The following is a 57671-nucleotide window of genomic DNA, read 5'->3' on the forward strand; positions in this document are numbered from 1 at the left end:
CCTCAGCGCGCCCGCCTAACTCATTCCCAAGATGCCCCCAGTCTCTCCTGAGCGTCTCAACCGTCTCTCCGGCCCGTCCCACCGTCTCACCGGTGCGTCCCAAGCGCCTCAGCAGCGCCGGTGAAGGGGGTTCTAAGTATAACCAGCACTAGCCGCAAGCAGAAAAAACACGAAATCTGCAAAAAACCGCGTAATCAAATAATTTTCTATTAAATCAATATGTTGAAGTGAGCCAAGTTGAACCCGCCGAGTATTTCCGTAAGAGCTACGCCCCGAATCCCGGCTTCTACACAGAATTACCCACAGACTCGGCAGAGAGTCAGGCGGAATCGGCCTCACGCGGTCGAGTCTGCAGACCCGCACCCGGGAGGCGCAGCAGCAGCAAGCCAACGATCAGGGTCAAATAGACCAGCGGTTCGATCTGAAATCCCTTGGCCAGCATGACGTAGTGCAGCCCCCCCAGAACCGCTGCCGGGAAGACAAGCCGTTGCAGGCTGCGCCAACGAGGCCCCAGTTTGCGCACGGACAGATTGTTCGATGTCACCGCTAGCGGCAGCATCAGGGTAAACGCGGCCATGCCGACCGTAATATAAGGGCGTTTGACAATATCAGCCCAGATCTGGCTGGGCACTTGAACATCCAGGACCAACCACACCAACAGGTGCAGGCTGACATAGGTAAATGTCAGTACGCCAAGGGCACGGCGGAACTTCAACAGGTTCAGCCCGAGGAACCGTCGCAGCGGGGAAATCGCCAGCACCGCAATCAACAGTTGCAGCGCCAGCTCTCCGTACCGGTGTTCCAGCGCCTCGATCGGTTCCACGCCCAAACCACCGGTCAGCGCCTGATAGAACAGCCACGGTGCTGGGAGCACTCCCAACAGATATACCGCCAAGACTGGAATACGGCGCAATATCTGATTCACCCGTTGCATAAGCTTAATAGTATTCCGCCAGATCCATGCCCTCGTACAGGCCCGCAACTTCTTTCTCGTAGCCATTGAACATCAGAGTCGGAATCCGCTTGGCAAAGAGGCCGCCGCCGATCTGACGTTCCGAGGCCTGAGACCAGCGCGGGTGATTCACATTCGGGTTCACATTACTATAGAAACCATACTCGCGCGGGTTGGACATGTTCCAACTGGTGGGCGGCTCGACATCCGTCAGGGTGATCCGCACGATCGACTTAATCGACTTGAAGCCGTATTTCCACGGCACCACCAGACGCAGCGGCGCACCGTTCTGGTTCGGGATCGGACGACCATAGATGCCGGTGGCCATGATGGTCAGCGGGTGCATCGCCTCATCCAGGCGCAGACCTTCGCGATAGGGCCAGTCCAGAATCGGATATCGCACGCCCGGCATCTCATCAGGGATCACGGCGGTTTCAAAAGCCACGTATCTGGCGCCATCCTGCACGCCGGCCAAATTCAGCAGATCGGCCAGTTCGAACCCGTTCCAGGGAATCACCATCGACCAGGCCTCGACACAGCGGAAGCGGTATATGCGTTCCTCAACCGTCATCTCGGACATAATGTCTTTGAAGTCGTACTCGCCCGGATTGTCGACCAGACCGTCGATCTTGATGCTCCAAGGTTCGGTCGTCAGCGCGCCCGCATATTTGACCGGATCGTCCTTGCCGGTCCCGAACTCGTAATAATTGTTGTACGAGGTGATCTCTTCCCACGTGTTCGGTTCCAGCGCCTCCTGCGCCGCGGCCCCACGCGTCATCCCCGCCAGTCCGACACCCGCCAGCCCGGCCAAGACCTGCCGCCGGTTCAGAAACGCCGCCCGCGGGGTGACGTCGGCTTGTGTCAGTGAATTGGTCCAGCGAAACGCCATGTATGTCTCCAGTCGTCAAACTTACTCGGGTATGAGGTAATCCGCTGATAGCACAGAGCCAAGGAAACAGGCGTCACGATTGAGAGACGAGATTGTAACGTATCGGGCGCGGCCTCACCTCCGCAGCCCCGTCATTGCGATTCCAAAATGACACATAGCGACACAGCATTTGACAACGCTCCGGAAAAGAACTGGCGCAGCCTTAGCGGCTTCGATACGCCGACATATAGACGGATACCGATCAGAGATTATAGCAGTGCTGTTTGCCAAAGCCTTCCCTTTGTCCTTGTCTATTTTCTGGCGCTTGGCGGTAGTTTTGCCGGTCATGTTTATTGGATTGACCCTCTACAATCTGATCGGAGCCCTGGTCGGGTTCTTGCTGGGCCTTATTTTCCCGCCATTTGCATTTATTGTGACGTTCCTGATCATGGCCTCTTCCAGCGTCGTCCCGACCCTGCTTGGAACAAGGATGGGTCTGCAGGTCAAAGGCGTGAAACCCAGCACAGGAATCAAAGGGCTGTTCACCCCGGCGGTGATCTACGGCGCTGTCGAGGGCGTGAGCGTGACCCTCATCCTGGGCGTGGTTATTGCGGCCTCGATTTTCGTGATTTCACCCGACATTCTGCAGCAGAGTGAAGTCGCCGACCTGGCGCTTGAATATGTCGACCCGTCCTGGGCGCTTCCGGGGTTGCTGGGGCTGCTTGCGGTCTTTTTGTCCATATGCTCGATCCGGGCCAGCCTGCTTGTACCGATCACATCCGCCTCGGTCGGGCGGGACCCGGACGGTATGCACTATACGCCTTTCCGGCATTTTCGGGCGTCGTTCGGTCCGTTGTTTGCGCTGACCATCTTCAGCTACGTGGGGATGTTCGTCCTGCATGCGCTTCTTATCGCGCTGTTGATTGCCACGGACTATTTCGGGTCGTTGCAGGCTGACCTGCAAGAGCTTGAAGACATGACAAAGGGCATGGCATCCATCCGCCCAATCTGGTCGCTGATCGGTCTGTTCGTCGTCTACATGTTGATTGGAACCTGGGTTTTCAGCCTGCAATGCGCAGGCGGCGTTCTGGGGTATCTGCGTTTGCGCGACACGGCGCCAAAACTGGCCGAGGTGATCGAGGCCAATCTAAAGCCCGTGCAAAGCGCCGAGGACGCCCCACGGATGAGCGCAGAAGACCTGCGCGCCCTGCGCAAAAGCCGCCAGACAGGCAACTACTAAAGCCGGTCTGCGCGCTCGGGGGAGTGACGGCGGCGGTACCTGCGGCCAACCCGGACTTTACAAAGCTTGCGGCAAAAATGCAGGCTGATCCTCAGGAACTGAAAACGAAAAGCGGGTGGCCTGCCCATCCGATCAGTTGAAGAACCTCAGAGGGAGAAGACGAATGTGTGACATTTGCGTAATGAACGCCGTCAAGAACCGTATGCTGTCGCGGCGCGGGTTTTTCAAAGCCGCAGCTGCCACCGGCGTGGCCGCCGCTGCAACCGGAGCTGCCGCGCCCGCGGCACTGGCTGCAGGTCACGGCGGGATCGAGGACATGACCCATCCGCTCAGCGCCGATTTCCCGACGTATTTCGGAGAGCCGGGATATGCGTCCGAACAGGTATTCAATTTCGCAGACCATGGCTTCAACGTGCAACGGATGATGGTGAATGAACACACCGGCACGCATATTGATGCACCTTTGCATTTTTCCGCCGATGGGGCCTCGGTAGAGGAAATCCCGGTCTCGGATCTTGTTGCTCCACTCTGTGTCGTGGACATCGCGGCCCGCGCAGCCGAAGACGTGGATACGCTGCTCACCCCGGATGATCTGAGGGCGTGGATGTCGGCCAATGGCGACATTCCGGACGGCGCTTGTGTCGCGCTGTATTCCGGCTGGGCTGCCAAGGCCGATAGTGACGCTTATCGCGGGTTTGACGGTCAAGCACAGCATTATCCCGGTTTCCACGTTGAGGCTGCGCAGATGTTGATGGAAGAAACCGGCGCGCGCTCGATTGCATCGGACACCCTGTCTCTGGACCACGGCATATCTACAGATTTCGCCACACACTATGCATGGTTGCCAACCGGCCGCTTTGGGATCGAAAACATGGCCGGTCTGGATCGGGTACCTGCGGTCGGTGCCACGTTGGTCATAGGCGCCCCCAAACATGTCGGCGGCACGGGCGGTCCGGCACGAATATTTGCACTGATATAAAACGGTTTCAGGGCCCGCTTTCCAAGCCTCCAATATGACCAAGACCAAAGACCATCCTTTGCCGAACCTTGCCCTGATCAGCCCCGAGGCCCAGGCGTTTGCAGCCCAGGCCCAGAGCCGCGATCTGAGCCTTCCCCTGGACGAGTTTCGAGTCATGTTGCGCGAGCAAAGCGAACAGGGGTGTGCGTTGGTGCTTGAAAAAACCGGCGTCACCCTGTCCGAGCAGGCAATCGCAGGCGTTCAATGCATGATCATCACGCCACCTGAACCGCGTGCAGGCCGCAAGCTTGTCTATCTGTTCGGGGGCGGTTTTACCTTGGGCAGCCCGTTCGAGGATCTGCCGATTTCCGCCTCGCTCGCGGAAAAAACCGGTGCTGTTGTGATTGCGCCCCATTACCCGCTGGCCCCAGAACACCCCTACCCGGCGGCACTTGACGCCTGTACCGCGGTGATCTCTTCCGTTCTGGCGGAAACACCCAGCGCTTGCCTGTGCGGCGAATCCGCTGGCGGCAATCTGGCCCTGGCGGCGCTTCACCGGATGCGTGCGACCAGCGGGCCGCAACCAAGGGCATTGGCCCTGCTGTCGCCATTTGTCGATCAGCACAATCCCGGTGACAGCGGCCGGGCGGATCGGGACCCGTTCCTCAACCAGACCGAGGTCGAGTTTTTCCGGTCCTGTTACGCACCGGGTCAAACCGACCTGACACATCCCGACATCTCACCGATCTACGGCACGTTCGACGCCGGTTTTCCACCCGTCTTCCTGACCAGCGGAACCCGCGATCATCTGCTGAGCGGTTGCGTGCGTCTGGATCATCTCCTGCGTAATGCGGGTGCGGACTGCACTTTGCGCATCTGGGAAGGCATGTGGCACGTGTTCGAATTCTACCCGGATATCCCCGAGGCGGAAGCGTCCCTGACAGAAATCGCCGAATTCCTGAACCGGCAATTTGCCGGGACATAAGAATTAAAGACCCGCCGGGGTGGCGGGTCTTTCTTTTGTCGGGCGTTCGTTAGTGCACCACGGCATCATCCGGGCGGGGCCGCTCTGATGTGCCCAACCGGTCACCGATGATCAGGCCATCTGTCCCGGCCGTAACCGGAACGGTCTCACCATCCTTGATCTCACCGGCCAGCAAGGCTTCGGCCAGCGGGTTCTGCAACGCGCGCTGGATCACCCGTTTCAGAGGGCGCGCACCGAACACCGGATCATAACCTTCGTTGGCCAGCCATTCCTTCGCGCCATCGTCCAACACCAGCTCGATCTTGCGGGCGGCCAGACGTTTCTGCAGACGCGCCATCTGAATATCGACGATGCCATCCATATCGGCCCGCTTGAGGCGGTCAAAGATGATGGTCTCGTCCAGACGGTTCAGGAACTCGGGCCGGAAATGCGCCCGGACCGCATCCATCACATCTCGCCGTGCCTGCGCGCTGTCAGCTCCTTCGGGCAACTGGCTGAGCGCCTGAGACCCGAGGTTCGACGTCAGGATGATCAGCGTCTGCTTGAAGTCCACGGTGCGACCCTGACCATCGGTCAGAACACCATCGTCCAGAACCTGCAACAGCACGTTGAACACATCCGGATGCGCCTTTTCGACCTCATCAAACAGCACGACCTGATAGGGCCGGCGCCGTACAGCTTCGGTCAGCACGCCACCTTCGTCATAGCCGACATAGCCCGGAGGGGCACCTATCAGACGGGCGACCGCGTGTTTCTCCATGAACTCGGACATGTCGATGCGCACCATCGCGTTGTCGTCGTCGAACAGGAAATTTGCCACGGCTTTGGTCAGCTCGGTCTTACCCACGCCGGTCGGGCCGAGGAACAAGAACGAGCCCAGCGGGCGACCCTCGTCATTCAGGCCTGCACGCGCACGGCGCACGGCGTTGGCCACGGCGGTCACAGCCGCATCCTGACCGATCACACGGGAGTGCAGATCGTCTTCCATCCGCAGCAGTTTCTCGCGCTCACCTTCCAGCATTTTCGAGGTCGGAATACCCGTCCAGCGTTCGACCACCGAGGCGATCTGTTCCGGACGCACCGTTTCCTCGGCCATCATCTGGCTACTTTCGGCGTTTTCAGCCTCAGTCAGCTTTTTCTCAAGCTCGGGGATGACGCCATAGGACAGCTCACCCGCCTTGGCGAGGTTGCCTTCGCGCTTGGCGATCTCCAGATCAGCCCGCGCCTTGTCGAGCTGTTCCTTCAAATCACGCGCGCCCGCAAGCTTGTCACGTTCGGCCTGCCATTGGGCGGTCATCTCGGCGGATTGCTCCTGCAGATCAGCCAGATCCTTTTGCAAGGTTTCCAGACGATCCTTCGAGGCCGCGTCATCTTCCAGCTTCAGTGCCTCTTCCTCGATCTGCATCTGCAGGATCTGACGATCCAGCTGATCGAGCTCCTCGGGCTTGGAGTCCACTTCCATCCGCAGGCGCGACGCGGCCTCATCGACCAAGTCGATGGCTTTGTCGGGCAGGAACCGGTCGGTGATATAGCGATGCGACAAAGTCGCCGCCGATACCAGCGCCGAATCCGAGATACGCACGCCATGGTGCAGTTCGTACTTTTCCTTGATGCCGCGCAGGATGCTGATGGTGTCCTCGACCGTCGGCTCGGTGACCATCACAGGCTGGAACCGGCGCGCAAGGGCCGCGTCTTTTTCGACGTACTTACGGTACTCGTCCAGCGTGGTCGCACCAATACAATGCAACTCACCCCGGGCAAGCGCAGGCTTGATCAGGTTTGCGGCATCCATCGCGCCGTCGGATTTACCCGCGCCGACCAGAGTGTGCATCTCATCGATGAACAGGATGATCTCACCAGCGGCTTCAGTCACCTCGGTCAGAACGGCCTTCAGACGCTCCTCGAATTCACCGCGATACTTCGCACCGGCAATCAACGCACCCATATCGAGCGCAAGCAGCTTCTTGTCCTTCAGCGATTCCGGTACGTCGCCATTGATGATGCGCAGGGCCATGCCCTCGGCAATCGCGGTTTTACCGACGCCGGGTTCACCGATCAGAACCGGGTTGTTCTTGGTGCGACGCGACAGAACCTGCATCGAGCGGCGGATTTCCTCATCCCGCCCGATGATCGGGTCGATCTTGCCTTCCGCAGCAGCTTCGGTCAGGTCGCGCGCGTATTTCTTGAGCGCGTCATAACCCTCTTCCGCCGATGCGGTGTCAGCGGTGCGACCCTTGCGGATATCGTTAATCGCTTCGTTCAGTTTCTGGGCGGATACGGCCCCGGCTTCCAATGCCTCTTTGGCTTTGGATTTCACCATGCACAGCGCCATCAACACGCGTTCGACCGGCACAAAGCTGTCACCCGCCTTGGTGGCAATCTTCTGTGCCTCGTCCAACACCTTGGCAGTCTGGCCGTCCATATAAATCTGGCTCGCATCGCCGCTGACTTTCGGGATTCTCCCCATCGCCGCGTCCAGCGCCTCAACCACGCGGTTCGGTGCACCGCCCGCGCGGGTGATTAGGTTGCTGGCCAGCCCCTGATCGTCATCCATCAATGCCTTGAGTATATGTGTGGGCTCCAGCCTTTGGTGCCCCTCGCGCAGCGCAATCGTCTGCGCCGCCTGCACGAATCCCCGTGCCCGCTCGGTGAACTTGTTCAAGTCCATATTATTCTCCTTTTCCTCAAGCGCCCTGAATGTGATGCGCCCGCTTGGCGGCACGCGTCGGTCTGGGCCTCGCATTCAATCTGGTGAATTTCTGAACGCTTTCAAGACATAGCATACGCAAATGCCGCAGTGTTTTCTTCTATCTCCACGCACAACACGCCGGTTGCCGTAGTTAACACATCGCAATGCCGGGAAGGTCCACAAGGCCGAAATGACACAAACTCATCAAAACCTTTGGCCTTGCCCGGAAAATCACGCTCAATTTTTTCGCGTCTCCGACAAGAGAGTTTGAGTTGAATGTTTGCGCCGTCACGATGGCCTGTAAGACCATTGGTATTTTTCGAAATGGATTGAGTATTGTGGCCAGATGCTCGGTACGAAAAACCAGTAAATCGTTGGTCGTGGCAACGACGACGTTCATTCTGAAATGGCGAAAGACTGCAACCTGATCAGAATCCCACGCAATCAGTTGCCAGAGGATTTTGATGAACAACGTTGGCGGATACTCACCGATATCTGCGCTGTTCTTCTCAACTCGCGTGCCTGGGTGCTGTGCGGAGACGTGGATGAATTCGTCCTGCCGACACAGCGCGAGCAGACCTTGCTTCAGATTGTGGAAAGCCAACTGCCGCAAAGTGTCGTGGGGCGGTGGGATTCGAGGTCGAGCCGCTGCCAGAGGACCGGATGCAACTCAGGTCTTCGACGCGCTATTCCAAACGCTTTGACTTGAGCGAACCGATCAAGTTTTTCCTGGGCGCACACGGGGCCTTCCATCCATGGGCCCACGCCCCCGAATTTGCGCTGATTCACTTTCCACTGGCCAACAGGAGATCCATGCAACACCGGTTTGACGCTCCGGAGGCCGATTTCGGGATGCTGCGCGATGCACCGGTGCAGGACCGCAGTTACCGTCCCAGCGCTTTGATCAAGTGGGGAGACACGCAACGCCGCAAAGCCAACTCGTCTGCGCAATTGCGAGACGGTGACACAACCATCCCCTTACGTGATGCCATGCTGCAAGCCGTGCCACACCTGATCAGCTCGATGAAGATCGCCGAGGGCAAAGAATATCCTGTAGCGCCGCGCGGGCTGAGGAAAATCAATATCCTGGCAGAAATGTACGACAGGCTGACATCGCTTTTTCCTAGGGTCGGCCACGCCTGGGGCGGTCTATCGGCGAGGAACCGTAAAGACTGAATAGCCTCCGGTTGCCGCCACCTGCCGCGCACCATACATCTCGACCAAGGATTGCGCCGCATCGCTTCCTGTCGGACAGGATACAAGATCCGCCGCATCATCCAGAAAATCGATTGTAAAGGCTGTTTCCCCGGTCAGCTGACAATCGTCATCGGTGGACCGATATCCGCGCACAAGACGCAGATCATCATTTGTTGGTGACACGATGAAAGTGTCCGCAGCTTCTGTCTCCAGCGGCATGTCCTGACACGCCGCCAATACCAGAACAAGTCCAACTCCAATCCGTGCTTTCATATTCTCCCCCATCTGAAATGCGCCATTGAATGTCCTGCACCATATCACAGTCCGGTATTTGCGGGTTGGTTTTCGTCACCCTTCGGTCCCGCATGGACAGAGGCGCCCGAACCCGCTAGGACGCAGACGTTTGCCAAAAAGGAGCTTGCCCCATGTCCGATGACCGCCTGATCGTTGCCCTTGATGTCCCGAACGCCCTGCAGGGTTTAGCCATGGCCGAGCGGCTGGGCGACGCGGTGTCCTTCTACAAGATCGGGCTGGGAATGCTGACCGGAGGCGGTTTGGCTCTGGCCAATGAGCTGAAACAGGATCATGGCAAGCGCATATTTCTGGACATGAAGCTGTTCGATATCAGCAACACGGTGGAAAACGCTGTGCGGGGGCTGGCGCAGTTCGATCTGGATTTCCTGACCGTGCATGGCGACCCGCATGTGGTGCGTGCGGCGAAAGAGGGGGCCTCAGGCAAAGACCTCAAGATTCTGGCGGTAACCATCCTGACTTCGCTGAACCGGGACGATCTGGATGCCAGCCTGCTGAAACAGGGCGACGTGCAGGATCTGGTGGTTGAGCGTGCGGCCAACGCACTAGAAGCCGGCGCCGATGGTGTGATCGCCAGCCCGCAGGAAGCCGCCTTGATCCGCGCCCTGCCGCAGGCCGAGGGCCGCCTGATCGTCACACCTGGCGTCCGCCCGACCGGCTCAGCCCTCGGCGACCAGAAACGTGTGGCCACCCCGGCCAGCGCCATCGGCGACGGTGCCGATCACATCGTTGTCGGACGCCCGATCTATCAGGCCGCGGATCCGAAAGCGGCCGCAGAGGCGGTTCTTGCCGAGTTAAATTCCTTGACACAGCACTGAGACACCCTTGCAGATCGGCGGATTTTCACGCCGAAAACCGCAGTCAACCGGTTGACCTTGCGTCACTTTTCAGCTGGTCCGCGCCAAATCGTCCCTGTGCCCCAAAACACACATGAAAAACCCGAGTTTTTCTAGCGCGATCTGGGTCCTACCGAAACCGGCGATTTTAAGCGATTCTAGGGTCGTGATACTCCCCGCGGACCGTCTCTTCCTGAGGTCCGTCACCTCCCCCCGCCACTTCGCGGGGGGTCTTCTTCCGGACATCGCCGTGACCTTTGCATCCGCTGGTACTTTGCGCAGCAGCCGAGGCTGGTATAAGTAAGCCGCTGACTGGATCGCACGGAAGGCGGGAAAACTACATGCCCGGTCTCTGCCGAGATTGCCTGACCACCTTGACCAACGAACGGCGCTGTCCTGCCTGCGGCAGCCCGCGGGTAAAGACACATCCGGAACTGTTCGATCTGTCCATCGCGCATATGGATTGTGACGCCTTTTACGCCTCGGTCGAGAAGCGCGACGATCCGGAACTGGCCGACAAACCGGTGATCATCGGCGGCGGCAAGCGGGGCGTTGTGTCCACCGCCTGCTATGTGGCCCGCATTCGCGGCGTCCGTTCGGCGATGCCGATGTTCAAGGCGCTGCAACTCTGCCCCGAGGCGGTGGTGATTAAGCCGCGCATGTCGGTCTATGCCGAAGTCTCGCGCGAGATTCGCAAGATGATGGATGAGCTGACTCCGGTGGTTGAGCCGCTGTCATTGGATGAGGCGTTCATGGACCTGTCCGGCACCGAACGCCTGCACGGTGCGCCGCCTGCCGTGATGCTGGCGCGGCTGGTGAAGCGGATGAAGGATGAGTTGGGCGTGACCGGCTCGATCGGCCTGTCGCACAACAAGTTTCTGGCCAAGGTCGCGTCCGATCTCGACAAGCCACGCGGGTTTTCGGTGATCGGTCAGGCTGAGACGGCGGGCTTCCTGTATGACAAACCGGTGCGGCTGATCTGGGGCATCGGTCCGGCCGCACAGGAATCTCTGGACCGCGCAGGTATCCGCAGCTTTTCCGACCTGCTGCGATGGGACCAAGAGGCGCTGACTGCGCGGTTCGGATCCATGGGTTATCGGCTGTGGCATCTGGCCCGCGGGCAGGACAAGCGACGCGTCTCGGCGCACGAGCCGATGAAATCGATCAGCAACGAGACCACGTTCTTCGAAGACACCGCCAGTCTGGACATTCTGGATGGCCACTTGTGGCGCATGTCAGAAAAGGTAGCCGACCGCGCCAAGGCCAAGGCGCTGGCCGGACGGGTCATCACGCTGAAACTGAAACGCGCCAATCACAAGATCATCACCCGCCGCCTGTCCCTGCGGGACGCGACGCAGATCGCTGACCGGATTTATCGCACCGCACGGGGGTTGTTCGATCAGGTCGGGGATCAGGGGCCCTATCGCTTGCTGGGCGTTGGCCTGTCCGATCTGTGCGCTGAATCGCAGGCGGACATATCGGGTGACCTGCTGGACCCCGGCGCCACCCAAAGGTCACAAGCTGAGCGGGCCACCGATGAGATCCGGCGTCGCTTTGGCAGCGATGCGATTGTCAAAGGCCGCGCCCTGCGCTGAGGTCACTCGGCGGCCAAACGCAGGGATTCCTCGCCGATACCGGCAATGTCCCGAATGATCTCACGCAGAATCTCCTGAAACGCGGCGAAGTTCTCATTCGGCTCGATTCGGACTTCGTCCATATACAGCGCCCGGTCGATCTCGATCTGTACGGCGTGCTGATCACGGGTCGGGCGGCCATAGGTCTGGGTGACGTAAGCCCCGGCAAACGGCGTGTTGCGCGCAACGTTCAGCCCGGCGGCGACAAAGGCCGCTTCGATCCGGTCTACCACATCGACCGACGCCGACGCCCCGAACCTGTCGCCCAGCACAACGTCCGGGCGTCTGGTTCTTGGATTGCTGACCATGGCAACGGCCTCATGCGGCATCGAATGGCAATCGACCAGAATCGCCTGCCCGAACGCCTTGTGCGATTCGGTGAGCAGGGATTTGATGCGGGCGTGATACGGGCGCCAGATGGTGTCGATACGCAGGCGGGCCTCATCCATCGTCAGCTTGCCGCGATAAATCGCACGCCCATTCGCCACCACGCGGGGAATCACCCCCAACCCCGAAGCCACACGCGGGTTGTGCCCATGACGGCGCGCGCCCTGAATCAGCGCCGGGTCCAGCTCCTCGGCGCTGCGGTTCAGGTCCAGATAGGCACGCGGCATCACAGCCGAGATCAACGGCGCGCCAAAATCAGCCGCCGCAGAAAACAACTGATCCACAAAGGCATCTTCCGAGGATCGAATCACGTTTTCGCTCAGAACCGAGCGGCTGAGCATGGTTTCAGGGTAATTCCGGCCACTATGCGGAGAGGAAAACACCACGCAGGACGTGCGGCTGGTGGGCATATCCAATACATAGGGCGTGTTCTGCATGGTGACTCCTTGTTCGGTTTCAACATAGACCGGAAAATAGTTCTACCAAACCCCTTGAACCCCTCTGCGACTCCTTTTATAGACCCCGCTACCGGCGCGGGGATCCGCGCCCCATTTCGTTATGGGGCAGGGCACGCAAAGGTTTCAGTGGGCGGTTAGCTCAGCGGTAGAGCACTTCGTTGACATCGAAGGGGTCACAAGTTCGATCCTTGTACCGCCCACCATCGTTTCACTGTTCCGGAGTTCCGGGGCACCCGCTAACCCAGGCGCTGGCCACGTCCTTGATGAAGGCGCCGCAGATTGGAGACAGACCCATGAAGGTCAAGAACTCGCTCCGCTCGCTCAAGAACCGGCACCGTGATTGCCGGGTTGTGCGTCGCAAAGGCCGCGTCTACGTGATCAACAAGACGCAGCGCAAGTTCAAAGCTCGTCAGGGCTGAGAATTGCACATAACTGTTTGAAAGAACCGCGCCCCTGGGTGCGGTTTTTTTGTTGGGCACTTCTATGTCTGCTACGCGGACAAACCTGCCGTTTGTTCCACAAGCTGATAGGGGTAATACTGGCCGCTCTAAAGCACTTCTCCTAGTTTGGCGTTGAGATAATCAGCAGGCTAGTCGGTTAACCTTAAGCGCGCCAAGACTTCATCAACGGAATCCACAAACGTGCTACATTTTAACGAAACTACCTGAGTAAAATGACCGCTGACATAGGTCTCAGTGTAGAAACCTTCCCACTCCTCAGAATCGCACTTTCTAAGATAGAGTTGATAATCGCCTTTGTAGTTCATCGAAAACTTGTCGAGTGATAATTCACTGTAGGCTTTCCTAAACTCAGCTCTGTTAGTTATTCGGGATATCCCTTTGAAGCTGCCAGCAGGAAACGACTCTTCAATCAGCATATTTGCCCTATTCGGCTCGCCAAGAAATATTTCTAGGCCATTCTCTAAATCGTGCGTGTAGTCAAAGTTGAATGCTGTGCCAGACGAATACCTTTCACCGTCGTTGTCGTTTGAGATGTGGTGATCGTCGCTGGTTGGAACAAATTTGCTTGCAAGGATTTCGCAGATCATACGACCCCCAATTGGGTCTTCTTGTGCAAATGACTGCGAACCTAGAAGAGCAACTAAGATGGCAGGGATAGCTTTCATTTTGTCCGCTTCCTCTTTCGATCATCTTACCTGAAATCAACGTTAAGTCACGATTCAGTGCGGCACCCAAACTTCCTGCCAAGTCATAATCGTGTTGCCATGGGTAGAATACCGTCAGTTTCAAATGTCTGCACTGGGCTCTATTTCGGTCATTTCCACCGCATTTTTTCAGGTACTCGTTGCCTCATGCCTATTCGCGCCCGCCAACGGCGACCTTTTGACCAACTAATTTTGTCGGAATTGCTTGCATCCCCTCGAGAATCGTTTAATTGACCAATTCAGTCGGATATCGATCCACCGAAGTTTAAAATGTTGGGACACATGATGCTGAAATCCTCTACCTGCATTGCCGCCGCTCTGACGGCCCTGATTGCAACCTCCGCCGCTGCCGAGGGGGAACTGAACCTCTATTCCTCGCGCCACTACGACACCGACGAAAACCTGTACGGTGACTTCGAAGAGGCGACCGGCATCACCATCAACCGTATCGAGGGCAAGGCTGATGAGTTGATCGCCCGTATGGAAGCCGAAGGGGCGAATTCGCCTGCCGATATCCTGCTGACCGTCGATACATCTCGTCTGGCGCGGGCCAAAAACGCGGGCATCCTGCAATCGATCGACAGCACCGTTCTGGAAGAGCGTATCCCTGCCAACCTGCAGGACACCGATAACGAGTGGTTCGGCTTTTCCCAGCGGGGCCGCATCATCTTTTTCGACAAGGAAAACGTGGCCAACCCACCGGCCACCTATGCCGATCTGGCCAAGCCGGAATACAAGGGCCTGATCTGCATCCGGTCGTCCAGCAACACCTACAACCAGACCCTGCTGGCCTCGATCATCACCCATGAGGGCCCCGAGGCTGCCAAAGCCTGGGCCGAAGGCATCGTTGCCAACATGGCGCGTGACCCGCAGGGCGGCGACACCGACCAGCTGCGCGGCATCGTTTCGGGTGAATGCGACATCGCAGTTTCGAACACTTATTACTTTGCCCGCGCCATCCGCAAGGACGTCAAAGGTGTGTCCGCTGACATCGACTCGATCGGCTGGGTCTTCCCCAACCAGGACAGCAACGGCGCGCATATGAACCTGTCCGGCGCCGGTGTGGCGGCGAACGCACCGAACAAGGAAAACGCGATCCTGTTCCTGGAATACCTAGCCAGCGACTCGGCCCAGAAATACTTCTCGGCAGGCAATGACGAATTCCCGGCGGTCGAAGGGGTCGAACTTGTGGACTCGGTCAAGGCATTGGGTGAGTTCAAGGCCGATGAGGTGAACCTGTCCGAAGTCGCAGAGAATCTGCCCGAGGCGCAGAAAATCTTCAACGAGGTCGGCTGGAACTGATCCGGACAAACACACAGATCAAACGACAGGGCGCAGAAATTTCTGCGCCCCTTCTTGTTGCGTTACAAATTTTTTTGGACGATAATCTCAGATACGAACGCGATTCTCATATCTGAACAATGCTGGATGATCTCTCAAACCGCCTTGCCAACCGCCTGAACGAACTGCGCCGGGGCCATAGATGGTCACTGGACCAACTGGCCGAGCGCAGCGGCGTCAGCCGCGCCACCCTCTCGCGGATGGAGAAGGGGGATGTCAGCCCCACCGCGGAAACGCTCGGGAGGTTATGTTCCGCATATGGCCTGCCGATGTCCCGCCTGCTGATGATGGTCGAGGATAGCTTCGACCCACGCGTGCCCTTTGAACGGCAACCGGAATGGCGCGATCCCGAAACCGGGTTCACCCGCCGGTCGGTGTCTCCACCTGCCACCGGTCTCAGCGCCGAGGTTCTGGAAGGCCATCTGCCGCCCGGTACGGTGATCACCTATGACACCCCGCCAAAGCCCGGGCAGGAGCATCACCTGATCATACTGGACGGTGCCCTGACGCTGACGGTGGACGGGGTCGCACATGATCTGAATGGCGGCGATTGCCTGCGCTATCATCTGTCCGGCCCGACCCGGTTTGAAACAACGCCCGCTCGGGGCGCGCGATACCTGCTGGTTCTGATATGATTTTGCGTCTGGACAACAGCGGCTTTGACGACGCCCTGCAGGATCTGACGGATATCCTGCACGCCTGTGTACAGGACGGCGCCAGCATCGGGTTCGTCCTGCCCTTCACATTGGATCAAGCACGCGCCTATTGGCAGAACCATGTGCAGCAAGACATTCAAACCGGTGCACTGGACCTGTTCGTGGCCCGCGACAGTGGTCGGGTTGTGGGCACGGTGCAATTGATCCCGGCAGCAATGCCCAACCAACCGCATCGCGCCGATGTGGCCAAGCTGCTGGTCCACCCAAAGGCCCGGCGCCGAGGGCTTGGGCGCGCTTTGATGGACGCGCTACAGGATCGGGCGACCCAATTGGGCAGGACTCTACTGGTGTTGGATACGCGCAGCTCTGACCCCTCGCGCATCCTGTATCAAAGCATGGGATTTCAGATCGCCGGAGAGATTCCGAACTACTGCCGTAACCCGTTCGAAGACCGGCTGGAGCCAACGACTTATATGTTCAAGGATCTGAGTTAGGCCGAGCTTTTGCGCACATTAGCGGCAAAGCAATAACCGATACCATGCACAGTCTTGATGAATGTCGGCGCGGTGGGGTCGGGTTCGATCTTTTTGCGCAACCGTGCCACATGCACGTCGATGGTTCGATCGCCCACAATGGTCTCGCGCCCGCGCGCCTTGTCCAGCAGTTGGTCCCGGGAAAAGACCATATGCGGGTTCGTCACAAAAGCCAGCAGCACATCGAATTCCGTGGTCGTCAATGGCGTGGCTTCGGATGCACCGGTTGCCGTCAGTGTGCGCTCATTCACGTTCAGCACCCAGTCGCCGAATTTGACCTGAGGCGTCTCGGCACCGTTGGCCCCTTTCTCTTCGGGTCGGGCCCGACGCAGAACGGTGCGTATGCGAGCCAGAACCTCGCGCGCCTCAAAAGGTTTGGTGATGTAGTCATCGGCCCCGAACTCCAACCCGACGACCCGATCGAAAATCTCATCCCGGCCCGAAAGAACGATGATCGGAATGTTGGAACTCACCCGCAGCTCGCGCGTGATGTCGAACCCGTTGCGACCGGGCAGACCGATATCCAGCAGGATCAGATCGATCTCGGAGGTGCCCAGAACAGCGTCCATCGCATTGCCGTCTGCGGCACAGCTGACCCGGCAACCCTGCTTTTCAAGGTAGCGCTGCAGAAAGGACGTGATCTGCGGGTCATCATCGACGACAAGGATATGTTCTTTAACCATAATCGAGTCCAAGCGGGCGCGTAGAGCTGGCACATAACAGTTGTAGCTGCCGCCGCCCGGCTCTTGCAAGAACCTGGCTGACCTGTCCAACGGTGTCAGAATCGCAGGAACTGCAACCCGTGGCCCTGCGGTAATGCCTCGGTTTCGGCCGGAATGACGGCCAGGCCATCCGCTTGCGCCAGCAACGCGATCCGACCGCTATAGGACGGCGCCATCAGGCGCAATCGAGGGGCGCCATCGGGTGACGTGCCCTCGATCATGACGGGGCGATATTCCTGACGGCCGGCGCGACGTTCCAGCGGCTCGGCCAGAACCGCCTGTTCCGGCGTGCGCGGAGCGTGGTGCAGACCGGCCCGGCGCGCCATCATATGCGATCCGATAATCTGCCATGTCACGTAGGCCGAGACCGGATTGCCCGGCAGCCCGACATAGAGCGCATCGCCCCGGCGGCCGAACATGATTGGTTTGCCCGGCTTCATCGCAACCTTCATCACTTCGGTCTGGCCACCGATTTCGACAAACAGGCGCGGCATGTGGTCTTCTTCACCAACCGATACGCCGCCCGTCGTAACGATCAGATCAGAGGAATCACAGGTCGCGCGCAACACCTGCTCCAACCGCTCGGGATCATCTTCAACCGGGCCCTTGTCGGTCAGGTCGATCCACGGTTTGTCCAGCAGCGCGCGCAGCATGTAGCGATTTGAGTTGTAAATTTGACCGGGGCCCAAAGCCTCGCCCGGCTGGCGCAACTCGCTGCCGGTCGAGAAGATCGTGACCTTGAGCTTGCGACATACTCTGACCTCGCCATACCCGGCCGAGGCCAGCGCGGCAGCCTCGCGCGCGGTGATCTCACATCCGCGCCGCAAGATCGGTGCACCGGCTTTCAGGTCCTCGCCCGCACGGCGGATATGCTGACCAGGCTCAGGACGGCGCGTAAAACGGATACCGTCAGCGGTGGTCTCGCAATCTTCCTGCATCAGAACGGCATCAAAATCCGCTGGCACCAGAGCGCCGGTGAAAATCCGCAGCGCGGCACCTGCGGGCGCATCATGGGCACCACTGTCACCTGCGGCCACACGCCCGGCGACCGGCAAGTCAAACGTCGGACCATCGCCCAGTTCCGTCGTTCGCACCGCATAGCCATCCATGGCCGAGTTATCAAAGGCGGGCATGTCCACTTTGCTGGTGCAGTCCTCGGCCAGCACCCGGCCGATGGCGTCGATCAGCGGCAGCGTCTCGGTACCGGCAACCGGATCGGACACGGCCAGACCCCGGGTCAGAGCTTCGGACACCGTCAAATACATTTGAGCGTGCCGGTCGCAGGCGCATCCATCAGCCATTTTGATCCTCCAATTGTTCGAACAGCTCTTCAAACCCGGCCCGTTCGGCCTCACCCAATTTCGGCAGGTAGGCGCGTGCCTCTTCCAGGTTCGAGCTGGGGTCACCCACAATCAGCAACATCACCATGCCATGCCGCCCATGCACACGGCAACGGATGCCATAGACGCCCTCTTTTTCAAAGGTCAGGTCCATCTCGGGCTTGCCGCGAATCTCGAACGCGCGCGCACCCACAGGGATCATACGAATGATCGAGGTCACCGTATGCCGCCCCGTCGAGCCTTTGAAACGGACGGTCGATCCGGCCGGTACCTGCAGCAGCTTCGGCTCAAACCGAAAGGCATGGGCCGGAGTATCTGCGTTGAGGTCTATGATCTGGTGCACTACGGCGACCTCAGGGAGGTCCTCGGCCTGTGCGGCGGGGGCAAAGACCATCGCCCCCGCAATAATCGCTGCACTCAATTTCAGCGAAATCTTCATTTGTCTCTCCGGGTTCAGGCCTCTTGCGAGGGATTCCCCAGCAGATCGGCCAGCGCGCTGATCATCACCGGCCACTGAGCGCGACGGTCATCGTCGCGCAGCCCGGTCAGCAATTCGCGCCCAATGGACACCACCGCCGGGGAGCTGTCATTGACATAGGTCACGATTCGCTGCTCGGGGTTGGCCAGCAGGAAGTGCACGATGGACTCTCCCGCCTGATGCGGCGCCATCTCGGACAGCAGCCGCATTGCCGCCTGACGCACCGGGGCCGATTCATCATCGAGCTGGCTGCGCGCGACGTCCGGGGTGCCATCCCATCTGGTCAGGATGTGCATGGCGTCGATACGGAACGGGGTATCCCCGGTTTTCAACATCGCCCGCAGCTTGCCGCGCAACGCGTCTTGCGGCGGTAGCTTCGCCTGTTGCAGCAGTTTCAGGGCTTGCAGCGAAAGGGCAGAATCCGTGTGCGACAGGCCCTGGGTGATCAGATCGACAAGCTGGCGTTCATCCAGTTCCGAGCCGTGATGCGCCACGGCGACGCCCAACGCCGCAAAGGCTTGCTGGGCGACCTCGGTCTCGGGGTCATCGGCGATCTGTGCCAACATGATCTGCATGCCCTTCACCTCACCCAGCAGGCGTATGGCGGACATGCGGGCTTCACGTTCCAGCGCCTCAGCATCGTCATCCAGCGCAACGCGGCGACGTTTGGGGTGGCGGGTCGCCTTTGCCAACAATGACTGTTCGCGTGGGCTCAGGGGCTGGACTTCGTCCTCCTCGGCCTCCTGTGTCATCTCGGCGGCAATGGCATCATGGCCAAGGATCGCGCCAAGGCTGGAGGTCGGGCCGTTTTCGCCCCCCTCGGACACGTCCAGCCCCACCCCTTCCAACGCGGCGATGTCGGTTCGCGGCGACTCTACGAGCTGTTCTTCCGAATCCGAAATCGGGGCTAAAGCAATGGACAGCAGCAATTCGCGACCTTGCTGCAGGTTCACATGCGGGCGGTCCGCATCAGTGACGATCATTGCCAGAGAGGCCACGGCCTTCAGCCGCACCGACCGGAAAGGTGAACGGCAGGCGCGCTGCAACCACTCCGCTGCCTCGCGCAATGGCGAGGTCGCCAGCGCATCGACAATGGCCCATTGGGTGCGCTCGGCCTTTGGGTCGTCGACGTCAACCAAGAACAGCGCATTCAGGCGATCCGCCACAAGCTCGGGTGCCAGTGCCGCCAGCAAGCCCAATGCCTGTGCCGAAACCTCGGGCCGGTGGCCGGTGGCAAGGAAATCCAGCACCTGCCAGCGCAGGTCCTCCTGATCCGCAATCGGCGTGGTTCGGTCCAGACGTTCAATCAGCGCCAGTTGCACCTTGGCTCCGGGGTCGCGCATCATGCGATCCAACAGTTCGGGCTCCGAAAAACCAGGCAGGTTCAGCGCCGCGATGCGAATCTCTTCTACCGCGTCGGTAAGCGCCTGTTCGACCAATGCCGGATCGTTCGGCATAAGTGCCTCATAGGCGATCAGGCGCACGGCGCCGTCCTTGTCGGTGACGGCCTTGCGAAGAATGGCTTCGGCTTCGACGCCACCAATCGTCGCCAGCGTCCCTAGGGCGCGATGGCGCAGGCGGCGGTTCGAAGATTGCGTGAAAACGCCCAAGGTCGGGACCGAGGCCTCACCGATCCGGCCCAGCGCTTCACAGGCCACATCACCCAGTTCCTGCCCGTCTTCGTCCATCAGAGCCATAACGATGGGTTCAATCGCCGCCGAGTCGCCCATCTGGCCCAAAGCCTTGATCGCGGCGATCTGAGTGTCGAGCCAGTCGTCCCATTCGTCTTGATGCAGTTCGTCCTCGTCCCACGTGATCTCATCCCCGCGCCCGGTGACCAGAGTGCGCAGGTAGGGCGCGGCGTCTTCGGCCTTTAACTCGGCCAAGGCGGTAACGCAGGCGAGCTTCACCTCGCCACAGGGATCGTGGATCAGGTTTTCCAGCAGTTGCGGCGCGGCGTCTTGCACGCCCAGCGCGCCCAATGCCTGGGCGGCGTCTTGCCGGACGTCTTCGTCGTCGTCCAGCAGCGCCTCGACCAGGGCCGGGTTGTTCTTTGCGCCGATTGCGGTCAGCGCCTGAATGGCGCGCAGGCGGATCACGTCATATTCGGATTTTGCGTATTCGGAAAACAGGCCGGTGGCCTCATTGCGCAATGCGGTATCGGAATGCATGTTCATATCAAGCTGCCATGTTTGCGGTTGGACGGGTTGGGTGAAGTGGAAGGCAGGTTTCCCAACCGATACCTGCCTTCCAATGAGCCGGGGGTGCCCGACCCAAGGTCCCTTCTGCAGTGGGACCGAACCCGGAGGGCGGCATGGCGTCCGCCCCCCGGAAAGCTGTCATCAGGCGATGTCGCGCGGTGCAAAGGACATCGTTCGAAACGAGGTCTTGTAGGGGCTCGGCCCCAGCTTGCGTAGCTTGGCAACGCCCATCTTGTAGTTGTAGTTGCCGCTGATCCAGTCGACGATCCGGCCCTCAAGCGCGTTGGCGGGCTGCTGCATGTGCAGGAAGTCCATGTAGACAACGCTTTTCTTGATGGCGGGCGTGACCATGGCCACGGCGGTGATCGCCGCTTTGGTCAGTTCGATATGCCCGTTCTCCATCAGTTTCGAGAACTGGAAGTCATCGCCTTCCACACCCAGCAACGTGTGCTTGTTGCCCGGAACGCGTTCCGAGTACACCATCACATAGTCGCCGCTTTCGATACCGCGTTCGGCCGCATCGTCAGGGTGAATCTCGACCCAGTTTTCCGGCCAGCGCTGCACGATATACGGGCGGCGGCGGTCATCGAATCCGGACTGCCAGCGTTCGTTGATCCGGCCGGATGTGGCCCAAAGCTCGCCTTCGGCCTTGTTTGGTTTCAGCCATTCCCAATAGTCCGAGAACAGGCCCCAGGGCGATTTCTGGATGTTGCACTTGCCGGTCTGGCTGTTGAAATGCGTCAGTTTCTTGTTGAACACATCCTTACCTGCGGCGCCGGTATCGGGCAGCGTACGGGTTGTGTCGTGCAGACGCTTGGTTTCAATCAACGTGACCCCGTCGGCATCCAGCATGACCGGGCACTGCACACCATCGGTGCCAAACTCACGGACCTTCTGGTGCAGGCCTTTTCCTTCCTTCTTAGCCAGACGGTAGACCGCATGGAAGTCCTTGCGCGAGCCACGGGTGAAGCGCACGGCCTCCTCCGCGACCTCGTTCGAGTTCTGCCAGTCGAACCCGTCAAAGCCCATGCGCCGTGCCAGTTGCGCAATGATCCACCAGTCGGGCTTGGCCGCACCGGGGGCATCATAGAACTTTTGATACAGGCGCAGGCGGCGTTCGCCATTGGCGCGCAGGAAGTCCTCTTCGCCCCAGGTTGCTGCCGGGAATACGATGTCGGCGTATCGGTTGCCGATCGGGTCCTGCAGATAGATGTCTTGATTGATCACCACCATGCCGCCACTGTCGGCGCGCGCCTTCAGCGTATCGATCATCTCTTGCTTGTCGAAAGAGGCGATCTGATGCGGGTTGCGGACGGTGAGCTCCTCGAACTTGTCGGCCAGTTGCTGCGATCCGCACATGGACTGGATCCATGTGGTGCCAATCACGTGGGCCATGCGGGTATGACCTGCGATCAGATATCGGTCGGTATCCATGGCGCGGCGGCGGCGACCCGGCAGTTTCTCGGGCGATTTGTTGCGCGGGTACTTCCCGCCCTTCACGCCGCCCCGCTGGTGACCACCGGCCCGGCCGATGACCTGACCTGGACGACCGCCACAGCCACAGATGATGCCCAGCGCGGAGATCGCCTGTGTGTTGCCGGTGTTGTTCGACCAGTAGAACCCTTTCTCGATCATGATCGAGGTTTTCGGGCGCGAGCCGTCCTCCTTGGGTTTGGCAAGCCATTCGGCAGCCGTATAGATCTTTTGCACATCGATCTCGGCCATGGCCGCGGCGGTTTCAGGCGCGAATTCGTCCTGCGACAGCAGCCACTCTTTCCAGTCCTCGAAGCCTTTGGTCTGGAACTTGCCCCAGGTCGTGCGCCACTGCCAGGGCGTGTTCCGGGTGCCCTGACCGAAGCCGGACGAGCTTTCCCACTTGTTGTTGACCCATTTCTGAATCCAGTCGCTGTCTTCCCAGCCGTTTTCCACGATGACGCGGGCAATGGCGTTGACGACCAGCAGGTCGGTACCGGGCAGTACGTCGATATGCAGACCGCCCATCTTTTCCGCATGGGCCACACCGGCGGACCGTCGCGGGATCAGATAGATCTCTTTCTGACCGTTCTGCATGCCCTTCATCATCCACTGGGTATAGAGGATGGTCTTGGTCTCATACGGGTCGGTGCCGCAGACCAGCAAGGTTTCCGCGTCGCGCCAGTCTTCATAGGACGGTCCGAAGTTATCGAAACCCGCATCCCGGAAACCGGGTGTCGATGTCACGTCGGACGGCGTGTCGTGGAAGGTGAAGTTCGCAGTGTTGATATGGCGCAGCGCGTATTTCGAGATCGCATAGGTGTTCTCGATATACTGGTAGCTGAAGGTTTTCACACCATAGGCATTGGTGCCGTGTTTGGCGATGACGTGGTTGCCCACCTCGGCCGCCACATCCAGCGCCAGATCCCACGGGACCGGCATCAGCGTGCCATAGATCCGCATCAGCGGCGTCTTCAGGCGGTCGCGTGTCGGCGTCTGCGGGTTATAGCATTTCTGTGCAATACACCCGCCCCGCAAAGAGCTGTCGCCGTCGGTATTGACGGTCTGGTTGTCCTTGTCCGGGATGATCACCACGTGATGCGGCTGGCCCTTGTGCAGCACGATATTGTGCTGGTTCGGAGCCACCCATGCACCCAAGGGGGCAACGGGGAAATCCTCGCCAAATGCGTTTTCATCCGCGCCGGGACCGCCCGACTTGGCTGTCACAGGCCAGCGATAGACTTTGTAACCGCAGGCCACGATGCAATAGTCGCAGGCGGTCGAGATGACCTCGGCGCCCTTGGGCGGCAGCGGGACGTTGGTTTCGGGTACGTAGTACGGGGTTGCCATGATACCGTCTCCCCTTATGCAATCAGGTTGTCGTAACGGCCGTAGATCAGGCCGAACATGCCAACGGCGTAGATGTCATCGCCATCCAGTTCCAAAAGGACCTGCGGCAGCGACTGGTAGGCCTGCCCCGAAACGAGGATGCCGTGCCGTGTCACGTCATAGGTGGACAGGTGCAGCGGGCATGGGCCCAGCACCTTGTGATCCGGCTTGTAACTGTCAAACATCGACCCGCCCTGGTGGGTGCAGGTGAGGTTGAAGGCCACAACGTCCCGCTGCGGACCGATGCCGCCGCCGCTTTCCACGCCGGTCTTGACCAGGATCGAGTCCGAATAGTCGCCCTCATCCGGATAATAGAACTCGACCGGGACATCCTGCTCTAACTCAGAGAGCTTGCCGATCAGCTTGCGCGGATAGGTGGAGACCAAGGCGGGAACCTGTTCGGCCTGACCGTGGCGGGTGGGCATGGCCACCATCACGGCAAAGGTCGTGGCACCCGAGGCGAACAGGAACTGGCGGCGGTTCACGGTGCAGGCCTTTTTGGCCTCACCCGAACAGCTGCATCCGGTTGCGTTATGATCTGTCATGACGCTTACTCCTCTGTGGCAGCCGCTGGAAGCGGCTGGTAATCCGGCAGGTCGGGTTCCTCGATCAGGATCTCCTCGCCGGACAGGGATTTCAGGAAGGCCACCAGATCCGATTTCTCCTGGTCATTCAGACCAAGGGGTTGGATCAGCGGGGATTTGTTATCCGAGAACTCATTCTCGCCGCCGCCCTGGTTGTAGAATTCAACCACATCCTCGAGCGTCGCCAACATGCCGTTATGCATGTAGGGTTCGGTATAGAGAGTGTAACGCAGGGACGGTGTGCGGAACTTGCCCTTGTCGGCCTTTTCCTTGGTGCGGAAATAGAAGCCAGGGTCGTCCTTGGTGTGGCGATACATCTCTTCGGTCGAGCCTTTGGCATAAAGCTCGTACCGGAAAGTAATCTGCGCCAGACCATCATCTTCCCAGCCGCTATATGGCGGAACGCCGGTGTTGTAGTATTTCTCATCCGACAGCAGCGCGCCGTTGTGGCATTCGGAACATTGCGCCTTGCCAGTGAACAGCTCCAGCCCGCGTTTTTGTTCTTCGGTTAGCGCCGCATCATCTCCGCGCAGATAGTTGTCGAAGGGCGTGTCGGTCTGAACGATGGTGCGTTCAAACGCAGCGATGGCCCGCCATGCGTTACCGACGCGCGGCCACTGATCGCCGAAGACATCGTTGAAGCGTTCGACATATTCGGGGACGAAGGCCAGACGGGCCTCCATCATGTCAGCCTCGCCGTTCCCTGCGACCGCGCCGCCTGCGGCGGATTTGGCCTGGCTTTCAAGGCTTTTGCTTGAGCCCGCCCAGAACAGCTTGCCGTAATAGGCCGAATTCACGATGGTCTGACTATTGCGCCAGTGGGTCGTGCCCGGATAGCCAAATGAAATCGGCGCCTCGACATCCCACCCGATATAGGGATTGTGACAGGCCGAGCAGGGCGTCGACGGGTTGCCCCCCAGACGCGGATCGAAGAAGAGCATTTTGCCAAGTTCGATCTTGGCGTCGGTCTGCGGGTTGTCCAGTGGGACGGGCGGCTCGCCCAGCGCCACCAGAGGCGCATCCGGGTCAGGGTCTGCCCCGCCGATACCGGCCTCAATCTCCATACTGGTTTCCGCAATGGCCTGCGAACCAAGGACGGCAAACAGGGCAGCGGTGGCGATAGTGCCTTTGAAGTAAGACAAAAGGTCTTTCATGGGTCCACTCCTCAGTTTGTCGCGTCTTGCCAGTTCTCGATCGGCGCATAGTCCGTATCGATACCCTCGGCGACGAAGTCCGGGCCAGTCAGCGGATTGCCGGAAAGCGCTTTGAGGAAGGCCACCAGCTGAGCTTGCTCGGTCTCGTTCAGCTTCAGCGGTTTGATACGCGGATCCTTGTTTTCATCGTCACCACCACCAGCGTTATAGAAGGCCACGACGTCCTCAAGCGTCGCCAGCGTACCGTTGTGCATATACGGCGCGGTATAGGTCAGCTCACGCAGCGTGGGGGTCATGAAGGTGCCGAAAGTGTCGGCGGTGTGGGTGCGGATATACGCTCCGGGATCGGCGCGCAGGTTTATGTAGTTCGCAACGCCAAGAAATTTCATCATGGTCACAAAGGTGATGTGCCGTTCCGGAGTTGCCCAGATATCGGGATTGTCGCCAACACCGATATTGTGCGGCTGGTCGTCCGTGAACCGCTCGCCCGAGTGGCAGGAGTTACAGCCACTGGCATTGAACAGCTCATAGCCCGCTTTGGCCTCTTCGGACATCTCACCGGTGTCGAACGGCGCGCCGCGCGAGATCAATGTTTTCAGGTATTCCGGAATCGCGTTGCGGACACCACCGTTCGAAGGCTCGCCAAATCCGGCGGCTTCGAACATCTCGACATAGACCGGGTCCTGCTTGATGCGTTCCTGCATCAGGCGCATGTCCATGTTCATCGAATAGGTTTCGGTGATGCTTTCGCGGGTCACGTCGTTGAGGTTGGTACCGATGCGCCCGTCATGGAACCACGCCGCGCGTTTGGCGCTGTTGATCAGCGTTGGCACATTGCGGAAATGCAGGCTGCCCGCGTAAGCGTCCGACAGGGCCTGCCCGTCGGTGAAACCGTAATCCGGCTGGTGACAGCTGGCGCAGGACAGCTCGGTATCGCCAGATAGTCTTGGATCAAAAAACAATCGTTTGCCAAGGGCCGCCTTGGCTGGGTCGAACTCTATGGCTTCTACCGGGCCCGGCTCATTCGCCTGGGCCTGGTGAACCGGGACTGCAACGCCCATCGTCAGCAGCGAAACTGTCGATAGCGCCGAGAACCATGTTCTGGCTTTGGTCATCATCTGAAAGCCCCTTTTTCGCTATTCCGATCTCACGGTTGGCCGCGGACCAGCTACACGAACCATAAGGGGCAGTTGTTTCGTAGTGATTTGATACAGGTTAAGGTCTGTGAAATGATGTTAAATTTTGTAACGAAACGCCCAGAGCCGACGCACGGATGATCCGTGCAAGGTCCTGAACCTCAACGGGTTTCTGAACACGGATCGTGGAGTCGTTCGCATCCGGAGTATCAGCGTCGTCGAAATAGCTGCTGACCAGGATCGTCGGCACTCCGGGACGCAGGGATCGGGTCGCGCTGATCAGGTCAGTACCCTTCAGACCCGACATCATCAGGTCAGTGACGATGACATCATAGCTGTCCGGTGCCGCGCGGAATGCCTCCAACGCCCGCTGCGGATCAGAATATGCCTCGACTCGATAGCCATAACGGGTCAGCAATCGGCGCGTGACATACAGGACGTTTTCATCGTCATCGACCAACAGAACATGTTCATCCCCGGCCACCGCGCGAAGCTCGGCCTGCTGTTCGCGGCTGAGTGCGGGCATCATCGGGTAGAACAGGCTGAACCGGGTGCCCTTGCCGGGTTCCGAGTGTAGCTCAACCCGGCCATGGGATTCCTCGACACTGTTATGCACGATGGTCAGCCCCAGGCCGGTGCCCTTGCCCACCGGTTTGGTCGAGAAGAACGGCTCGAACACCTTTTGCTGTACCTCGTCGCTCATTCCAGGCCCGGTGTCTGTGACATCCAGACGGATCACACCGATCGCCTCGTCTGGCAAGTCATCGAGCGCATTGTCATCCACCCGGCTGATCTTCAGCACCACCTCGCCGTGCTGATCGCCCATCGCCTCGAACGCGTTGTGGCACAGGTTCAGCAGGGTCTGGAAAAACAGGGTGGTGTCGAAATCGGAAAAGGCCGCGTCGATCTCAATGTCAAAGCGGGTCTCAATGCTGGGCGGGGCAGAAACCTTGATCAGCTCCAGCGCCTCTTGCGTGGCTTTCACCAGATCACCGCGCTGCGGGTTGCGTGGGCGCTGGCGAGCAAAGGTCAGCATCTTGCGCACCAGCGCCTGCGCCCGTCGCGCCGCAATCCGGATGTGGCTGACCGAGGTTTGGACATCCTCGTTCCCGTCGGCATCCAGTTCGATCAGATCGGCGTTGCCGATCACGCTCATCAGCACGTTGTTGAAATCATGCGCGACCGAGCCGGCCAGAATGCTGACGGCCTCCATCTTCTGCACCTGGGCGAATTGTTCGCGGGTGCGACGGGTTTCGGTAATGTCTTCTCCGATACCGATGTAATGCGTGACCGAGCCGTTCTGATCCACCAGCGGGAAAATGGCCGTGGAAACCCAGTAATGCGTGCCATCCTTGCGCAGGTTCCGGAACACGCCATACCAGCTTTGGCCCTGTTTCAGACGCCCCATCAAGTCCTTGTAGACCCCCTGCCCGGAATAGCCCGATTGCAGCATCTTGGGCGTGTGGCCATAGACCTCGTCTGCCGTGTACCCGCTGAGATCAAAGAACTTGCGATTGGCGTATTCGATATTCAGATCGGTATCGGTGATCAGGATCGAAGTCGGGCTTTGCTCCACCGCGCGGGCCAGTTTGCGTTCGGCCAGTTCAACCTGCTCGCGCAATGTCAGCTCGGCCTTCAGACGTCTGTTGGTACGCAGGATGTTGGCGATCAGCAAGGTGGTCAGAATGGCGACCACCCCGACAAGAACGATCAGCCCGACCAGCAGAACCGAGAAGTTGCGCACCAGCCGCTCGCCATCCGAAAACGCCCGCACCATGCCCGAGAGGCTGCGATCCCGCTCTTCGACCCACAGGTTTTCAAGCGCCGCCAAAGCCGCCAGCGCGCCACTGTCATCGACCCGGACACGGGTGTCGATCTGTTCAGCGGTCTGGCCTGCGGCGATACCCTCCTCGATCAGGGGTATATTGCCGGTATATTCCAGGGCAACGTCTTCGATCTGCCGCAAGGCGTCCAGTTCCACCTGCGACGGGCCCGAATTGCGATAGGCCTGAATCGTGCCCAACAGGCGGGTCGATTGCTGACGCAGAACCGGGCCATAACTCGGGTCCTGCCGCAACACGTAGTTCTTGAAGTTGTGAATCAGACCGCCATAGCCGAAATCCGCACGGATGTCGGAAATCCAGTAACCGCGCGGCGTGGTTTCCACCGAATAGCTGTGCCAGGCCTGCCGCATATCGCCAATGCGGTTTCCTGTTTCGCGCGACATGTAAAGGAACACAGACAGGATGATCGCAAGCGCGATGCCGATTGCAAAGGCTACGGCAAGCGACCGCCTTGGATAACCCTCGACCACTTGGGGGACGTCTTTCATGCCTGCACCCTGACCTGAAAAGCCTTCAGGCTTAGGGTGTGTCATGAATTGTGCAGCCGCACCACTTGTATTGGTGCCGCAGGGGTTTAGTTCGGCCCCTCTGTTTCAGCCAATCCGTTCACATCAGCCGTGAAATCGGCCAGCATCGGAAGGTAGCTATCCCCGCGCCCCGAGGCCTCCATTGCCGCAAATGCATTTCGCAGCACGGCCTGCACAGGGGTCACGGCACCCACATCGTTGGCAAGGTTCGCCAGATACCGCATGTCCTTATGCGCATTGGTGATAGTGAACCTGTGAGCGTTTGCATCTCGTTCCAGCGTCCACTTCATGAAGGTTTCATAGAACCCGTTCGACAACCGGCCGGGGCGGATCACAGAATCCACCTGCTCCGCACTTAGCCCGGACTTGCGGGCGACAGCCAGCGCCTCGGAATATAGCGTGGCGTATCCCAGCGAGATGAAGTTGTTGATCAGCTTCATTTTGTGACCCAACCCAACGTCGCCCATGTGTACGACCAGACCGGCCCAGCAGTCGAGAATAGGCTTGATGCGCTCGAAGGTCTCCGGCGCGGCGCCGACCATGGCGTCCAGAGTGCCAGCCTCGGCCTCTTTTGGAGTGCGGCCAAGAGGCGCATCAGCCAGATCCATGCCAGCGGCCCGAAGATCTGCAGCCAGCCGCAATGTTGAGACCGGGTCGGAGGTCGAGCAATCCACCACGATCAACCCGGCCTTAGCCGACGCGAGAATCCCGTCATCTGACCGGACCAGTTGTTCAACCTGAGGGCTGCCGGATACACACAGATGGATGATGTCACATTGTTCGGCCATCTGTTTTGGCGAGGTGACCTCGGTCGCACCACGTTGCACCAAATCGTCAACCGGTTGGCGATTTCGGTGCCCCATGACGACAAGAGGATAACCATGTTCAAGGATATTTTTCGCCATGCCATGCCCCATCAGGCCGACGCCGATGAAACCGATAACGGGTATTTCCATAATGTGTCCCTTTCCTATGTCATGGCTGCATTTTCACCGATATTCTCAATACCGAACCCCGTCGCCCCACTTGTGGTGGTGACAACCACTTGCCAAGGGCAACGGGATCAATGTTTCGTGACTTCTGGGCAGAGCGCAGCAGGGTTAAGATCCCGCCCCGGAAGCACCGGCACTGAGCTAAAAATCAAGACCGATATCAATGGTGCGATAGGAATGGGTCAGCGCGCCGGACGAGATATAGTCCACACCGGTCGCCGCGACGGCGGCCACCGTGTCACGGCTGATATTGCCCGAAGCTTCAGTCACGATCCGGCCGTCCACCAGCGCAACAGCATCTCTCAGCATCTCAGGCGGCATGTTGTCCAGCAACACCACATCGGCACCGCCGATCTCAAGCACTTCGGCCAGCTGGTCCAGCGTGTCCACCTCGATCTCGACCTTCATCATATGCGAGGCGCGGGCCTTGGTGGCCTCAAGCACCGCCCGCACGCCACCGGCGGCTGCGATGTGGTTGTCCTTGATCAGGATCGCATCTGACAGCGAGAATCGATGGTTGAAACCGCCGCCATGCTGGACGGCCTGTTTCTCGAAAATGCGCAGGCCGGGCGTCGTCTTGCGGGTACAGGTAATGCGCGTTTTGGTGCCTCTGGTTTCACCTACCAGTGCAGCCGTCGCCGTCGCCACACCGGTCATGCGCCCGGCAAAGTTCAACGCCACTCTCTCGCCCGACAGGATCGACGCGGCACTGCCTTTGATCTCCATCAGCGTATCACCTTTGACGCACCGCTGACCGTCGGCAAGATGGGTCGTGACCTGCAGCAACGGATCGACCAGACGGAACGCCAGCGCGGCCACTTGCATGCCGGAAACCACCGCATCCTCACGCGCGTTCAGCCGGGCGTTATAGGTGGCATCTGCCGGGATCACGGTCAACGTAGTGACATCACCATTGGCCCCCAGATCTTCCATCAGCGCGGACCGGACCATGGGTTCAAGGATCATGTCGGGCAAAGCCGGATAATTCATGCTGCGTCCTTTGCAATGCGGTCCCGCAGGGCCATCGCCTGAGTCAGTGTCAGGGCCGAACGCTGGCCGGGGCCGGGAATAAGGTCAGGGAAATCGGATCGGTAGTGCGCACCGCGGCTTTCCTCGCGCAACAAAGCGGCAGCGGCGATCAAAGTGGCGGTGGCGGTCATGTTGAGGAACACTGCGGACTCGGAGTGTTTGTCTTCAAGCATAGCTATTTGTGTCAAGGCACGGCGCAGGCCTTGTTCGTCGCGCACCACACCGACATGTTCGGTCATGGTGCGACGCAAGGCGGCCACATCCTGATCCAACGCGGTTTCATCACCCGAGATCAATTGGGCATCAACCTCGGGCGCGTCCCGCGTGGTCACCACATCCGCAATGTCCCGCGCGCAGGAGCGGGCAAAAACCAGTGCCTCAAGCAACCCATTGGAAGCCAGGCGATTGGCCCCGTGCAATCCGGTCGAAGCCGCCTCACCACAGACCCAAAGCCCGGTCATGGAACTGCGTCCCGCCAGATCTGTCTCGACCCCGCCCATATGGTAGTGCGCCGAGGCGGTTACTGGGATCGGGTCGCGCGCTGGATCAACGCCATTGCGCAGACAGGCTTCAGTCACTGCGGGGAATTGGGACGCAATTTCCGCCCCGATAGCATCGCGGGTGTCCAAGGCGGGTCGTTTTCCCACCTGCGCCTGCAGGTAGACGGCGCGGGCAACTGTATCGCGCGGGGCCAGTTCAGCGTCGGGGTGGATATCAGGCATGAACCGATGGCCGTCGCGGTCGATCAGAACGGCGCCTTCGCCGCGAAGGGCCTCGGTCGCCAACGGGGTCGGGTCTTCTCCGACATCAATCGCGGTGGGGTGAAACTGCACAAACTCGGCATCAGCGATCCGCGCGCCGGCACGGGCGGCCATGCCGATCCCTTGCCCCCGGATACGCGCCGGATTGGTGGTTTGGGCATAGAGGCCAGACGACCCGCCGGTGGCCAGGACATGCGCTGCCCCACGCAACAGAACGGTTGGCGCCGTGGCCGTATCTGCGTTGGTCAGATAAACACCAGTGACCTTCGTTCCGTCGCTTTCCAGCCCAACGGCCTGCGCGCCTTCGATCACCTGAACCGAAGGCGTCTGGCGCAATTCCTCGATCAGCGCGCGCATGATCTCGGACCCGGCCTGATCGCCCTTGACCCGCACCACCCGCGCCGCCGAATGCGCTGCCTCACGCGATTGCACAAAGCCACCGTCGGCGGTGCGGTCGAACCCGGTTCCGAGGTCGGACAGGTCGAGAATATGCTCTGGCGCGGCTTTGGTGACGAACTCGGCCACCTCGCGCAGGACCGACCCAGCGCCTGCGCGCATGGTGTCCTCGGCGTGGGCTTCGGGGCTGTCTGTCCGCGCCATCGCCGCCGCGACACCGCCCTGCGCCCAGGCCGAGCTTGCGCCTGAGCCCAGCGGTTCGGGCGAGATCATCACAACCGGACACGGGGCCAGCTTCAGTGCGGTGTAAACCGCCGCCAGCCCGGCCCCGATGATGACCACACGCGGCGTCTCAACGGTCTGCATGTCGTCGATCAAATACCCAATTGTCGCGAGAGGTCGATCATGCGCTGAACCGAAAGGCGCGCCTTGTCTGCCACGTCCGCATCAACCTCGACCTGTCCGGTCATGGTATCCAAAGCGAACAGCACCTTTTCCAGCGTGATCTTCTTCATGTAGGGGCACATGTTGCAGGGGCCGACAAACTCGACCTCGGGCAGTTCATCGGCAATGTTGGATGCCATCGAACATTCAGTGATCAGCAGCGCCTTTTCCGGTTTTTCATCGGTGACGTATTTGATGATGCCGCTGGTCGAGCCCGAGAAATCCGCCTCGGCCACAACGTCCGGTGGACATTCGGGGTGAGCGATCAGCCGCGTGCCCGGGTTCCATTCGCGGAAATCGCGCAGGTCGCGGGCCGAATACTGTTCGTGCACGATGCACGAGCCTTCCCACCAGACCACATTCTTCTGTGGTACATCGCGGGCCACGTTCTGGGCCAGATACTGGTCGGGGGTCATGATAACGGTGTCGCTGTCCTGCGCGGCAACGATCTGTGCCGCGTTGGACGAGGTACAGCAGATGTCAGAGGCCGCTTTGACCTCAGCCGTGGTGTTCACATAGGACACAACGGGCGCACCGGGGTAGCGGCGACGCATTTCCTCGATGCCTTCAGCGGTGATCGATTCCGCCAGCGAGCACCCGGCCTCCATATCCGGCATCAGCACGGTTTTCTGCGGGCTAAGGATCTTGGAGGTCTCGGCCATGAAATGCACGCCGCATTGCACGATTACATCCGCCTCGACCTCGGTCGCCTTGATCGCCAGTTGCAGGCTGTCGCCACCGAAGTCGGAAATGCCATGGTAAATCTCGGGCGTCATATAGTTATGACCCAGAATAACGGCGTTGCGCTCGGCCTTCAGATCATTGATAGCCTTCACATAGGGCGCATAGATCGCCCAATCCACGGGCGAGACCACGCGGGACATGCGGTCGTAGATTTCGCTCATGCTTGCAGCAAGCTCGGGCGACGGGGCCAGGTCATACTTTTCGGAGAGATGCGCGCGCTGCGCGGGTAGGTCGAACACGGGACTGTTTTTCTGCCTGATTGACTCGTGACGCTTTTCATATGGTGTTTGTGGCGAATTTACCACCACCCAGATCAGAAGAATGTTCTGATAATGTTGGCGCCGGAAGAATTATCTTGCTGAACCACACAATTTTCAGCCCTCACTCTAATACCCGGCAATGGCGGTAATGATCACCGCGACCACCTTTCCGACTCACTGCGGATCAGAGGCATCCTGATTGGGATGCAAGAATCGACCTCTGTTATTGTCAAACCCGCAGCCCGACGCGTTGAAGAATTCTGCGGACAGGGCCGGACCGTCCGAATGGGCTTCGGCAAAGGTCAGGCTCCACATTGTCACAGCCAGTTTGCTTTCCGCATAGACTTCCCTCACCTCGGGCCGCTTTGGGCATGTCATTGCAGCCAGATCAACGGGCGCTTACTGGGCAAACTGTGGTCGTTGACGACAGCAATCACTTCGATTGAGATTTTATACGGAGTCAGAACCTGCTCTGACATCGGCGTAGCATTGGCTCCAACGAGCATGCAATTCTACGCGCTCTCGGCTCATTCCTGCCATTGGTCATCAGTTGTTAATGCTGCGCAGCAGCTTGTCGAACCTGCTGTGCGCTGCTGGTGCGAAATCCAATGTCAGCTGAATTCACAATCTGCGGTCACAACTGACCTTTGCCTTTTTGTATTCGGAGCATTCATCGAAAAGGAATGCGCCAACCTCAGGGGCGGGTTACGACAAAGTTCGGTACTATCCCTGCCTTTTTGATCGCTGCTTCAACATCATGCCCTGCAAAGAACCCAAATCCTGAGATCAGCGCCGAAATTATGCCGGCATTGCGTGCGCCCAGAATGTCGGTGTGCAGGCTGTCGCCAACCATCAGAACTCGCGACTTGTCGATGTGCCCGAGGCGTTGGAAAGCAAGATCATAGATGTTGCCGAAAGGCTTTCCAAAGAACTGAGGGGCGACACCCGTCCGGTCTGCCAGCCGGTGCGCAAAAAGACCGGGCTCTTTGGAAAATCCGTACTCGCGAGGAGCAACAATATCAGGGTTGCCGACCATTACCGGGCGGGGACGCTCTCGCAAGGCGGACTCCAACATGGCTTGACGCGTTTCAGTCCAAACCGCTGACCCGATCATCAGAAACCCGTCGACGGTTTCGTAGGGCTTCGGATCATCCTCCAGATAAGTGAGTTTCAACCCCTCCAAATCGCGAAGACCGGCGCTGGGGGTCGCCATCAATCCCCAATGCAACCCACTTTTACCGTTTAGCTCTGACAGCAACGTGGCCCGGCTGGTGATCACGTCCTGTGGCGCAAAATCGTATCCAAGCCTAGTATATTTCTCCAAAAGAGCGGCGTGCGGAAACCCTGCGGCATTTGACACAACCATAACACGCTTGCCGGCGGCTTTCAGTGACCTTACCCGATCTGGTGTATCTGGGATCGCCGTATCACCAATATTGAGAACTCCGAAGGCGTCGAGAAGGAACACGTCGAACTCATGAGCTATGTCCTCTAGTGTCTCGGCGTGACGATAGTTCACTTCAGTCGTTCTGTTTTCCGGAAGGCGATGTCGCACGGCCTCGTAGGCATTAAAAGCCTCTTGCGCAGAGAACCCGGTCAAATGATGGCTCCTCGTACTTTCGCCGAAACCCATTCACTGATCATGACCGCAACAAGAATTACAATAAGGATCAGGCTGACTTGCGGCCAGGCCAGAACGTTGAGCGAAGCCGACAATTGCAACCCGATACCTCCCGCTCCAACCAGCCCGAGCACCGTGGATTCGCGGATGTTGATATCCCAACGGAAGACGGCAATGCCGGCGAAAGCGGGCAGGATTTGCGGAACGATTCCGTAAGCCATAACCTGCCAGCGTGAAGCTCCGGTCGCCGTGATTGCTTCGACCTGCGTGTGATCAATTTCCTCAATCGCTTCGTAAAGAAGCTTTGCGCAAAACCCGATGGAACGGATGGCGATTGCTATGACACCGGCAAAGACGCCGGGACCAATAATCGCGATCAGAAGAAGCGCCCAGATCAACGAGTTGATTGAGCGGGTCGAAACGATGACCAACAGGGCAATGGGCCGGATGAACAAGGCCGATGGCGTGGTGTTGCGGGCCGCCAAAAAGGCAACCGGCACTGCCATGCACAGGGCGATGATCGTACCCAATGTAGCGATGTTCAGAGTATCCCAAATCGGGCGGCCCAGTTGGGTGATGTAGTCCCACTTAGGAGGCGTTGCACGGGTCCAGATATCGTTGGCGATGCGGGGCGCATCCCAGACGAAAAACCAAGTCGTCGATTCCGATATGAGTTGCCAGCAGTAAACAAATATCGCCACGCCCAACAGCCAGCCGAACCAGCGAACCAGACTCTGGCCCGTCGTCCGCCGACGCCAGATTTGCGTATCGTCGCGTTCAAGCACCGGCATTACTGAACCCTCGCCCGGATAACTCCCGAAAGGTATTCAAGTGCCATGACGATCCCGATGATAAGGATTAGAATGGCAGCTGCTGTGTCGTATTCATAACGATCAAACGCAGTGTTCAATGTTGCACCGATACCGCCTGCCCCCACGAGCCCAAGAATTGCGCTTTCTCGGAAATTGATGTCAATCCGATACATGGAAAGCCCCACAAGTCGCGGCATCACCTGTGGCTGAACGCCATAGTTGATCCATTGTGGCCAACGTGCGCCTGAGGCTTTGATCGCCTCGGCCTGCACCTTGTCCATGGCTTCGATATCTTCGGCCAGAAGTTTGGACAGAAACCCGATGGTGGCGAAGGAAAGCGTCAGAAATCCGGCCAGCGGGCCAAAGCCAAAGATAGCTACAAGCAAAATGGCGACGATGATCTCTTGCAAAGCCCGGCTTATCGCAACAATGCCTCGACAAATCATGTAGATTGGCAGTGGGGCGATATTGCGTGCTGCGCCCAATCCAATCGGGATTGAAATCAGGATGCCCACGACCGACGCGGCCACGGTCATCACGATACTCTCCAGAAGGCCGCTCCAAATATCTGACCACCGCGAAATGAAGTCCGGGCTGGTAAACGCGAGTACAAATGCCCATCCCCGGTCCAGCCCTTCATAGACCCGGCCCCAGTCAACATCGATGGTCATGAAAGCCGCAATCAGGTAGGCGAGAAAGCCAAGGATCAATGCCCAACGGAGCAATGGGTTTTTGACAAAGGCAGGCTTACGCCAGCCTTTTCCAAGCATGTCGTCTAACTCTCGATGGCTCATTCCGCAGCCTCGACATCTTCATCTTCGTCGACTTTTTCGATGGTCGCTTCCCAGTCCTCTTCCCCATAGATTTCGGTCAGCTTCTCGGGGGTAAGGCCTGTTGGAAGACCATCATAAACGATTTCGCCAAAGCGGAGGCCCACGACGCGCGGAACGAACATTTGGGCAAGCGCCACATCATGGATATTGATAATGGCCGCCAGTCCGCGTTCCTGACACAGCTCGGTGATCAGGCGCATAATCTGGCGACTGGTCTTTGGGTCCAGCGATGCAGTCGGCTCATCGACCAGCAACAGTTTCGGGTTTTGAATCAAGGCGCGGCAGATGCCGACCCTTTGGCGTTGACCACCCGACAGTTCATCTGCCCGTTTGTCAGCCATGTGCAACAACCCCACCCGATCAAGCAGGCGGAAAGCCTCGTCAACGTCCGATTGCGGATATCGCCGCAGGAAACTGCGCCAGAATCCAACATATCCCAGCCGTCCCGACAATACGTTTTCCATCACCGTGAGGCGTTCGACCAAGGCATATTCCTGAAAGATCATGCCCATTTCGCGGCGCGCTTTTCGTAAAGCGCCCGATCCGAGTTTGGTCAGGTCCACGTCACCCAAAAGGACACCACCGCTTGTGGGTTCAACCAACCGGTTAATGCACCGGATCATGGTCGATTTGCCCGCGCCTGAAGGACCAATCAACGCAAGCACCTGCCCCTTGGGAACCTCCAAATCAACCGCTTTCAGCGCCTGATCCCCGGTCTTGTATGTTTTTGTTAGCTCCTGAAGACGCAGCATAAATTGTCCCTGTATAGGCTGTAGGCGGGCCGTTCAGGCCCGCCGATTATCCTTGTGTCACTGGCAAGCGTAGGAAACGCCATTTGCTGCGTCGATCTTGCGAATGACATCCCAGAAATCTTTGTAGTTCATTTCAATAAACTGAGCCTCGTTGGACTTAGAGAACTCTGCTTGAAGTGCTGTTCCTTCCCAGTCGAATGTGAAAAACGCTTCTCTGATTTTGTCCTGAAGATCAGGCGGAAGGTTGTAAACGGTACCAAAGCCAGTGGTTGGGAAGGTCTGCGATTTGTAGATAGACACGATCTGATCAGCATCGATCACGTCCCTAGCGATCATCCGTTTCATGACAGAATTGGCCACCGCACCTGCAGGATAATCTTTATTTGCAACGCCCAGCACAGTGTTGTCGTGCTTACCCGAGAAGACCGGTTCAAAATCACGATCCGCAACCATGTCATAGTCGCCCTTCAGGATGGCAGAGGGTGCCTTGAACCCAGAATTTGACGTAGGTGACGAGAATGCAAGCTTACCGCCCTTAATGTCTTCAACCGCCTCGACCCCTGATCCCGGAAAAGTAATCAACTCCATCTCATAGCCGAAATGTCCGTCTTCCGAAGCCATGATCGTGAATGGCCGGAACCCCGCGCAGTTTACAGCCAGCGGGTTCGATCCAGTATTGAAACCAGAGATATGCAAACGGCCGGACCGCATAGCTTCGATCTGTGCTGCGTTCGATTGAACCGGAAATATCTCGGCCTTTTTACCGGTAACTTCTTCAAGATGGTCGATGAATTCCACCCATGCGTCCCGATAAACCGCCGGGTCCTCGACCGGAGTATAAGCAAAGATCAACGTGTCGGGATCAATCCACTCACTAGGATCAGTAGGAATATCCGCGATCAGATCTCCGTCGGCGTCACAAAAACGCTCGTCCAAATCACCGCGCGGACAATCCTGCGCCGACACCGTCCCACTCAGCGACATGAGCGCAATTGCGGATGCCCCAACCAATAGTTTGAAATCGACCTTCATGTTTTCCTCCCAGTTATGCGCGGCCCTTTTTTCGATCCGCTGTCAATCAATCATGGCATACCTACCCGGCGACGAGAACATCGACCTCGGCGCCCTCAATAGCGTTACGCAATTCTCCTGTTGGTTTTTTGTCGGTAACAATGGAATCCAGGCCGCTAAGGTCGCCCACTTGAGACAGGCCTTTGCGACCGAACTTGCCGGAAGCAATAAGAAGGTGCCGCTTCTCGGCACGTGTCAGCATCATCCTTTTTACTGCAGCAAAACCCTGCACTGTCTCTGAAGGACCTTCGGTTGAGAACCCTGAGGAACCGATCATGCACCTGTCGACATTGAAACGGGACAGAAATTCCAGAGTCTCGGTTCCGATCGTTGCAGATTCAGTTGCCAAGTATTCCCCTGGGCATAACAGGACTTGGGCAGCTCCATGGCCAAGGGTCATCGCAACGGGAATTGAATTGGTGATCACCGTGCAGTGGGTGCCGAGATAAGCCAGTGCACGTGCCATCTCGATGGTGGTTGAACCGGAGTCAATCATGACCGTTTCACCGCCCTGAATTAGTTCTGCCGCGCTAACACCTATCCGCTCACGTTCCTCAACCTGTGCGTTTGTCCGTTCATCCAAGCCTGGAAAGTGTCCTTGCGCAGGGGCTGACGCCCCCCCGTGTGCACGCGCGATCAAACCGTCGTTCGACAGGGCGTCGAAATCCCTGCGCACCGTCTCGTTAGAGACATTAAACCGCTGTGCCAGTTCGTTGATGCGAACGTGCGGGCGCAGCTTCAACTCCAACAGTATCTGTTGGCGCCGATCGGATTTCTTGACCCGGCTCTGGTTCTTTTCAAACATTTTGCCGCGCGTTTTGGTTTTGGACATCCGACAACCCGACTAGGTTTCGAAACCTACCTTTGTGGGCTTTCGGGCATTTTGCAATAATTTTTGTTGCATAACCCTCGGAAGGTTGTGAGAATTCGAGAAATTCCAAGTGTTTCAAAGCGCAGAGCAAAAGATGCACAGGCTGATCAAATTCAGAAGCAAAATCGAGGGAGTGTTTTAACTGGCCAACTTGCTAATAAGACAGCTTCCTTTTGTTTTTTGATCGTGCGGCATTGAGGGACAAAATGAGCGACAGCGAAACAGCAGATCAGATTGCGGCGCTTCCGATGCGCTGGGACAAGACTGGCAAGTTGCGTGTTCTGATGGTCACTTCGCGGGATACCGGCCGGTGGGTTATCCCAAAGGGATGGCTAATGGATGGCAAAAAGCCATGGCATGCAGCAGAAATAGAAGCTCAGGAAGAAGCGGGCGCAGTCGGTACCATCTCGAAGCGGCCAATCGGTTGTTTTTTCTACGACAAGCGATACGAGGGCAAAAGCAGCGTTCGCTGCCGCGTCACTCTTTACCCTCTGGTCGTTGAAAAGCTGAAGCGACACTGGAAGGAAGAAGGTGAGCGGACGCGTCACTGGTTTTCACCGACAAAAGCCGCAAAGCTGGTCGAAGAAAAAGACCTGTCACAATTGCTGAGAAATCTAACAGACAATCAAGAAGTAAAAACTGCCGTAAAGAAGCTTCGAAAGGCTGCTTGAGGAAGGGCATAAAAGAACCGGGAAACCCGGAAGCATTAAGCTCAATGGGAGGAAAAAATGAGGAAACTGACATCGACCGCGGTTGGATCGGTGATTGCCCTGGCCGCGTCACTGTCGGCGGCACAAGCCGACAAGCTGACACTCTATTGTTCGGCGCAAGAAGATTGGTGCCAACTCATGGCACGCAGCTTTGAAGATGCGACTGGCATCGACGTCAACATGACTCGAAAATCGTCAGGCGAGACCTTCGCACAAATCCGCGCCGAAAGTTCGAACCCGAAAGGAGACGTTTGGTGGGGTGGAACGGGTGATCCGCATTTGCAGGCCGCCGAAGAAGGCCTGACGATGGAATACATGTCGCCAATGCGCGACCAGCTTCACGATTGGGCGATATCCCAGGCTGAAAGCGCGGGCAACAAGACGATCGGTATTTATTCAGGCGCGCTTGGGTATGGCTACAATGCCGACCTTGTCGCCGCAAACAACTTGCCCGAACCTGCCTGTTGGGAAGACCTTCTGAAGCCCGAATACAAGGGACACGTTCAGATGGCGAACCCGAACTCTTCAGGGACGGCCTATACAACACTGGCCTCAATGGTGCAGATCTTTGGTGAGGATGAAGGCTTTGAGTTCATGAAAGGTCTGCATTCGAACATCAACCAATACACTAAGTCCGGCTCTGCGCCGATCAAGGCCGCCGGTCGTGGCGAGAACACAATTGGCATCGTCTTCATGCATGACGCCGTAAAGCAGGCCGTTTCAGGGTTCCCGATCAAGGTTGTCGCACCATGCGAGGGTACGGGGTACGAAATTGGCTCAATGTCGATCATCGATGGTGCCCGCAACGAGGAAGAGGCGAAGAAGTTCTACGACTGGGCCCTGTCGCCCGAAGCTCAGAATCTTGCCCTTCAGGTCAACGCGTTTCAGGTGCCATCGAACAAGGGGGCGGAAACATCGGAAAGCGCACCTGATATGAGCCAGATCAAGCTGATCGACTATGACTTCAAAAAGTACGGTTCCTCAGATGAACGAAAACGTCTGTTGCAGAAATGGGACGAAGAGGTTTCGGTTCTGCCGCAGTAAATGACTGACACTACATCAAAAACGACCCATCCGATCTTGATCTTCTGGATCATCGCCGGGTGGGTCGGATTCTGCCTGTTGCCCTGGTACATGGTCGACGGCGGCCTGTGGTCGTTCGTATGGCTCTTGGACGGCTACCCGTTCGATGAGGATTATGCCCCCGCTGCATTTCTGATTGGACAGGGTGAGAAACTTTGGCTCTCTCCACTCCTGATCGCTTTGGCCCTACCACTTTTGGTGTTGAAACGAGCCAAATCTGACCCGCTTTACGCCCGCATTCTGATCCTGTCCGGTGCGCTCGGCTTCGGCTGGCTGATCGCTCAGGGGTTCAGCATCGGTATCAGAGGCTTCAACTTCGATTGGTTGGATGCGTTGTTTGGTGAGCTTAGCGACCGTCAGTTCGGAATGGGCTATGGCGCGATGATCTGCGCATCAAGCTTTCTGTTCCTGCTCACTCAAGGTATCGCGGCGAGGGGTGCTATTAATGGTGATGTCTTCGTCGTAAGTGCTATTGGCGGTGTGATTACCATCGTTACCGCTTTTGTCTTTTTCCCCATCGCCAAGATGCTTTTTGCTGCTTTCATCACCGAAGACGGCGCTTATTCCATTGCGGTTTTCTTCTCGAAGTTCTTCGACGACCGGTTGTGGGGATTGGGGTGTTTACAAGGTGCGCGATGCGGTGCTGCGTGGAATTCACTGTTCCTAGCCATCCTTGTTGGCGTCATCACCACGGGTCTGGGTCTGTGCTTCGCGTTGGTCGTGACGCGCTCAGGCTTTCGCTATAAGCGGGCGCTGCGAGCATTGACTGTTCTTCCAATAATCACCCCACCATTCGTGATCGGCTTGGCGCTTATCCTACTTTTTGGCTTGTCCGGTTCTGTAACCCGGTTCTTTGCCGAGCTATTTGGCACACAACCGACACGCTGGCTTTACGGAATGCCAGGCATTCTGATCGCGCAGACACTCGCGTTCACTCCCATTGCATTTCTCGTACTAATAGGCGTGGTGGAAGGTGTTTCACCTTCGATGGAGGAAGCGGCCCAGACCCTGCGGGCCAGCAGATGGCAGACGTTCAAAACGGTTTCTCTACCCCTGATGCGGCCCGGTCTTGCAAATGCATTTCTTCTGGGCTTCATCGAAAGCATGGCCGACTTTGGGAACCCGCTTGTATTGGGTGGAAATTTCGACGTGCTGTCGACTGAGATTTTCTTCGCCATCGTCGGTGCTCAATATGATCAAGGCCGGGCTGCGGTTCTGGCAATGGTGCTGCTGTTCTTTACCCTTTCCGCTTTTTACGCGCAGCGCGTCTGGCTGGGAAAGAAGAGCTACACAACAGTCACCGGCAAAGGCGATGCGGGTGTTCATCCGCTGATGCCAACCGGCCTTTCGGTTCCCGTTCTGCTCATTGCACTGGGCTGGGGGCTGTTCACAATCATTGTCTATGCGATGATCATTTACGGCAGTGTGGTCGAGTTGTGGGGGGTCGATAACTCGCTGACCATCAAGCACTACATCACCGCATTCTCGGTTCGCTTCGAAGAAGAGGGCATACGCTGGACCGGAGCTGCTTGGGACAGTTTCTGGACTACCATCACGATCGCCGCCATTGCTGCACCATTGACTGCCGCCGTTGGACTGGTGACTGCCTATCTGCTGACCAGGCAGAGCTTCGCGGGCAAGAACGCCTTTGAATTCGGCACCATGCTGTCCTTCGCGATCCCCGGCACTGTAATCGGCGTTAGCTACATCCTAGCCTTCAACGTTCCGCCAATCGAAATCACTGGCACGGGGGTTATCCTTGTTGTCAGCTTCATCTTCCGCAACATGCCGGTTGGCGTTCGCGCGGGCATTGCCAGCATGTCGCAACTTGACCGCAGCCTTGATGAATCCTCACTGACCCTTGGCGCAAACTCGTGGCAGACCTTCCGGAATGTTATCCTTCCGCTGTTGCGCCCTGCGATACTTGCTGCACTTGTCTACAGCTTTGTTCGAGCCATGACGGCAATCTCGGCCGTCATCTTTCTGGTCAGCGCGGAGTATGACATGGCAACCAGCTATATCATCGGTCGGGTCGAGAATAACGACTATGGCCTTGCTATCGCCTATTCGACGACGCTGATCTTCGTGATGCTCGCGGCGGTTGGCTTATTGCAACTTCTCGTCGGGCGGGTTCAGATTGGCCGGCGCACGCAGCTCGGAACGGAGACATCGCCATGACCGACACCAAAATCGGTTCCAAGGCCGCCCCGGTACGCTTTGAGAACGTGTCGAAAGTGTTCGGCAAGGATGTCGTCGCCGTCGATAACATCAACCTTCACGTAGACGCAGGAAAGCTCGTAACGCTGCTTGGCCCGTCGGGCTGCGGAAAAACAACGACATTGCGCATGATTGCAGGGTTGGAGATGGCCAGTTCCGGCAAGATCCTGATCGGTGATCGGGACGTGACCAAACTGCCAGCCACCGACCGCGATGTATCTATGGTATTTCAGTCATACGCGCTGTTCCCTCATATGAGTGTGCTGGAGAATGTGAAATATGGCCTCACATTCTCGGGCTTTGCGAAGGATGAGGCCCGCAGCCGCGCATTGTATGGTTTGGAGCTGGTTGGTCTTCAGGGGTTCGACAACCGCCTTCCCTCAGAGTTATCCGGCGGCCAGCAGCAGCGTGTTGCCGTCGCACGGGCATTGGTTCTTGAGCCGCAGGTGCTGCTGTTCGACGAACCGTTGTCCAACCTCGACGCCAAGCTTCGTCGTCAAGTGCGTGAGGATATTCGGGCAATACAGCAAGACCTTGGTTTGACAGTTGTTTACGTTACCCACGATCAGGAAGAGGCGCTGGCTGTCTCGGATGAAATTGTCGTCATGCGCAATGCAGCGATCGCTCAGATGGGTACACCACGCCAGCTTTACGATGCCCCGAACGATCGTTTTGTCGCCGATTTCATAGGTGAGGCAAACCTATTGGATTGCCAAATCGTCGAAATCAATGGCGACGCGGCAACGATAGAAATAGAAGGCTACCGCCACACGCTGCCCCGCCGCGGTTTGTCCGAAGGGACCGCAACCATTGCAGTGCGACCCTCACGTCTGGTGATCGGTTCAGGTCAGGGAATTCCAGCCACGGTGGCCAAAGCGACCTATGTTGGCGTTCGGATGGAGTACACGCTGACAGGTGCATTCGGTCAGGTTTTTGCCGTCCATGATGATGTCGATGCGCCGCTTGAACCCGGCACCGAAATAACGATGGGTTTTGCCGACAAAGGGCCGGTGCTTTTGCCGGACTAAATGCCGAATCTTTTGATCATCACACACCCCGAGGTGTCTATCGATCCGGCCGTCCCGATCACAGATTGGGGTCTGAGTGCGACGGGCCGCAGACGCGCTACTGAATTTGCTGCCAGTGAAATCTTGTCGAACGTCACGCAAATCTGGGCAAGCAACGAGCAAAAGGCCCGTGAAACGGGCGAGATTCTTGCTGCACCACGAACGCTACTCGTCAACTGTCACCTGGGCCTTGGAGAGAACGACCGCAGCGCAACCGGTTATTTGCCTCGGGACGAATTCGAGGCAGCGGCTGATGCATTCTTTGCTCAGCCGGACGTCAGCTATCGCGGTTGGGAAACAGCTTTCGGGGCGCAAAAACGCATTCATCGCGCGGTCGCAGAGATTGTCCAGATGCATGACACCGGGGATCTTGCAATTGTTACACACGGAGCGGTCGGCACGTTGCTTTGGTGCGCATTGTCGGAGTGTTCGATAGACCGTAAACACGACCAGCCCTCACAGGGCCACTTCTGGCAGGCAGATTTAAAGACGCTTAAGCCTAACTCATGTTGGATCGCCTTGGCATAGACGTTAGGCGTTCCAAGCGCTCTCTGCGATTTCGCGCAGCGTCTCGAACACATCTGGCGTACCCACGATTACGCGCCCGCCTTCGCGGATCATCACATCGGCGTTTTGACCCTCGACAATGCCACCCGCTTCCGAGACCAGCAATTGCCCAGCCAGACAATCCCAGGCGTTCATGTGTTCTTCCACGTAACCCAGGAGGCGCCCGGCAGCGACGTAGGCCAACGACAGAGCCCCACTGGCGTTTCTGTGAAACATGGCCCCATTCTCGATAAGATTCTCGACAATGGGTAAAACATGGCGGGTCTCAATCCGGTTCGAATACCCCACGGCGACTGTTCCATCCCGCAGCGCCACCCCTGATGCGACGCGTATTGGTGATCCGTTTAGAGTTGCTCCTTCTCCGCGCAGCGCTACAAAGGTCTCATCCACATTTGGATCACGTATCACACCGACTTCCGTGTGTCCTTCGGTGACGCCAGCCAGAACGATAGTCCATGCAGGTATGCCGTTGACGAAATTCGTTGTCCCATCAATTGGGTCAATCACCCAGTCAAAACCGCTCTTGCCAGCAGTAGCGCCGTGCTCTTCACCGAAGACACCGTCATTGGGCCACGCCTCTGCAATCCTCTGACGAATAAAGGTTTCAACATTCCTGTCCGCCTCGCTAACCCAGTCCTGAGCACCCTTTCGATCAACAACAAGACTACCCCGATCCGCGAAGTACTTTTGAGCAATTGCCCCAGCCTCCTCGCAGACTGCGACGGCAAAATCTCTGCGTTCTGAAAGTCGAGACATGGGTGGTCCTTTTCCAGTTGGAGAGTCGCCTTGAACATTGCAGGCTAAGTGAATGCCTGGCAATCACAGAGTTGTTTCGATTGTTTTCAGAAGCTATTTCACCGCCGCCAATCGGGTGATGTCAGTGTTGGCGATTTCTTCTGCAAGCTGCCTCTGCGCCGCCTTCACCTGCGGCCCATAGCAAGCCCTCCGCTACTCTATTCGGTGCTGCACCAAAGCGGCCACTCGAAGGCCACCACCTTTTGCAGGCGCCGCGGTTTCTTCCAGATTAGGAGATTTGACGGCGACGAACTTCGGCTACATCCCAGAAAGTCCCGCGTTGGTGTTCAGTAGAAACTGACGAAAAATCGGGCTGCTTGCCGCCCCGATGCCACGGGCGTTTTCGCCAACCGCTGCGGCCTCCACGACCGGTGGAATCAAACCGCGTTTGTCTTGGTTGGTTAAGTAACGGCGAACCCTTGATACCAGTTCTTCCCGAACTTCCGGTGGGAACGCGCCATCGATGAAAATGGCCTCGAAGTCGATGACAGCACAAATTGAAAGAGCGGCCTTGGCCAATTCCTGTGCCGTGGTGCCAATCCATGGTTCGACATAGCGAGAAATGCTGCTCCAATCCTGCGGCTTCTTCCACAGAATCCCCGGATCGACGCCCGCTTCGATCAACCGGTCCTCGAGCAAAAACAGTGATGCCGTGTCGATCAGTTGCTGGCTTTCACCCAAAGGACCTGTCGTGCGCATGGCGCCCAAGGCACCGGCATTGCCTTGGTTGCCTTCAAACACGGTTCCGTTCAACGCAACACCGCCGCCGATCATTGAGCCAATGAAGAAGTAGAAGTAGTCGCGATATTCTGCCCCACGCCCATAGAGATGCTCTGCGTGACAGGCGGCCGTCGCGTCGTTAACCACAAAAACAGGCAAGTCGCTGAATTTGGCGACCTCGGAGAAAAAGTTCACGTTTTTCCAGGACCGGAATTTTTTAGCCGCAAGCCCAGACAGGTCATGCCATTTCCAAAGCTCGAATGGGGTTCCGATTCCGATCCCGCAAACGCGGTCGCGAAGCCTCTGGGGCTCGTGGGACAGTAGCGTTTCCAAACCAGATTCCAAAAACCCGAAGATGATCTCGGGTAGCGGATAATCATAGGTCGTGGAAAGTTGGCGGCGCGGCGTGCCCGTAAAGTCGATCAAAAGCAGATCAGCGCTGCGCCGCCCGATCTTCATCCCAACCGACAAGATGCCTTCCGGGTTTAGCTCCATAGGGATCGAAGGCTTTCCCACCTTCCCACGCAGTGGGGTTCCACGCTTGAGAATCGCATCCTTTTCAAGCTTGCGCAGAATGATCGACACAGTCTGAGGAGACAGGCCCGTTAACCGCGCGACGTCGGCGCCTGCGGCGGGCCCATGCCGTTGTAAAACTGTCAAAATCAGACGTTCGTTGTGATCGCGAACCCCGCTTTGACTTACCCCACCGGTCAGTGTTTTGAGAGCTTCTCTTTCCATAACCTTAAACATAAACACCTTGTTTTCTTATGAAAAGATACAGGAGCAAATTAATAAATAAACTTTATTTATTTATTGACAGAGAGGCTAGAATCACGGTTTCTTGAATAAGACCTTCATTGGAGGATGAGGGCGGGTCTCGCGGGCATGCCATGCGAGGCAACACATTTTTCTGGGAGGACAACATGAAAAGTCTATTCAAGATTGCGGCATCTGCGACCGTACTTACTATGGCGGCTGCATCTGCTCACGCGGCCGGGGAAACTGTTTGCCTGATCACGAAAACAGATACCAATCCATTCTTTGTAAAGATGAAGGAAGGCGCCACGGCCAAGGCAGAAGAACTTGGCATGACCCTGAAGGCCTTTGCAGGCAAAGTTGACGGTGACCACGAAACCCAGGTTCAGGCTATTGAAACTTGCATTCTCGACGGTGCAAAGGGAATTCTCCTGACGGCCTCCGACACAAGTTCGATTGTACCCGCTGTTCAGCAAGCGCGCGACGCTGGCATCCTGGTTATTGCATTGGACACACCGTTGAGCCCGATTGACTCTGCGGATGCAACCTTTGCGACAGACAACTACAAGGCTGGTTTGTTGATCGGACAATGGGCAAAAGCAAAAATGGGCGATGCGGCAGCGGACGCCAAGATCGCGACACTGGATCTGAACGTTAGCCAACCAACGGTAGACGTATTGCGCAATCAGGGCTTCCTCGATGGCTTTGGTGTGGACCTGGCAGACCCTAATGTCATTGGCGATGAATCGGATGCGCGATTGGTCGGCAGCGACGTGACCGACGGCAACGAAGAAGGCGGTCGCCGCGCCATGGAGAACCTTCTGGCCAAGGACGCAACGATCAACGTTGTTCACACGATCAACGAACCGGCAGCGGCAGGTGCCTACGAGGCTCTGAAGTCCATTGGACGTGAAAACGATGTTCTGATCGTTTCGGTCGACGGCGGTTGCCCCGGCGTACAAAATGTGCAGGCCGGAGTTATTGGCGCCACAAGCCAGCAATATCCGCTATTGATGGCTTCGCTTGGGGTCGAGGCTGTCAAAAAGTGGGCCGATGAAGGAGTGAAGCCTGAAAACACGCCCGGTAAAGACTTCTACGATACCGGAGTCGCGCTCATAACGGACCAACCTGTTGATGGCGTAGAATCAATCTCGGTCGCCGAAGGCTTGGATCTCTGCTGGGGCTGACGCAGACCTAATGGATGAGGCGCATGAGAGCGCCTCATCAATCCTTTCACCAGCAAACCGAAACTTCCTGTACACTGATCTCGTGGGCGCAAAGCCATCCACGAAAAGGGGGAGATATGTCTGAATCAAACCAAAGCGCCCAGGGATTTGAATCCGCCGCCAGCAAAACAGAATCTGTAGCCGAGTTCGAAGATCATCGGCGTGGCGTATTGGGGAAGTTGCAACATCTTCTCCATGTTAACCCGTCCTTTGTGCCGCTAATTGTCCTGGTCGGGGCGATATTGATTTTCGGCCTGCTATTGGGCTCGAAGTTCTTCTCGCCTTTTGCCATGACACTGATCCTTCAGCAGGTTCAGATCGTCGGCATCGTGGCCGCAGCACAGAGCCTTGTTATTCTGACAGCAGGCATTGACCTGAGCGTCGGTGCGATCATGGTGTTTTCTTCTGTCATCATGGGGCAATTCACGTTCCGCTACGGCATTCCGGTACCTATCGCCGTCATGTGCGGTCTTGCGGTTGGAACCTTGATCGGAGCACTCAACGGCTGGCTTGTCAGCCGTGTCAAACTCCCGCCTTTCATCGTCACGCTAGGAATGTGGCAGATCGTTCTGGCCACCAACTTTCTGTATTCCGCAAATGAGACCATCCGGAGTCAGGATATTGAGGCGAACGCTCCTTTCCTTCAGTTCTTCGGAACCAAGTTCAGCATCGGTGGGGCGACCTTTACGATTGGCGTCATTTTCATGCTCGCCCTGATTTTTGTGTTGGCCTATGCGCTTAAACACACAGCCTGGGGCCGACATGTCTATGCGGTCGGCGATGATCCCGAGGCCGCCGAGCTATCCGGTGTCAACGTTCATCGAACCCTCATGTCCGTCTACATGTTATCCGGCTTGATCTGTGCCTTCGCCGGCTGGGCTTTGATCGGCCGCATCGGATCTGTTTCGCCAACGTCCGGCCAATTGGCCAACATCGAGAGCATCACCGCTGTTGTGATCGGAGGCATCTCTCTGTTCGGCGGAAGGGGCTCTATTCTGGGGTCGCTGTTCGGTGCGTTGATCGTTGGCGTATTCACACTTGGGCTGAGGTTGCTTGGCGCGGACGCTCAGTGGACCTTCCTGCTCATCGGACTTCTCATCATCGCAGCGGTCGCGGTCGACCAGTGGATCAGAAAGGTATCGGGCTAATGTCAGACACAACTCCAGTCGTCCAGGGGCGCGGGATCGTGAAGCGTTATGGCCACGTCACCGCCATCGATCATTCCGACTTTGAACTGCGCCAAGGAGAAATCCTTGCAGTTATCGGGGACAACGGCGCAGGCAAGTCCTCTATCGTCAAAGCGATCTGCGGTGCCACAATCCCGGATGAGGGCGAGATCCTCATTGAAGGCAAAAAGGTCAACTTCACCTCTCCGATCGACGCCCGGAATATGGGGATCGAGATTGTCTATCAGCAGCTTGCCATGTCCCCGGCCCTGTCCATTGCCGACAACATGTTCATGGGGCGCGAGATCCGCAAACAGGGCTTCATGGGCAAATTCATGCGTCAGCTCGACCGACCCGCGATGGAGAAATTCGCTCGTGAAAAATTGACCGAACTTGGACTGATGACCGTACAATCCATCAATCAGGCAGTTGAAACTCTGTCCGGTGGTCAGCGCCAGGGCGTAGCGGTTGCACGCGCTGCGGCCTTTGCAACCAAGTTCATTATCATGGACGAGCCGACGGCTGCATTGGGGGTCAAAGAGAGTCGCAAAGTTCTCGAACTCATTCAGGATGTGCGCGCACGTGGCATTCCGATCATTCTCATCAGCCACAACATGCCGCATGTCTTCGAAGTCGCCGATCGCATCCATGTGCACCGGCTGGGCAAAAGGCTCTGCACGATCGATCCCAAGGACTACACGATGTCCGACGCCGTGGCTTTCATGACCGGTGCCAAAGAGCCCCCGAAAGAGGACGCCGCGTGATCGAGCAGGATGTTAAGCGCGTTTGCGATCTGATCTCCTCCCGGAGGCAGGATGGGGTCCGCGCGATTGTCGCAATCGCTGGCCCCCCTGCGTCCGGAAAGTCGACACTTGCAGAAACCGTTGTGCAATCGCTGAACGGGCAACAGAGTTCCGCGGTTCCGTTGGCCACGCTGGTTCCTATGGACGGCTATCATCTGGACAATCGCATACTTGAAGCGCGTGGTTTGTTAGCACGAAAAGGTGCACCGGAAACCTTCGACGGATACGGGTTTTGTAATGCAATCAGAGGGCTGAAGTCTGCGCGACATGTGTCTTTTCACCCCAAATTCGACCGCCAGATGGATCTGGCCATTGCCAACGCGATTGCTGTTCACCCAGAAACTCCGACTGTCGTCGTTGAGGGAAACTACCTTCTGATGGATAGCGCCCCATGGAGTACACTGGCAGATGTCTATACCGCAACGGTTTTCGTCAGCCAAACTTTGGAAGAGCTCGAGAACAGGCTACAACACCGCTGGATCAGGCACGGACTTGACCCAAAGACCGCACTGCAACGCGCGAAAACGAACGATCTCCCCAATGCTAAACGTGTCATCAGAGATAGCAGGAAAGCCGATCTGACACTGAACCAGAATTGCACCGAATTCGCAATGCGCTACGCGTTTTGACCCCGCGTAATAGATTTAGAACTTTCCGCTGATTGTCAGAGCCATTGAACGGGTTCAAGTACAATCAAAATCCCTCTATGCACGATGCGGAAAACTAATGAGGTTCTTCACGGGCATTGCAGAAGCAAACAACATCAATGATCTGTTATGTAAACTGATTTCCCTGCATCGAAAAAACCAGCGGGCCGCCGTGAACAGGTCTGTGGATTGGACGCATGGTTGGTGGCAATGCATAACAAACCGATCATCCATAACTCAATCGCCTTTCACAGGCCTGCCCGCGTCAAGGCGGAGCGAATGCGATTACGACGGTCTTCGTGGTTAAGCCCCAACGACTTGGCAAAGACTTCAGTAGAGAATTTGCTATCTCTTGCCTTAATTTCTTTGGCAATGCTTCGTGCTGCCTCCATCGCCTCGCTTTCAACGTGGCAAACAACGAGGAGCGGTCTGCCTGGATAAAAGTCAGGTTGTTTTTGGACGATGTATTCGGCTTCTGCGCGCGCATGTTGAACATCCCCACTGAAGAAGTAGCTCAAAATTTTGATGGACGAAAACCAACCAGGGTAATTCTTGATCTCAGCAGTGCTTTTGAGGATTTCTTCTAACGCTTCCTCATGTTGCCCTGCCATTAGCAATGCGTAAGCCAATGTCGCTCGGGTTGCAGCGTTTCCAGGCTCTCGCATGAACCCCTGCCGAGCTGCTTCAATTGCGCCCTCATGATCGCCACGAGCGATCCGAATGGCGCGTAAAAGGGAATTGGGTCGGCTATCTGTCTCATCCGTCGCATTTCGCGCGGCTTCAAAGTCTTCTTCTGCCGCGCGAAGTAATTCCTGCGCCTCTTCCGGAGAAGACCACAACGCCTTTCGAGCACGGCAATAGGATCGGGCAATTCGTGGTGTCGGAAACTCGGGATCGTGCTTGAATGCTTCATTCCAAATTTCAATACACTGATCCATGGCATCCGGCGAATACCTTTGGAAAATGTTGAAAGCCTGAGCGCTCAATCGCCAAGCTTCGAAGTTGTTTGTACCGAGTTGCCACCTGTTGGTATAGCTCCCCGCCCCCAATTTGGTGTGGACGCTGATAACAATGGTCTGTGCCAGTTCATCCTGCAGGTCGAAATAGTCCTCTGCTTTTCTGTCAAATCTCTGCGCCCAAACCTGAACTCCAGAAAATTGGTCCACGAGTTTCGCTTGAATCCGCAGGCGTTCTGCAAGAGTTCGAACACTTCCGCTCAACCGGTATCTTGGTAGTTCCACCGCTTTGGTCTCATCGACAACAACGAGTTGCTCGACAGTCCCTATTGCAACTGCGATATCTTCTACGAGACCTGCTGCAAATCCGTTTATTGCATCGTCGTATGGCGGCGAACTGAAAGGGGCAATGGAAATCGTCGGTTTGATCTCCCCTCGACGTTCGCCTTCTGAATTGTTCAGCGATGAGCGCCATCTGTAGACACGAACGGGTTTCTTTATGTTTTTGACCTCGTAAGGTCCGCTGTCTACGAATTCGTGTGCCCATTTTGCACCCAACCCCTGGAATGCGAAACCGGAGATGCACAACCCATCCGGGTCAGCAAGTGCTTCTAACCGTGATGCGACATTCACTCCATCGCCGAAAATATCTCCTTCTTCGGCGATAATATCACCAAGATTTATGCCAACCCGCAACCGGATGCGGCGGTCTTCCGGCTGATCTTGTTCTCGGGATTTGTTATTTTCGAGTATGTCAGTTGCGGCTTGGACGGCATTTACTACAGAAGGGAATTCGGCAAGTACACCATCACCCATGTACTTCACCACTCGTCCGTCTTGCGACGAGATCTCCGGCTCTATCACCTCCCTTTGCAGTCGACGGATTCTCTGTAGAGTACCTTCTTCGTCCTCGCTCATAAGCCTGGTCGAGGCGATCACGTCAGCCGATAAAATCGCAGCCAGTTGGCGCTTCAAAACGGTTCTCCATGGTGGTGCAAGCCATTTCCGGTGCGTGCTCAAACGCCAGGACCATCAAATTATCTTTATCATCGGCGACCAGTAAATTCACGGATAGTCTGGCGCGCACGCAGCCTTCAGCTTTTATTCAAACCCACCTCGCCCCGCTCTTAACTTGATTCACGAGTCGAAGCCCAATTCGGGCAATGGTGGAATATCAAGGAAGAGCTGATCAGGGCCAAGTACAGCGTAAGCAGATTGAGTGTAACTATCAGAGATAATATCACCCAACGACCTCAAGCGTCATTTGTTTTAGGTGTCGCATATCCGTACCGCAGCAACCACCAAACACCCGAATAGACGGGTTTTCCCGCACGACATCCGCAATTTCTTTGCCGAGCTGTACGGGGTCTCCTGCATCCAAGTCCTCGGCCTCATCAAGTTCTGCGTGTGAACAACTTGATGCATTGGCAACAACGCCTTTGAGTCTTGGGTGCGCGTTGAGCGCGTCAGCGAAGTGAGTGGGGTGTGCACAATTCACCATGTAGAACAGAGCCGCGCCGTCTGTTTCTGCCTCGATCTGGTTTACCGCATCAATGAGCTTTGTCCCATCAGCCAAACAGCCATCGGTTTCGACCACCAAAGACATAATGATCGGCAACCCAATGTCTCTTGCAGCCAGAACACAACCAGCGGCCTCGCTTGGGCGGTTGAACGTGTAGGCAGTCACCAGATCAACACTGGTTTCCTTTAGAACAGCAAGTTGCACACCGTGGTACTTACGCGCCTGTTCAACCGTCATGGACGGGATGTCAGCATAAGGGTCGTATCTTGGCCCAACGCAGGCGGAAACCAATACGTCGTTTCGACCGGCGTCTTTGCGCACCTCTTCCATCAGTGCGACGCCATCCCTGTTTACCTCACGAAGGCGTTCAGCATCGTAACCCAAAGGAGCAGCACGGTCGGCATTTGCCATCCAGGTTGGTGCGTCAAGTATGCAGCCTACATCCATTTCGCCAGCCAATTGAACGAGCGCACGCATTTGCCCGGCAAGAACTGCCCGGGTGTCAGGCTTCTCCAGCAAAGGAAACGAGGCAAATCCCGGGAGCTCGATACCGTGGTTAAAGATGAGGTCCGTACCTGTACCTGCATAAACAAGGAAGTTCTTGTCACTCTCGTGTGGGAGTTTCCGCGCCATTTTGCACCCCTCATACACCGTTGTTGCGCCGCATGCACAGTAACAGCGATCAGTTCTTCTGCAAAACCGGGGCGTTATGCTTTTCCATTCGGACGCTTCGCCCATCCGCAGGATTATCTACGCCCATTTAGGCGGGGATCGCCGGAGTATCTGATCAAGCGTGGCTATACCGTTCTGACCCACAGCCTGTTCTCCTGAACTCGGAACAGCAAGCTGAAGCTAACACAATGAGCGGACCGTTTTTTCTTTTTGAGTGGAGGAGAGGACAAGAGTGATAATGTTGAAGGTGGATGCACATGCGGGTTGGTGCGGTATTCTGGGGTTCACTCTGACGCTGCGATGTTTCGGTGCCACTGCCGAGATTGCCAACGTCTCACCAGCTCGGGGCATTCAGAGAGAGTGCCACTTGTGGCCAAGTCACTCTCAATTGGTGACGCACTCAAGACATTTGAAATGACAGGAGGATCAGGGCGGTCGCCTTTAGCGTGTTCTGCCAAAACTGTGGTTCACCGCTGACCCGCAGAAGCGAACAGATGAGTGGCTGCATCTACGTCCATGCGGCATCAATGGACGATCCCTCCACGTATATTCCGGTGACATCGATTCACCACGAAGCAGCTCAGCCATGGGACGAAGCAGTGACTACAACCGAGGGAGCAGGCACATGATAACCTCTCATTTCTTTGTTTGCTTCCGACTGAACGCGCATTGCCAAATCCGCTCGTATTGCATCGCGTCGTTCTTTCGGCTGACGCCTGAGAAGCGATGCTGCACGCACTGCACCCCCGTCAAAAACATCAAAAAGCATCTGAGGATCTGAAACGCACAATTCACTTGCAACATCGATTAGCCGCACATTGCCAAAACCGGCACCTTCGACCATTGGGTTGGCAATTTTTCTATCCACGAGCATGTGTGCATCCGGCCCTGCGGGCAGAGAAATAGAAGAATCGGCCAGGCGCTCAACCGCGTCAAACAGCCAGCCAAACGCGCCATCTGACCCTTTGCCCTGCCATATCGAGAATGCAATCCTACCCCCCGGTTTCAGAACTCGGGCCACTTCCCTGAGGCCGCGTGCTGGGTCAGGAAAATGTGGGACGCCGAACCCTATTGTGACTGCATCAAAGACATCATCTGGAAAACTCATTGCCATCGCGTCACCCTGAACGAACCGCGCGGTTGGAACCGCTGATTGGGCAAGTTCAATCATCGGTCCAGAGAAATCCAAGCCGGTCACATCTGAGCCCCGGGCGACAAGCTCTGCTGCCACGACACCGTGTCCGGTGCACAGGTCAAGTACTTTGCAATTTGGCCCCGCAGCGACTTCGTCCGCAAGCTTTCTGGCAACCAGACGTGTCGCCGTTTCAAAGCCGGCGGCATACCCTTTGGCTATGGACGGATCCGCCCATCCGTGGCGTTCCATCTTCTCAAAGTCCGCTGTATCAGCCACTTCACCCCCCAAAGCCCCAAAATGTGACAAGAATACACTCAAGCGAAGTTCGGACCAGATTTGTTTTACTCAGCCCTGTCAGGTTCGACCCAGGTATTCGCCATGCTATCAACGAAGGCCTGATCTGCACCAAGGAACGAGACTTGAAAGCGGTTGTGATCGATATTGGATCCATCCAATGTCGGTTATAAACTTGCAGATTCTGGAGTGACCCGATGGACATAGCCCGCTTCTCCGAACGCCTTATGGGTATGAAAGACGAGGTTTGGTTGCGGCATACAAACCCTTGGTCAGTCTGGACCCGCGTACTGACACCGTTGCCCCTTATCGCGTTGGCGATCTGGAGTCGGGCGTGGATTGGCGGTTGGGTGTGGGTTGCCGTCGGGTTGGTTTTGGCCTGGGTCTGGATCAACCCGCGTGCGTTCTCACAACCCAGGACCTTCGAAAGCTGGTCGGCACAAGGTGTACTGGGCGAGCGTGTCTGGCTGCGGCATCGAGACAAGGTTGCAGCTCATCATTTACAAGTAGCAAAAGCACTCGCCTATGTCAGCGGGTTGGGTCTTCTGCCGTTTGCGTACGGTCTTTGGGTGTTCGACTTGGGCTTTACATGCCTCGGTATAGCTGTGATCTCAGGGGGCAAGATGTGGTTTGTTGACCGAATGGCGTGGATCTGGAGCGACTTTCTGCTTGATGGTGGGTCGTTGGAAGACCTAGTGGCTGGGACCTAGCTGAGCAATCTGGCTGGTTCAAAGTCCCCTGCGGAAGCGTTAGCTTTCCGGCGCAATCGGGACCAGAGACAATCGTTTCTTGCGGAAGGCAAACGCTGGCATATCGACAAATCTGCGAAACACTTTTCGGAAACACTGAGAATTCTCACCGGTTGCCGCCCAAAGAAACTCGCAATCTGTTTTCATTCGCGAAAGCCCAAGTGAGCAATTGAAAACCGTTTTGCGAGACTCGCAAATGAACCCCTATCCTTTGTTTCACACCCGAAAGGTTAGGCGTAAAAAGATAATTCTATAATATTTTTGAGACATTTGTGGAGTGATCTCAGCCCCAATTCTTATGATCGACGCTTGACAAAAAACGGAGCGGTCTCTTCAGTTTGGTCAGCGAAGATCAAATGGTTTACAGCACTGGCGATTGAAGCAGCGGATTTAGCGAGAATTGCGGCGTAGCGAAGAAGACAGTGTTCCAATAACGCGATGTTCCGTTTGATGGAGGTATCGGGATCGCTGAGGGCATTCTCGTCTCTGTTTGTACGGAGTGCGATGCTAATTTTGCAATTCCAGAGCAATCGTCTGGTGACCTGCAATACGAGAGAGATGCTGCGCAAGTCCGATATCATCTACGATGAATAGAAACGTTGTCCCGGATGCCACCCAACGGGTCAGGGAGTTGGCCGTCTAATTCGGGTTAAGCCGGGCGTCCCCCACAAAGGCAACGATATCGGTTTCCAACAGGAAATCCGTTTACAGCATGCGGATGGTGTGAATGCCCTTTGAGTTGTGCCGCTGCACGCCCTTTCAATTCAAAGCTTTTCAAAGCTTCATGAACCCTTCTGCACTTGCCGCGCTCGCCTGGGTGCAATCAACGCCTGCAATATGTCTTCCAGCCGTGCTTTGATCTTGCCATCGCCAAGGTCGCCGCGTTGATAAACCGGGCGCAGGCGGTGAAGACACCTCACGTGTCCTGCCCGAGATGACGC

Annotated in this window: 54 protein-coding genes and 1 tRNA gene; 23 read left to right on the plus strand and 32 right to left on the minus strand. The window is 57.2% G+C overall.

Annotated elements, in window-relative coordinates:
• Window positions 1–319 precede the first annotated feature (319 nt).
• Both msrQ and msrP read right to left on the minus strand, forming a co-directional pair.
• Window positions 320–934: a protein-methionine-sulfoxide reductase heme-binding subunit MsrQ gene (msrQ, locus tag ACR0IM_RS19560; protein WP_480642038.1), complete on the minus strand. Its 615-nt coding sequence runs from the start codon at window positions 932–934 to the stop codon at window positions 320–322.
• 4 nt (window positions 935–938) lie between these two features.
• The gene (gene msrP / locus ACR0IM_RS19565) at window positions 939–1841 is read right to left on the minus strand and encodes a protein-methionine-sulfoxide reductase catalytic subunit MsrP (RefSeq protein WP_480642037.1); all 903 of its coding nucleotides are present in this window, start codon (window positions 1839–1841) and stop codon (window positions 939–941) included.
• Between the two features lie 325 nt (window positions 1842–2166).
• On the opposite strand from msrP, the gene ACR0IM_RS19570 reads away from it, so the two are divergent.
• The 3 genes from ACR0IM_RS19570 to ACR0IM_RS19580 all read left to right on the plus strand — a co-directional run bounded on the left by ACR0IM_RS19570 (window position 2167) and on the right by ACR0IM_RS19580 (window position 5003).
• Window positions 2167–3060: a hypothetical protein gene (locus tag ACR0IM_RS19570; protein WP_480642036.1), complete on the plus strand. Its 894-nt coding sequence runs from the start codon at window positions 2167–2169 to the stop codon at window positions 3058–3060.
• Window positions 3061–3223: 163 nt separating this feature from the next.
• Window positions 3224–4039, plus strand: coding sequence for a cyclase family protein (locus ACR0IM_RS19575; protein ID WP_480594700.1), 816 nt, complete (start codon window positions 3224–3226; stop codon window positions 4037–4039).
• A gap of 34 nt (window positions 4040–4073) precedes the next feature.
• On the plus strand, window positions 4074–5003 hold the full coding sequence (locus ACR0IM_RS19580; protein WP_480682939.1) for an alpha/beta hydrolase: 930 nt from the start codon (window positions 4074–4076) through the stop codon (window positions 5001–5003).
• A gap of 49 nt (window positions 5004–5052) precedes the next feature.
• Here the strand turns inward: ACR0IM_RS19580 and clpB are convergent, their stop codons facing one another.
• Entirely contained in the window at window positions 5053–7671 is a 2619-nt protein-coding gene (gene clpB / locus ACR0IM_RS19585) for an ATP-dependent chaperone ClpB (protein WP_480682940.1), read from the minus strand.
• Between the two features lie 172 nt (window positions 7672–7843).
• The gene (locus ACR0IM_RS19590; RefSeq protein WP_480682941.1) at window positions 7844–8296 is read right to left on the minus strand and encodes a hypothetical protein; all 453 of its coding nucleotides are present in this window, start codon (window positions 8294–8296) and stop codon (window positions 7844–7846) included.
• Window positions 8297–8505: 209 nt separating this feature from the next.
• Here ACR0IM_RS19590 and ACR0IM_RS19595 point away from each other — a divergent pair, with 209 nt between their 5' ends.
• Entirely contained in the window at window positions 8506–8868 is a 363-nt protein-coding gene (locus ACR0IM_RS19595; RefSeq protein ID WP_480682942.1) for a hypothetical protein, read from the plus strand.
• Here ACR0IM_RS19595 and ACR0IM_RS19600 read toward each other — a convergent pair.
• The gene (locus ACR0IM_RS19600; protein WP_480682943.1) at window positions 8842–9162 is read right to left on the minus strand and encodes a hypothetical protein; all 321 of its coding nucleotides are present in this window, start codon (window positions 9160–9162) and stop codon (window positions 8842–8844) included. The genes ACR0IM_RS19595 and ACR0IM_RS19600 overlap by 27 nt on opposite strands.
• 152 nt (window positions 9163–9314) lie before the next feature.
• Between ACR0IM_RS19600 and pyrF the strand changes: the two genes are divergently transcribed.
• Entirely contained in the window at window positions 9315–10019 is a 705-nt protein-coding gene (pyrF, locus tag ACR0IM_RS19605; RefSeq protein WP_480682944.1) for an orotidine-5'-phosphate decarboxylase, read from the plus strand.
• Window positions 10020–10378: 359 nt separating this feature from the next.
• Entirely contained in the window at window positions 10379–11632 is a 1254-nt protein-coding gene (locus ACR0IM_RS19610; protein ID WP_480594707.1) for a DNA polymerase IV, read from the plus strand.
• Window positions 11633–11634: 2 nt separating this feature from the next.
• On the opposite strand, the gene ACR0IM_RS19615 is transcribed toward ACR0IM_RS19610, so the two are convergent.
• Window positions 11635–12495 (minus strand): N-formylglutamate amidohydrolase, encoded by an 861-nt coding sequence (locus ACR0IM_RS19615; RefSeq protein ID WP_480594708.1) that lies wholly within the window; start codon window positions 12493–12495, stop codon window positions 11635–11637.
• Between the two features lie 149 nt (window positions 12496–12644).
• On the opposite strand from ACR0IM_RS19615, the gene ACR0IM_RS19620 reads away from it, so the two are divergent.
• A tRNA-Val gene (locus tag ACR0IM_RS19620) sits at window positions 12645–12719 on the plus strand.
• Between the two features lie 90 nt (window positions 12720–12809).
• Entirely contained in the window at window positions 12810–12935 is a 126-nt protein-coding gene (gene ykgO, locus ACR0IM_RS19625) for a type B 50S ribosomal protein L36 (RefSeq protein WP_005648635.1), read from the plus strand.
• Between the two features lie 170 nt (window positions 12936–13105).
• Here the strand turns inward: ykgO and ACR0IM_RS19630 are convergent, their stop codons facing one another.
• Entirely contained in the window at window positions 13106–13642 is a 537-nt protein-coding gene (locus ACR0IM_RS19630; protein WP_480682945.1) for a hypothetical protein, read from the minus strand.
• A gap of 324 nt (window positions 13643–13966) precedes the next feature.
• Here ACR0IM_RS19630 and ACR0IM_RS19635 point away from each other — a divergent pair, with 324 nt between their 5' ends.
• From ACR0IM_RS19635 to ACR0IM_RS19645, 3 genes are all read left to right on the plus strand, one after another.
• A complete protein-coding gene (locus tag ACR0IM_RS19635) occupies window positions 13967–14983 on the plus strand; it encodes a Fe(3+) ABC transporter substrate-binding protein (RefSeq protein ID WP_480683006.1) in 1017 nt (338 codons plus the stop codon).
• A gap of 119 nt (window positions 14984–15102) precedes the next feature.
• Window positions 15103–15657: a helix-turn-helix domain-containing protein gene (locus ACR0IM_RS19640; protein WP_480682946.1), complete on the plus strand. Its 555-nt coding sequence runs from the start codon at window positions 15103–15105 to the stop codon at window positions 15655–15657.
• Window positions 15654–16172, plus strand: a complete 519-nt coding sequence (locus ACR0IM_RS19645) for an N-acetyltransferase family protein (RefSeq protein WP_480594711.1) — start codon at window positions 15654–15656, stop codon at window positions 16170–16172. The genes ACR0IM_RS19640 and ACR0IM_RS19645 overlap by 4 nt, the downstream gene beginning before the upstream one ends.
• On the opposite strand, the gene ACR0IM_RS19650 is transcribed toward ACR0IM_RS19645, so the two are convergent.
• The 20 genes from ACR0IM_RS19650 to ACR0IM_RS19745 all read right to left on the minus strand — a co-directional run bounded on the left by ACR0IM_RS19650 (window position 16169) and on the right by ACR0IM_RS19745 (window position 39522).
• Complete coding sequence (locus ACR0IM_RS19650) at window positions 16169–16894, minus strand: response regulator (RefSeq protein ID WP_480642025.1); 726 nt, start codon at window positions 16892–16894, stop codon at window positions 16169–16171. The genes ACR0IM_RS19645 and ACR0IM_RS19650 overlap by 4 nt on opposite strands.
• A gap of 95 nt (window positions 16895–16989) precedes the next feature.
• Window positions 16990–18234 carry a molybdopterin molybdotransferase MoeA gene (locus tag ACR0IM_RS19655; RefSeq protein ID WP_480682947.1) on the minus strand — a complete coding sequence of 415 codons (1245 nt, stop codon included), beginning with the start codon at window positions 18232–18234 and terminating at the stop codon, window positions 16990–16992.
• Complete coding sequence (locus tag ACR0IM_RS19660) at window positions 18227–18712, minus strand: plastocyanin/azurin family copper-binding protein (RefSeq protein WP_480682948.1); 486 nt, start codon at window positions 18710–18712, stop codon at window positions 18227–18229. The genes ACR0IM_RS19655 and ACR0IM_RS19660 overlap by 8 nt, the downstream gene beginning before the upstream one ends.
• Window positions 18713–18726: 14 nt before the next feature.
• Entirely contained in the window at window positions 18727–20922 is a 2196-nt protein-coding gene (locus tag ACR0IM_RS19665; RefSeq protein WP_480682949.1) for a HEAT repeat domain-containing protein, read from the minus strand.
• 171 nt (window positions 20923–21093) lie between these two features.
• Complete coding sequence (locus ACR0IM_RS19670) at window positions 21094–23775, minus strand: arsenate reductase (azurin) large subunit (protein WP_480682950.1); 2682 nt, start codon at window positions 23773–23775, stop codon at window positions 21094–21096.
• A gap of 14 nt (window positions 23776–23789) precedes the next feature.
• Window positions 23790–24359: an arsenate reductase (azurin) small subunit gene (locus ACR0IM_RS19675; protein WP_480594717.1), complete on the minus strand. Its 570-nt coding sequence runs from the start codon at window positions 24357–24359 to the stop codon at window positions 23790–23792.
• A gap of 5 nt (window positions 24360–24364) precedes the next feature.
• Window positions 24365–25552, minus strand: a complete 1188-nt coding sequence (locus ACR0IM_RS19680; RefSeq protein WP_480682951.1) for a cytochrome-c peroxidase — start codon at window positions 25550–25552, stop codon at window positions 24365–24367.
• A gap of 11 nt (window positions 25553–25563) precedes the next feature.
• The gene (locus ACR0IM_RS19685) at window positions 25564–26670 is read right to left on the minus strand and encodes a cytochrome-c peroxidase (RefSeq protein WP_480682952.1); all 1107 of its coding nucleotides are present in this window, start codon (window positions 26668–26670) and stop codon (window positions 25564–25566) included.
• A gap of 97 nt (window positions 26671–26767) precedes the next feature.
• Window positions 26768–29020: a hybrid sensor histidine kinase/response regulator gene (locus ACR0IM_RS19690; protein ID WP_480682953.1), complete on the minus strand. Its 2253-nt coding sequence runs from the start codon at window positions 29018–29020 to the stop codon at window positions 26768–26770.
• A gap of 86 nt (window positions 29021–29106) precedes the next feature.
• Window positions 29107–30015, minus strand: a complete 909-nt coding sequence (locus ACR0IM_RS19695; protein ID WP_480682954.1) for an NAD(P)-dependent oxidoreductase — start codon at window positions 30013–30015, stop codon at window positions 29107–29109.
• Window positions 30016–30192: 177 nt separating this feature from the next.
• A complete protein-coding gene (nadC, locus tag ACR0IM_RS19700) occupies window positions 30193–31041 on the minus strand; it encodes a carboxylating nicotinate-nucleotide diphosphorylase (protein ID WP_480682955.1) in 849 nt (282 codons plus the stop codon).
• Window positions 31038–32603 (minus strand): L-aspartate oxidase, encoded by a 1566-nt coding sequence (locus ACR0IM_RS19705; RefSeq protein ID WP_480682956.1) that lies wholly within the window; start codon window positions 32601–32603, stop codon window positions 31038–31040. Before ACR0IM_RS19705 ends, nadC begins: the two co-directional genes overlap by 4 nt.
• Window positions 32604–32611: 8 nt before the next feature.
• On the minus strand, window positions 32612–33664 hold the full coding sequence (gene nadA, locus ACR0IM_RS19710) for a quinolinate synthase NadA (RefSeq protein ID WP_480594724.1): 1053 nt from the start codon (window positions 33662–33664) through the stop codon (window positions 32612–32614).
• 195 nt (window positions 33665–33859) lie between these two features.
• Entirely contained in the window at window positions 33860–34039 is a 180-nt protein-coding gene (locus ACR0IM_RS19715; protein ID WP_480594725.1) for a hypothetical protein, read from the minus strand.
• Between the two features lie 340 nt (window positions 34040–34379).
• Window positions 34380–35318, minus strand: coding sequence for an HAD-IIA family hydrolase (locus ACR0IM_RS19720; protein WP_480642014.1), 939 nt, complete (start codon window positions 35316–35318; stop codon window positions 34380–34382).
• Window positions 35282–36097: a phosphonate ABC transporter, permease protein PhnE gene (gene phnE, locus ACR0IM_RS19725; RefSeq protein ID WP_480642013.1), complete on the minus strand. Its 816-nt coding sequence runs from the start codon at window positions 36095–36097 to the stop codon at window positions 35282–35284. The genes ACR0IM_RS19720 and phnE (ACR0IM_RS19725) overlap by 37 nt, the downstream gene beginning before the upstream one ends.
• A complete protein-coding gene (phnE, locus tag ACR0IM_RS19730; RefSeq protein WP_480642012.1) occupies window positions 36097–36912 on the minus strand; it encodes a phosphonate ABC transporter, permease protein PhnE in 816 nt (271 codons plus the stop codon). The genes phnE (ACR0IM_RS19725) and phnE (ACR0IM_RS19730) overlap by 1 nt, the downstream gene beginning before the upstream one ends.
• On the minus strand, window positions 36909–37703 hold the full coding sequence (gene phnC / locus ACR0IM_RS19735; RefSeq protein WP_480682957.1) for a phosphonate ABC transporter ATP-binding protein: 795 nt from the start codon (window positions 37701–37703) through the stop codon (window positions 36909–36911). The genes phnE (ACR0IM_RS19730) and phnC overlap by 4 nt, the downstream gene beginning before the upstream one ends.
• Before the next feature lie 57 nt (window positions 37704–37760).
• Window positions 37761–38735, minus strand: a complete 975-nt coding sequence (gene phnD / locus ACR0IM_RS19740; RefSeq protein ID WP_480642011.1) for a phosphate/phosphite/phosphonate ABC transporter substrate-binding protein — start codon at window positions 38733–38735, stop codon at window positions 37761–37763.
• Between the two features lie 61 nt (window positions 38736–38796).
• Complete coding sequence (locus tag ACR0IM_RS19745) at window positions 38797–39522, minus strand: DeoR/GlpR family DNA-binding transcription regulator (RefSeq protein ID WP_480682958.1); 726 nt, start codon at window positions 39520–39522, stop codon at window positions 38797–38799.
• 329 nt (window positions 39523–39851) lie between these two features.
• On the opposite strand from ACR0IM_RS19745, the gene ACR0IM_RS19750 reads away from it, so the two are divergent.
• From ACR0IM_RS19750 to ACR0IM_RS19770, 5 genes are read left to right on the plus strand one after another with little or no spacing between them, the layout of a single operon-like run.
• A complete protein-coding gene (locus ACR0IM_RS19750; protein WP_480594732.1) occupies window positions 39852–40316 on the plus strand; it encodes an NUDIX hydrolase in 465 nt (154 codons plus the stop codon).
• A gap of 57 nt (window positions 40317–40373) precedes the next feature.
• A complete protein-coding gene (locus tag ACR0IM_RS19755; RefSeq protein WP_480594733.1) occupies window positions 40374–41399 on the plus strand; it encodes an ABC transporter substrate-binding protein in 1026 nt (341 codons plus the stop codon).
• Complete coding sequence (locus ACR0IM_RS19760) at window positions 41400–43616, plus strand: ABC transporter permease (RefSeq protein ID WP_480682959.1); 2217 nt, start codon at window positions 41400–41402, stop codon at window positions 43614–43616. It abuts the gene before it with no gap.
• Window positions 43613–44683 carry an ABC transporter ATP-binding protein gene (locus ACR0IM_RS19765; RefSeq protein ID WP_480682960.1) on the plus strand — a complete coding sequence of 357 codons (1071 nt, stop codon included), beginning with the start codon at window positions 43613–43615 and terminating at the stop codon, window positions 44681–44683. The genes ACR0IM_RS19760 and ACR0IM_RS19765 overlap by 4 nt, the downstream gene beginning before the upstream one ends.
• A complete protein-coding gene (locus tag ACR0IM_RS19770) occupies window positions 44684–45250 on the plus strand; it encodes a histidine phosphatase family protein (RefSeq protein WP_480682961.1) in 567 nt (188 codons plus the stop codon).
• A 3-nt stretch (window positions 45251–45253) separates the two neighbouring features.
• On the opposite strand, the gene ACR0IM_RS19775 is transcribed toward ACR0IM_RS19770, so the two are convergent.
• On the minus strand, window positions 45254–46045 hold the full coding sequence (locus ACR0IM_RS19775; protein WP_480594737.1) for an inositol monophosphatase family protein: 792 nt from the start codon (window positions 46043–46045) through the stop codon (window positions 45254–45256).
• 297 nt (window positions 46046–46342) lie between these two features.
• Window positions 46343–47542 (minus strand): ROK family transcriptional regulator, encoded by a 1200-nt coding sequence (locus ACR0IM_RS19780; protein ID WP_480682962.1) that lies wholly within the window; start codon window positions 47540–47542, stop codon window positions 46343–46345.
• 230 nt (window positions 47543–47772) lie between these two features.
• Between ACR0IM_RS19780 and ACR0IM_RS19785 the strand changes: the two genes are divergently transcribed.
• The 4 genes from ACR0IM_RS19785 to ACR0IM_RS19800 all read left to right on the plus strand — a co-directional run bounded on the left by ACR0IM_RS19785 (window position 47773) and on the right by ACR0IM_RS19800 (window position 51384).
• Entirely contained in the window at window positions 47773–48747 is a 975-nt protein-coding gene (locus ACR0IM_RS19785) for a substrate-binding domain-containing protein (protein WP_480683007.1), read from the plus strand.
• 116 nt (window positions 48748–48863) lie between these two features.
• Window positions 48864–49934 carry an ABC transporter permease gene (locus ACR0IM_RS19790; protein WP_480642007.1) on the plus strand — a complete coding sequence of 357 codons (1071 nt, stop codon included), beginning with the start codon at window positions 48864–48866 and terminating at the stop codon, window positions 49932–49934.
• Window positions 49934–50716, plus strand: a complete 783-nt coding sequence (locus ACR0IM_RS19795; RefSeq protein ID WP_480594739.1) for an ATP-binding cassette domain-containing protein — start codon at window positions 49934–49936, stop codon at window positions 50714–50716. Before ACR0IM_RS19790 ends, ACR0IM_RS19795 begins: the two co-directional genes overlap by 1 nt.
• Window positions 50717–50838: 122 nt before the next feature.
• Entirely contained in the window at window positions 50839–51384 is a 546-nt protein-coding gene (locus tag ACR0IM_RS19800; RefSeq protein WP_480682963.1) for a nucleoside/nucleotide kinase family protein, read from the plus strand.
• 266 nt (window positions 51385–51650) lie between these two features.
• Here the strand turns inward: ACR0IM_RS19800 and ACR0IM_RS19805 are convergent, their stop codons facing one another.
• Entirely contained in the window at window positions 51651–53333 is a 1683-nt protein-coding gene (locus ACR0IM_RS19805; RefSeq protein WP_480682964.1) for a tetratricopeptide repeat protein, read from the minus strand.
• A 265-nt stretch (window positions 53334–53598) separates the two neighbouring features.
• Window positions 53599–54513 carry a homocysteine S-methyltransferase family protein gene (locus tag ACR0IM_RS19810; RefSeq protein ID WP_480682965.1) on the minus strand — a complete coding sequence of 305 codons (915 nt, stop codon included), beginning with the start codon at window positions 54511–54513 and terminating at the stop codon, window positions 53599–53601.
• 249 nt (window positions 54514–54762) lie between these two features.
• Between ACR0IM_RS19810 and ACR0IM_RS19815 the strand changes: the two genes are divergently transcribed.
• Both ACR0IM_RS19815 and ACR0IM_RS19820 read left to right on the plus strand, forming a co-directional pair.
• Entirely contained in the window at window positions 54763–55029 is a 267-nt protein-coding gene (locus ACR0IM_RS19815) for a GFA family protein (protein WP_480682966.1), read from the plus strand.
• A complete protein-coding gene (locus ACR0IM_RS19820) occupies window positions 54999–55181 on the plus strand; it encodes a GFA family protein (protein WP_480682967.1) in 183 nt (60 codons plus the stop codon). The genes ACR0IM_RS19815 and ACR0IM_RS19820 overlap by 31 nt, the downstream gene beginning before the upstream one ends.
• Here the strand turns inward: ACR0IM_RS19820 and ACR0IM_RS19825 are convergent.
• The gene (locus ACR0IM_RS19825) at window positions 55133–55963 is read right to left on the minus strand and encodes a class I SAM-dependent methyltransferase (protein WP_480682968.1); all 831 of its coding nucleotides are present in this window, start codon (window positions 55961–55963) and stop codon (window positions 55133–55135) included. The genes ACR0IM_RS19820 and ACR0IM_RS19825 overlap by 49 nt on opposite strands.
• Window positions 55964–56178: 215 nt before the next feature.
• On the opposite strand from ACR0IM_RS19825, the gene ACR0IM_RS19830 reads away from it, so the two are divergent.
• Entirely contained in the window at window positions 56179–56691 is a 513-nt protein-coding gene (locus ACR0IM_RS19830) for a DUF6653 family protein (RefSeq protein ID WP_480682969.1), read from the plus strand.
• The last annotated feature ends 980 nt before the right edge of the window (window positions 56692–57671 follow it).

The organism is Ruegeria sp. BF6, assembly GCF_056538665.1.

What these genes read in the sequence shown, in the direction of transcription:
- ACR0IM_RS19645 (WP_480594711.1), top strand. Translation starts at nt 15,654, where the DNA reads ATGATTTTGCGTCTGGACAACAGCGGCTTTGACGACGCCCTGCAGGAT.
- ACR0IM_RS19580 (WP_480682939.1), top strand. Translation starts at nt 4,074, where the DNA reads ATGACCAAGACCAAAGACCATCCTTTGCCGAACCTTGCCCTGATCAGC.
- ACR0IM_RS19670 (WP_480682950.1), bottom strand. Translation starts at nt 23,775, where the DNA reads ATGGCAACCCCGTACTACGTACCCGAAACCAACGTCCCGCTGCCGCCC.
- ACR0IM_RS19575 (WP_480594700.1), top strand. Translation starts at nt 3,224, where the DNA reads ATGTGTGACATTTGCGTAATGAACGCCGTCAAGAACCGTATGCTGTCG.
- phnE (WP_480642012.1), bottom strand. Translation starts at nt 36,912, where the DNA reads ATGAGCCATCGAGAGTTAGACGACATGCTTGGAAAAGGCTGGCGTAAG.
- nadC (WP_480682955.1), bottom strand. Translation starts at nt 31,041, where the DNA reads ATGAATTATCCGGCTTTGCCCGACATGATCCTTGAACCCATGGTCCGG.
- pyrF (WP_480682944.1), top strand. Translation starts at nt 9,315, where the DNA reads ATGTCCGATGACCGCCTGATCGTTGCCCTTGATGTCCCGAACGCCCTG.
- phnC (WP_480682957.1), bottom strand. Translation starts at nt 37,703, where the DNA reads ATGCTGCGTCTTCAGGAGCTAACAAAAACATACAAGACCGGGGATCAG.
- ACR0IM_RS19755 (WP_480594733.1), top strand. Translation starts at nt 40,374, where the DNA reads ATGAGGAAACTGACATCGACCGCGGTTGGATCGGTGATTGCCCTGGCC.
- msrQ (WP_480642038.1), bottom strand. Translation starts at nt 934, where the DNA reads ATGCAACGGGTGAATCAGATATTGCGCCGTATTCCAGTCTTGGCGGTA.
- ACR0IM_RS19655 (WP_480682947.1), bottom strand. Translation starts at nt 18,234, where the DNA reads ATGGCTGATGGATGCGCCTGCGACCGGCACGCTCAAATGTATTTGACG.
- ACR0IM_RS19810 (WP_480682965.1), bottom strand. Translation starts at nt 54,513, where the DNA reads ATGGCGCGGAAACTCCCACACGAGAGTGACAAGAACTTCCTTGTTTAT.
- ACR0IM_RS19765 (WP_480682960.1), top strand. Translation starts at nt 43,613, where the DNA reads ATGACCGACACCAAAATCGGTTCCAAGGCCGCCCCGGTACGCTTTGAG.
- ACR0IM_RS19635 (WP_480683006.1), top strand. Translation starts at nt 13,967, where the DNA reads ATGCTGAAATCCTCTACCTGCATTGCCGCCGCTCTGACGGCCCTGATT.
- ACR0IM_RS19705 (WP_480682956.1), bottom strand. Translation starts at nt 32,603, where the DNA reads ATGCAGACCGTTGAGACGCCGCGTGTGGTCATCATCGGGGCCGGGCTG.
- ACR0IM_RS19770 (WP_480682961.1), top strand. Translation starts at nt 44,684, where the DNA reads ATGCCGAATCTTTTGATCATCACACACCCCGAGGTGTCTATCGATCCG.
- clpB (WP_480682940.1), bottom strand. Translation starts at nt 7,671, where the DNA reads ATGGACTTGAACAAGTTCACCGAGCGGGCACGGGGATTCGTGCAGGCG.
- phnD (WP_480642011.1), bottom strand. Translation starts at nt 38,735, where the DNA reads ATGAAGGTCGATTTCAAACTATTGGTTGGGGCATCCGCAATTGCGCTC.
- ACR0IM_RS19775 (WP_480594737.1), bottom strand. Translation starts at nt 46,045, where the DNA reads ATGTCTCGACTTTCAGAACGCAGAGATTTTGCCGTCGCAGTCTGCGAG.
- ACR0IM_RS19785 (WP_480683007.1), top strand. Translation starts at nt 47,773, where the DNA reads ATGGCGGCTGCATCTGCTCACGCGGCCGGGGAAACTGTTTGCCTGATC.
- msrP (WP_480642037.1), bottom strand. Translation starts at nt 1,841, where the DNA reads ATGGCGTTTCGCTGGACCAATTCACTGACACAAGCCGACGTCACCCCG.
- ACR0IM_RS19750 (WP_480594732.1), top strand. Translation starts at nt 39,852, where the DNA reads ATGAGCGACAGCGAAACAGCAGATCAGATTGCGGCGCTTCCGATGCGC.
- ACR0IM_RS19570 (WP_480642036.1), top strand. Translation starts at nt 2,167, where the DNA reads ATGTTTATTGGATTGACCCTCTACAATCTGATCGGAGCCCTGGTCGGG.
- ACR0IM_RS19790 (WP_480642007.1), top strand. Translation starts at nt 48,864, where the DNA reads ATGTCTGAATCAAACCAAAGCGCCCAGGGATTTGAATCCGCCGCCAGC.
- ACR0IM_RS19595 (WP_480682942.1), top strand. Translation starts at nt 8,506, where the DNA reads ATGCAACACCGGTTTGACGCTCCGGAGGCCGATTTCGGGATGCTGCGC.
- ACR0IM_RS19695 (WP_480682954.1), bottom strand. Translation starts at nt 30,015, where the DNA reads ATGGAAATACCCGTTATCGGTTTCATCGGCGTCGGCCTGATGGGGCAT.
- ACR0IM_RS19780 (WP_480682962.1), bottom strand. Translation starts at nt 47,542, where the DNA reads ATGGAAAGAGAAGCTCTCAAAACACTGACCGGTGGGGTAAGTCAAAGC.
- ACR0IM_RS19615 (WP_480594708.1), bottom strand. Translation starts at nt 12,495, where the DNA reads ATGCAGAACACGCCCTATGTATTGGATATGCCCACCAGCCGCACGTCC.
- ykgO (WP_005648635.1), top strand. Translation starts at nt 12,810, where the DNA reads ATGAAGGTCAAGAACTCGCTCCGCTCGCTCAAGAACCGGCACCGTGAT.
- ACR0IM_RS19665 (WP_480682949.1), bottom strand. Translation starts at nt 20,922, where the DNA reads ATGCATTCCGATACCGCATTGCGCAATGAGGCCACCGGCCTGTTTTCC.
- ACR0IM_RS19680 (WP_480682951.1), bottom strand. Translation starts at nt 25,552, where the DNA reads ATGAAAGACCTTTTGTCTTACTTCAAAGGCACTATCGCCACCGCTGCC.
- ACR0IM_RS19690 (WP_480682953.1), bottom strand. Translation starts at nt 29,020, where the DNA reads ATGAAAGACGTCCCCCAAGTGGTCGAGGGTTATCCAAGGCGGTCGCTT.
- ACR0IM_RS19600 (WP_480682943.1), bottom strand. Translation starts at nt 9,162, where the DNA reads ATGAAAGCACGGATTGGAGTTGGACTTGTTCTGGTATTGGCGGCGTGT.
- ACR0IM_RS19795 (WP_480594739.1), top strand. Translation starts at nt 49,934, where the DNA reads ATGTCAGACACAACTCCAGTCGTCCAGGGGCGCGGGATCGTGAAGCGT.
- ACR0IM_RS19630 (WP_480682945.1), bottom strand. Translation starts at nt 13,642, where the DNA reads ATGAAAGCTATCCCTGCCATCTTAGTTGCTCTTCTAGGTTCGCAGTCA.
- ACR0IM_RS19830 (WP_480682969.1), top strand. Translation starts at nt 56,179, where the DNA reads ATGGACATAGCCCGCTTCTCCGAACGCCTTATGGGTATGAAAGACGAG.
- ACR0IM_RS19610 (WP_480594707.1), top strand. Translation starts at nt 10,379, where the DNA reads ATGCCCGGTCTCTGCCGAGATTGCCTGACCACCTTGACCAACGAACGG.
- ACR0IM_RS19640 (WP_480682946.1), top strand. Translation starts at nt 15,103, where the DNA reads ATGCTGGATGATCTCTCAAACCGCCTTGCCAACCGCCTGAACGAACTG.
- ACR0IM_RS19760 (WP_480682959.1), top strand. Translation starts at nt 41,400, where the DNA reads ATGACTGACACTACATCAAAAACGACCCATCCGATCTTGATCTTCTGG.
- ACR0IM_RS19650 (WP_480642025.1), bottom strand. Translation starts at nt 16,894, where the DNA reads ATGGTTAAAGAACATATCCTTGTCGTCGATGATGACCCGCAGATCACG.
- ACR0IM_RS19675 (WP_480594717.1), bottom strand. Translation starts at nt 24,359, where the DNA reads ATGACAGATCATAACGCAACCGGATGCAGCTGTTCGGGTGAGGCCAAA.
- ACR0IM_RS19720 (WP_480642014.1), bottom strand. Translation starts at nt 35,318, where the DNA reads ATGGGTTTCGGCGAAAGTACGAGGAGCCATCATTTGACCGGGTTCTCT.
- phnE (WP_480642013.1), bottom strand. Translation starts at nt 36,097, where the DNA reads ATGCCGGTGCTTGAACGCGACGATACGCAAATCTGGCGTCGGCGGACG.
- ACR0IM_RS19660 (WP_480682948.1), bottom strand. Translation starts at nt 18,712, where the DNA reads ATGAAGATTTCGCTGAAATTGAGTGCAGCGATTATTGCGGGGGCGATG.
- ACR0IM_RS19685 (WP_480682952.1), bottom strand. Translation starts at nt 26,670, where the DNA reads ATGATGACCAAAGCCAGAACATGGTTCTCGGCGCTATCGACAGTTTCG.